Genomic DNA, 56,244 nt, shown 5'->3' on the forward strand with positions numbered 1-56,244 from the left:
CAAGATGCCGAGCGTCGTCACCACGATTGCGTTGGGCGAGCGGTCGGCGAGCCTCTCGAAGACGCTGCGCGACAGGATATGGCTGATCAGCGCCGCATAGAGAATGGCCGCGATCACGCCGAGCGCCACCGCGGCGGCAAGCGTCAGCCACAGCGCCTGGTAGCCGAAGGCGGCGGTCAGGATCATCGTCTGGCCGCAGAAGGCGAACAGCGCGCCGTAAGCCAGGTTGGTGCGATGCAGGATACCGTTGGTCAGCACATAGCCGAAGGCGAGCAGCGCATAGAGCGCGCCCGAATGCAGCCCGTTCAGCACCTGCTGGTAGAAATAGAGCATGCGGCATCCCACAGGTCGTATGACGCGACCCTGCCGGACCGTCGCATTCAGAATCTAACTTGTCAAATGCGTTTTATCGGTTAGATTTCTGTCATGACGGTATCCTGGACCCCGCACCGCTTCACCGGCGGCATCCTTGCGCTCGATACGGCGAACACCGTCGTGCTGCGCAACGATCCGCAAAAGTCCTTCGACCGTTTCGACGACCCGGCCGAGATCGCCCGCTTCGCCGAGGCGGCAAGCGGCTTTCGCGCCACCGAGCTCGGCGGCAGGCGGCTGCGGGCGCCCGAACCGGGCGAGATAAAGCCAACCGTCATCTCGATCCGCGAAGCGACCGATCGCCTGTTTCGTCATGCGGTGTCGAACGGCGCGCTCGCGACCAGCCACCTGCCGGATTTCCTCACGGCCTGCGCCGGCGGCCTGGCCGGCAGCGAGACCGAGATCGGGACGCCGGGCCAGCCTTTCGGCGATCCGCAAACGCCGATCGCCTTCGAGGCGGCTTTGGCCGTCTCCGCGCTGTCGCTTTTGCGCGACGAAACGGTGGCGAGGCTGAGGATCTGTCCCAATTGCAGCTGGCTGTTCGTCGACCGCAGCCGCAACGCCAGCCGCCTATGGTGCGACATGGCCGTTTGCGGCAACCGCCAGAAGGCAAACCGCCATTACCGCCGCCGCACAGCGGCGAGGGAGGTCAGCAATGTTTAGGAAATTGTCGCGTTCGGTTTTGGTCGGCGCCGCCGTGATCGCCGCAGTCGCGCTCGGCGCCTGCCGCGACACCGGCAAGGACCAGCTGTTTGCCATCTCCGGCAAGCTGTTCGAGTTCAATTACCGGCTGGCCATCGCCACCTATGTCATCACGCTGAAGCCGCTGCGCCCGATGGTCGACGGCCAGGTCGCGGTGGTGAGCTTCCAGAACCCGGCCGGCGGCGACCCGCTCATCGTCAACCAGAAGATCTGGCCGAAGCTGCCCCACATCACGCTGACCAGCCCGCCGCTCACCTGCGTGGTCAAGGACAAGCCCTACAGCGTCTCGATCCGCATCGAGGATGCGAGCGGCACATTGCTGCAGAGCATCGACACCACCATGACCTCATCGGAGGACCAGACGATGCTGCCGGACCGGCCGCTGGTGATCGGACCCAAATACGAGCTCAACCCGGACCTTGCCGGCCATCCCGACGGCAAGCTGCCCGAGGACCAGAAGCCGGATTGCTCGAAAGCGACCTGAAACGCAGGCGTCAGAGTAATTCCAGGAAAAGTGTGAAACGGTCGGGCTCGGCGACTTCGCCGTAGCCTCCCGTCCGGAATTGCGTCTAAACAAAACGAGTCTGTCGCGAAATTTTTGTTCTTCACAAGGCGGTTAGCATGATCTTGTATGCGCCCCGGGCCACTCGCCAGACCGTTTGTTGCGTGTTATTTGGCCTCAGCGATTTTGTTTGACCTCTCCCGCAAGGGAAGAAAGACTGCGGCGTCCCGCCCCGACGTTGGCTGCCTGATTTGAGGCAGCCTCCGCAGAGGAAATACCTGATGACGCTGCACGACGTCGCGCTCGACGACAAGTTCGACCTTGGCAAGGAGCGCGTCTTCCTGTCCGGCGCGCAGGCGGTGGTGCGCATGCTTCTGATGCAGCGCGAGCGCGACCGCCGCGCCGGCCTCAACACGGCGGGCTTCGTCTCCGGCTATCGCGGCTCGCCGCTCGGCGGCCTCGACATGCAGCTATGGCGGGCGAAAAAGCAACTCGCAGGGGCCGACATCGTCTTCCAGCCCGGCCTCAACGAGGAACTGGCCGCCACCGCCTGCTGGGGTTCGCAGCAGACCGAATTGCTGGGCGAGGGCACGCATGACGGCGTCTTTTCGGTCTGGTACGGCAAGGGACCCGGCGTCGACCGTTCCGGCGACGTCTTCCGCCACGCCAATCTTGCCGGCTCGTCGAAGCATGGCGGCGTGCTCGCCCTGATGGGCGACGACCATATGGCCGAGTCCTCCACCAACGCGCATGCCACCGAGTTCCTCTTCGTCGACACGATGGTGCCGATCCTCAACCCGGCCGGCGTCCAGGAGATCATCGACTACGGCCTTTACGGCTTTGCCATGTCGCGATTCGCCGGCACCTGGGCGGCGATCAAATGCGTCAAGGACAACATCGAATCGACGGCGTCTGTCGACGCCTCGATCGAGCGTCTGGACATCGTCATTCCCGAGTTCGAAATGCCGCCGGGCGGCCTGAACATCCGCCACGAGATCGACATGCTCGGCCAGGAAGAGCGGCTGCATGAATACAAGCGCGCCGCCGCTTCCGCCTTCATCCAGGCCAATGGCCTCAACCGCACCATCTATTCCGGCGGCCGCAATCCCAAGCTCGGCGTCATCACCATCGGCAAGAGCTATCTCGACGTCCGCCAGGCACTCGAGGATATCGGCATCGATGAAGCGGCCGCCAACCGTATCGGCATCCGCCTGTTCAAGGTCGGCTGCCCATGGCCGCTCGACTTCCAGCACATCGCCGAGTTCGCGCGTGGCCTCGACACCATCGTCGTCGTCGAGGAAAAGCGATCGCTGATCGAGGTGCAACTGCGCGAGAACCTCTACGGCACCGCCACGCAGCCGGTAATCGTCGGCAAGAAGGACGAGCGCGGCGACTGGCTGTTCCCCGCCAAGGGCGCGCTCGATCCGAACGAGATCGCCATCGCGCTCGGCGAGCGGATCCTGCGCACCATCGGCCCGTCGGAAGAAATCGCCGCGCGGGTGGCGAAGCTGCGCCAGTTCCAGGCGATGCTCGCCGACACCGCCGATATCGGCTCGCGCACGCCTTTCTTCTGCTCGGGCTGCCCGCACAATTCCTCGACCAAGGTGCCGGACGGCTCGTTGGCCGCCGCCGGCATCGGCTGCCATTTCATGGCGCTGTGGATGGACAGGAACACCGTCGGCTTCACCGCCATGGGCGGCGAGGGCGCGCAATGGGTCGGCCAGGCGCCATTCTCGAAGCGCGACCACATCTTCCAGAATCTCGGCGACGGTACCTACAACCATTCCGGCGTGCTGGCGATCCGCTTCGCGCTGTCCTCCGGCGCCAACATCACCTACAAGATCCTCTACAACGACGCGGTGGCGATGACCGGCGGCCAGCCGCATGAAGGCGGCCTGACCGTCGACATGATCGCCAGGCAGGTGCGCGCGGAGGGCGTCGACCGCATCGCCGTCGTCACCGACGAGCCGGACAAATATGCCGGCAAGGCCGATTTCCCGGCCGGCATCAGCATCCATCACCGTGACGACCTCGACCTTGTCCAGCGCGAGTTGCGCGACGTGAAGGGCGTTTCGGTGCTGATCTATGATCAGACCTGCGCCGCCGAAAAGCGCCGGCGCCGCAAGCGCGGCACCTTCCCCGATCCCGACAAGCGCGTCTTCATCAACGAGCTGGTCTGCGAAGGCTGCGGCGATTGCGGCGTGCAGTCGAACTGCGTCTCCATCCAACCGGTCGAGACCGAATTCGGCCGCAAGCGCCGGATCGACCAGTCGAGCTGCAACAAGGATTTTTCCTGTATCAACGGTTTCTGCCCGTCCTTCGTCACCGTGCATGGCGGCAAGATCAGGAAGGCGGAAGGCATTGCCGGCAGGGCCGATCCGCTGGATGGCGTGCCCGCGCCGGCCGAGTTCCGCATGGGCAACCAGGGCTGGGCGGCGATCATCGACGGGGTCGGCGGCACCGGCGTCGTCACCGTCGGCGCGGTGCTCGGCATGGCCGCGCATCTGGAAGGCAAGGGCTGCGGCATGATCGACATGGCCGGCCTCGCCCAGAAGGGCGGCTCGGTCTTCACCCATGTCAGGATCGCACCGACGCCCGACGACATCCACGCCATTCGCGTCTCGGCCGGCAAGGCCGACCTCGTGCTCGGCTGCGACCTCGTCGTCTCCGGCGCCAAGAAGGTGCTGGGCGCGGTGCGCGAGGGCCACACGATCTTCCTCGCCAACACCGCCGAGATCATGCCCGGCGAATTCACTCGCTCCGCCGATTTCTCGCTGCCGATCGAGCGGCTGAAGAAGGCGATCCGCGCCGCCGCCGGCGACGACAAGGCCCATTTCTTCGACGCAACCCGCACCGCGACCGCGCTGTTCGGCAATTCGCTCGGCGCCAACATGTTCATGCTCGGCTTCGCTTTTCAGCATGGCGGCCTGCCGCTTTCGGCCGAAGCGGTTGAAAAGGCGATAGAATTGAACGGCGAAGCGGTGGCGATGAACGTCGCTGCTTTCCGCTGGGGCCGCCGCGCCGCGCATCAGCCCGATTTCGTACGTGGCCTGGTCGCCCAGACCGGCAAGCCGGCGTCAAAACCGGCCGAGACGCTGGACGACGTCATTGCCCGCCGCGTCGCTTTCCTCACCGCCTATCAGAATGCTGCCTACGCCAGGCGCTACGCCGACCGCGTGACGGCGTTGCGCGCCGCCGAAGCCAAGGCCGTGCCCGGCTCGACCGCGGTGACCGAAGCGGTCGCCAGGAACCTCTTCAAGCTGATGGCGATCAAGGACGAGTACGAAGTGGCGCGGCTCTACACCGACGGCACTTTCGCCGCCGACCTCGCCAAGCAGTTCCAGAGCTACGAGAAGCTCGAATTCCATCTCGCGCCGCCGATCCTCGGCCGGCGCGGCAATGACGGCAAGCCGCGGAAATCGAGCTTCGGCCCGTGGATGATGAAGGGTTTCCGGCTGCTGGCGGCGATGAAGGGCCTGCGCGGGACCGCCTTCGACCTTTTCGGCTACACCGCCGAGCGGCGCACCGAGCAGCAGTCGTTGAGGCAGTATGAGGCAGATCTCGACCTGATCGCCGGCGCGCTGGCGCCGGGCAGGGTGGAAGCCGCGACGGCTCTTGCCTCCGTGCCGGCGCTTATCCGAGGCTACGGCCATGTCCGGCAGGCCAGCGCCGACAAGGCGGCGGGCGAGCGCTCGCGCTTGATCGAGCGTTTGAACCAAGCCCCCGCGGAGTCTGCGCTTCGGGCAGCGGAATGACCGCGAAGGCCGGTTGACGCCACGCCAAAACTCCCGAATTTCCCGGTTCTGCCTCTCGTAGCGCAACCCTGCGCAACCGTGGCCGAGCGCCGTTCTAAGCCTTTCTTAAGGCGGGTGTGGCATGACAAGGCGTAGTGTTGGGCCAACGGCATGGGTAGAACAAAGACCGAGAACATCCCGGCGGATGTTTATATCCAGTTTGTGCGGTCGTTGTTCGACAACGCGCACATGCTGGTGATCGGTGGCGTTTGCTACTGGATCCTCGGATTCATGATCTATTGGCGGACGCACAATCCGCTGTTCCTGGCCTTTTCTTTCGGTCTGCTCTCCATCAGCCTTTTCCGTTATTTCGGCATTCGCGCCTTCCTGAAGGCGGGTGGCACCATAGCCAATGTCGAAGAGGCCCAGTGGTGGGAGCGCAACTACATCCTAAAGGGCAGCCTGCAGGGCCTGGGCCTGGGTTCGCTCTGCTTCATATCGATCTATGTCTATCCCGACCCCTTCGCCGAGCTGGCCGCCACGTCGCTGACGATCGCGACCCTGGTCACGGTTGTCGGCCGCAACTACGGCTCTCCGCAGATGGTGCGGATATTCTCCGTGACCTTCATCGGTCCCGCGGCGCTCGGACTTCTGCTGCGCATGGATTTCCCGTCGGTGCTGCTGGGCCTGATGATCATCCCGCTGACCTTCATCACCATCAACAGCGCCGATCATGTACGCAACGTGCTGTTCTCCGCCGTCATCGGTCACAAGCAGGCCAGGAACCTGACGCGCCGGTTCGATCGCGCGCTCAACACCATGTCGCATGGCCTGGTCATGCTGGGGCCCGACGGGCGCGTCGCGGTGGCCAATGCCGAAGCCGCCCGCCTGATGTCGCTGAAATCGGGCGATGCCTTGCTTGGACGCTCGATCCACGGTCTTTTGATGCGCGGCGTCGCCGGGGGGATGCTGGCGCCGAAAGACTGCCGCTACATCGAGGCGCAGCTGACGCGCGCCTTGCGCGAAGGCCGCGACCGCAAGGTGCTGGTCTCCTTGGCCAACGGCCAGCACTACGAATTCTCCGCCCGCGAAGGCAGCCAGGAACTGGGCGTCATCACCTTCGAGGACGTGACGGCCCGCGTCGAGGCGGAGGAAAAAATCCGCTTCATGGCGCGCTACGACAATCTGACCGGCCTGCCGAACCGCGCCTATTTCCACGAACTGGTCGGCGAGGCCATGGCCTCCGGCGACCAGGACCGGCTCTGCGGTCTCGCGGTGCTCGATCTCGACGACTTCAAGAGCGTCAACGACACGCTCGGCCATCCGGTTGGCGACGGGTTGATCTATGCCGTCGCCGAGCGCCTCGCGGCGGTCGCCGGGCCGGGCATCACCGTCAGCCGCTTCGGCGGCGACGAGTTCATGATCTTCTTCGACCGTGTCGAGGACGAGAGCCATCTCAGCACCCTGCTTGACCGCATCTTCGCGGACCTGCAGGGCGAAGTGGACGTCGCCGGCCACGGGCTGCGCATCCAGGCCAGCGGCGGCGCGGTGCTTTCCAAGGTCAAGGACACCGACGCGGACGCCATGATCGTCAAGGCGGACCTAGCCCTCTACAAGGCCAAGGAGCTCGGCAAGAACAGCTGGCGGCTGTTCGAGGCGGCCATGGATGCCGCCTTCCGCAATCGCCAGCTGATGAAGGCCGACCTGCGCAATGCCGTGCAGGCCGGGGATTTGCGCGTCGTCTACCAGCCGATCGTGGCCGTCAGCACCATGCGCATCGCCAGCTGCGAGGCGCTCTGCCGCTGGGATCATCCCGATCTCGGCCCGATCTCGCCCAGCGTCTTCATCCCTTTAGCCGAGGAGATGGGCATCGTTTCCGACATCAGCACGTTCGTGCTGGAGGCCGCCTGCGCCGAGTGCGCCAAATGGCCGGCCCAGACCAGCGTGTCGGTCAACCTCTCAGCCAAGGATTTCCGCAGTCGCGACATCGTCCAGAAGGTTGCGGACGCCCTGGTCAAATCGGGCCTCGCGGCGCACCGGCTCGAAATCGAGGTCACCGAGACCGCCTTGCTCGACGACAAGTCGCTGACGCGCGAGTCGATCGAGGAACTGAAGGCGCTCGGCGTGCATATCGCGCTTGACGATTTCGGCACCGGCTACTCCAGCCTGAGCTATCTCCACAAGCTGCCGCTCGACAAGATCAAGATCGACCGTTCTTTCCTGGCTGATATCAACCAGAACCGGCAGTCGCTCGATCTTCTGAAAGGCATCGTCAGCCTGTCGCGGACGTTGAGGCTTTCCGTCACCATCGAAGGGGTCGAGACCTTCGAGCAGTTGAAGACGCTGGTCCATCTGGTCAAGCCGGACTTCGTGCAGGGCTTTCTCTTCGGCGCCGCACTCAGCGCGTCGGGCATCGAGACGATGTCGAGCGTCACATGGCCATTTGCCGCGGACCTGCACATCGCCGGCAAAAGGACAGCCAGCTAAGAAGCAATTCCAGGAAAAGTGTGAAGTGGTTAGGCTCGGCGCTTTGCCGTAGCCTCCCGTCCCTAATTGCGTCGATCAAAAGAAGAGTTTCAAGAAAAGCGCAAAGGGCTCTCCGGCGTTGCGGTTACGCGTTCTCAAGAACGCTGACCGCTCCAGCGTAGTCTAAACTCGCCTCGCCTCGGCGTTTTCAAGCTCTGAGTTCGAAGTGATCTTGGCAACCTGACTCTAGGCCGTGTGAACCGCCAGAGCCGAACCTTGCTCTTTTCTTGTGCAAAGATCGACCAAAAGAGCGCGGTCATTAAGGTTAACAGATGGTAAATCAGCAATCTCGAATTTTCAGCTTGTGTCTCATTTCAACTCGAATAGCCTGTTCACAGGCGGAATTCGAGGACGGACAATAATGGAAGCTGCGGCTAAGGGTGCGTCGGCTGGCGTCAGCTCAAAGGCTGATTCCCTGCTCAACCGAACGATGATGCAACTCCTGGAGCATGTCGAATATCGCCTCATTACCGGGGGCGAAGATCTGGAAGCGATCTACCGGCTTCGCTATCAGTCCTATCTCAAATCAGGCATGTGCGGTCCGATCGCCAGTGGGATGTTCGAGGATCGTTGGGATAATCTGCCCAATTCCTACCGCTTCGGCGTCTATTGTTATGGCGAATTGGTCAGCACATTGCGCTTTCACTATATTTCCAGTGAACAGCCATACTCACCTTCAATTGACGCCTATCCGGAAGTGTTGCTTCCGCGGCTCGCCCGGGGGGAAACCTTCATCGACGGCACCCGCTTCGCAACCGATCCCGATGCCGCGCCGGCGCCCGGCGTTCTGCCTTTCCTGACGCTCCGGATCGCCATGGTGGCCTCCAATTATTTTGGCCAGGACTCGGTGTTGACCCCGGTCAAGGTCGAGCATTCTCATTTCTATGCCCGGTTCTTCAATGCCGTGCAGAGGAGCGAAGCCAAGCAGTTCCCGGGCGTTCTTGCTCCGATCGCGCTGTTCGAAATCCCTGCCGGCGAGAATATGCGCCGCACGCTCGAGCGGTTCCCGTTCTACAATTCGACGCCGATGGAGCAGCGGCTGATGTTCGGTAATCCGGCTATCAACCGGCTGACGCCCCTCACCATTCTGCCGACGGCGAAATACTATCGCACCGCTGCCTGAACGCAGGCCATGAACCTTTCGCCGGCTGAGCCGTTATCCGGTCCGCAGCCCGTCTGACGGGCGATCGCCTGTCAAAGGAAAGGTTTCCGCATGACCATCCATTCGCTCGCACTGACGCCGCTGATCTCGCTGATCGCCGGCGTGCTGATCCTGGTGATGCCGCGGCTCCTCAATTACATCGTCGCGCTCTACCTGATCGTCGTCGGCCTGCTCGGCCTTTTTCCCCATCTCGCCAGCTGAAATCCCACGTCGGCCGCGCGGACGAAAGCACGCCATCCAATTTCAACTTTCATTTGAGGCTGTTGTCGCCGGCTGTGCGGCAATAGCGCCATTGCTCTTGGTTCGGCTTTTCGCTATGTGCCTCAAAGGCATTTTCGAAGGGGTACTTCCATGGCTGATCACTCGCCGACCGGTCCTGTCGAGCTTGGCGCGCAGATGGACTATGCCGAGCATGACCGTACCTACAAGGGCTTCCTCGGTCTTGCCAAATACGGCTCGCTGTTCTGCGCCGCCATCCTTATCGCAATGGCCTTCGGCTTCTTTGTCGGCGGCTTCTTCTCGGCGACCATCCTGTTCATCCTGATCATGGCCGTCGGCACTCTCATTCTGCGGTAGACTTCCCAGCCCATTGCCCTCGACGTCGCCGGACGTCCGGCCGACGCCTTGCGCAATCAAGGTTCCAGCCGAAAGGATCGTCCGGTGGGACAAATCATATTCATCCCTCGTGAGGTCGACCCGAACGAGCCGCGCGTCGCAGCCTCGCCGGAAACGGTCAAGCGCCTGGCGGGTCTCGGCTTCGACGTGATCGTCGAGAAGGGCGCCGGCCTCGGCTCGCGCATCCCCGACCAGGATTTTACTGCCGCCGGCGGCGCGATCGGCACAGCGGCTGATGCCAAGAAGGCCGATGTCGTGCTGAAAGTGCGCCGGCCGATCGATGCGGAGCTGAAGGGCTACAAATCCGGCGCCACTGTCATCGCCATCATGGATCCATATGGCAACGACGCCGCCGTCGCGGCGATGGCCAAGGCTGGCATCACGGCGTTTTCCATGGAGTTCATGCCGCGCATCACCCGCGCGCAGTCGATGGACGTCTTGTCCTCGCAGGCCAACCTTGCCGGCTACCAGGCGGTGATCGACGCGGCCGCCGAATATGACCGCGCGCTGCCGATGATGATGACCGCGGCGGGCACTGTGCCGGCGGCCAAGACCTTCATCATGGGCGTCGGCGTCGCCGGCCTGCAGGCCATCGCCACCGCGCGCCGTCTCGGCGCCGTCGTCACCGCCACCGACGTGCGTCCGGCAGTGAAGGAGCAGGTGCAGTCACTCGGCGCGAAGTTCCTGGCGGTCGAGGACGAGGAGTTCAAGGCGGCCGAGACCGCCGGCGGTTACGCCAAGGAGATGTCGAAGGAATACCAAGCCAAGCAGGCGGCGCTGACAGCCGAGCACATCGCCAAGCAGGACATCGTCATCACCACGGCACTGATCCCCGGCCGCCCGGCGCCGAAGCTGGTCTCGGCGGCCATGGTCGCCTCGATGAAGCCCGGCTCGGTGATCGTCGATCTTGCGGTAGAGCGCGGCGGCAATGTCGAGGGCGCGGTGCCCGGCAAGGTCGTGACGACCGGGAACGGCGTCAAGATCGTCGGCCATCTCAACGTGCCGGGCCGTGTCGCGGCCTCGGCCTCGCTGCTCTATGCCAAGAACCTCTACGCCTTCCTCGAGACCATGGTCGACAAGACGACCAAGCAGCTTTCGATCAAGCGCGACGACGAATTGGTCAAGGCGACGATGCTGACAGACGCCGGCAAGGTCGTGCATCCCAATTTCGCCAAGGCAGCCGAAGAGCCGCGCGTTGAGCCGGCTGCGATACCGGCCAAGACCATCGTCGCCGACGCTTCCGACAAGAAACCGGCGCCGAAAAGGAAAGCTGCAGCCAAGTCGCCCTCGACCAAGCCAGAAGGGACCGCATGATGGATGCCTTGCAGAAAGCCCTCGATCAGCTCGATCAGGCGACCGCCGCCGTTCGCCTTGCGGTGCAGGATCTCGCCAACGCACCCGCCGGCGAGGCGGCAGGCAACGCGGCGCATGCGCTCTCGGGCGGCGCCATCGATCCCTTCGTTTTCCGTTTCGCCATCTTCGTGCTGGCGATCTTCGTCGGCTATTATGTCGTGTGGTCGGTGACGCCGGCGCTGCACACGCCGCTGATGGCCGTCACCAACGCAATCTCTTCCGTGATCGTCGTCGGCGCGCTGCTCGCCGTCGGGATTGCCGCTTCCGGCCTCGCCGCGGGCTTCGGCTTCGTCGCGCTGGTGCTGGTCTCGGTCAACATCTTCGGCGGCTTCCTGGTCACCCAGCGCATGCTCGCCATGTACAAGAAGAAGGACAAGTGACGTGACCGTCAATCTCGCTTCCTTCCTCTATCTCGTCTCCGGCATCCTGTTCATCTTGGCGCTGCGCGGCCTGTCGCATCCGACCACCAGCCGCCAGGGCAATCTCTACGGCATGATCGGCATGGGCATTGCCATCGCCACCACGCTGGCGCTGGCGACCCCGTCGGCCGGCCGCTTCGGCCTGATCGTGCTCGGCCTCGCCATCGGCGGCGGCATCGGCGCGGTCACCGCGCGCCGCATCGCCATGACCTCGATGCCGCAGCTGGTCGCCGCTTTCCACTCATTGGTGGGCTTTGCCGCCGTCATGGTGGCGGCCGCCGCCATCTACGCGCCGGAAAGCTTCGGCATCGGCACGGCGGGCGACATCCACGCCCAGGCGCTTGTCGAAATGAGCTTGGGTGTGGCCATCGGCGCCATCACCTTCACCGGCTCGGTCATCGCCTTCCTCAAGCTCGACGGCCGCATGTCGGGCAAGCCGATCATGATCGGCGGCCGCCATCTCATCAACATCGCCCTCGGCGTCGCCCTGGTGGTGCTGATCGTGCTGCTCGTCACTACCGAATCCAAGCTCGTCTTCTGGCTGATCGTCGCCGCCTCGCTGGTGCTCGGCGTGCTCTTGATCATCCCGATCGGTGGCGCCGACATGCCGGTCGTGGTGTCTATGCTGAACTCCTATTCCGGCTGGGCGGCTGCGGCTCTCGGCTTCACGCTCGGCAACCTGGCGCTGATCATCACCGGCGCGCTGGTCGGCTCCAGCGGTGCGATCCTGTCCTACATCATGTGCAAGGGCATGAACCGCTCCTTCATCTCGGTCATCCTCGGCGGCTTCGGCGGCGAGACGGCCGCGGTTGCCGATGACGGCATCGAGCGCACCGTCAAGCAGGGCTCGGCCGACGATGCCGCTTATCTGATGATGAACGCGCAGAAGGTCATCATCGTGCCCGGCTACGGCATGGCGGTCGCCCAGGCGCAGCATGCGTTGCGCGAGATGGCCGACAAGCTCAAGGCCGCCGGCGTCGAGGTCAAATACGCCATCCATCCAGTCGCCGGCCGCATGCCCGGCCACATGAACGTGCTGCTCGCCGAAGCCAACGTGCCCTATGACGAGGTGTTCGAGCTGGAGGACATCAACTCCGAATTCGCGCAGGCCGACGTCGCCTATGTCATCGGCGCCAACGACGTCACCAACCCGTCCGCGCGCGACGACAAATCCTCGCCGATCTACGGCATGCCGATCCTCGACGTCGACAAGGCCCGCACCTGCCTGTTCGTCAAGCGCTCGCTCGGCTCAGGCTACGCCGGCATCGACAACACGCTGTTCTACAAGGACGGCACCATGATGCTGCTCGGCGACGCCAAGAAGATGACCGAAGAAATCGTCAAGGCGATGGATCATTGATCCAGCCGCAATTTCCGCAACAAAAAGGCCGGCATTTTGCCGGCCTTTTTGTTGCGGAAATTGTCGACCTGCCTGCTCAAATATCCAGATTGGCGACCGACAGCGCGTTGTCCTGGATGAACTCGCGCCGCGGCTCCACCTCGTCGCCCATCAGCCGCGAGAACAGTGAGTCCGCGTCGGTCGCGTCGTTGACCTTGACCTGCAGCAACGAGCGCACATTCGGGTCGAGCGTGGTTTCCCAGAGCTGCTCGGCATTCATCTCGCCAAGACCCTTGTAGCGCTGCATGGTCAGGCCCTTGCGGCCGGTGGCGAACACCGCATTGAGCAGCGCCAGCGGCCCCGAAATCGTCTCAGAGGTCTCCTTGCGGCGCAGCGTCGGCTGCGCGCCATAGATTTCCGCAAGGCGCGCCGCGTAGCGGTCGAGCTGGCGCGCGTCGGCGGAATTGATCAGCCCGGCATCGAGCTGGGCGACGTCCTTGACGCCGCGCACGGTGCGCTCGAACACATAGCCGCCGGAGCCGTCATTGGAGGTCGACAGCCGCCCGGTCCAGCCGCGCTCGGTCTCCTCGGCGATCATGTCGAGGCGCTCGGCGACGCGCTCGGCCATGGCGTTGGCGCGGCCGAGATCGGCAAGCACATCGGCGTTGAGCGCGCCGGCGATCGCCGCCTGCTCGACGACGCTGCGGTTGTAGCGTGTGTGCAGACCGTTGATCAGCTGGCGCACCGCCAGCGCATCATCGATGGCGCTGTGCAGGTCCTGTCCGGTACGCACCTCGCCCGAAGCCAGCGTCAGCGACGCTTCGTCCAGCCCGGACTCGATCAGATATTCCTCATAGGCGCTTTCGTCCTTGAGATATTGCGAGCTCTTGCCCCGCGTCACTTTGTAGAGCGGCGGCTGGGCGATGTAGAGATGGCCGCGCTCGATCAGCTCCGGCATCTGCCGGAAGAAGAAGGTGAGCAACAGCGTGCGAATATGGGCGCCGTCGACGTCGGCGTCCGTCATCAGGATGATCTTGTGGTAGCGCAGCTTGTCGGCGTTGAACTCGTCCTTGCCGATCGAGGTGCCGAGCGCGGTGATAAGCGTGCCGATCATGTCGGAGGAGAGCATGCGGTCGAAGCGCGCCCGCTCGACGTTCAGGATCTTGCCGCGCAACGGCAGGATGGCCTGGTTCTGGCGCGAGCGCCCGCCCTTGGCCGAGCCGCCGGCCGAGTCACCCTCGACGATGAAGATTTCCGACTTCGCCGGATCGCGTTCCTGGCAGTCGGCGAGCTTGCCGGGCAGCGAGGTGACGCCGAGCGTGCTCTTGCGGGTGATGTCGCGCGCCTTGCGCGCCGCTTCGCGCGCCGCGGCCGCCTGGATCACCTTCTCGACCACCACCTTGCCTTCGCTCGGATGCTCTTCCAGCCAGGTGCCGAGCGCCTCGTTGACCAGGCTCTCCACGACAGGGCGAACCTCGGACGAGACCAGCTTGTCCTTGGTCTGCGAGGAGAATTTCGGGTCCGGCACCTTGACCGAAAGCACCGCGGTCAGGCCTTCGCGGCAATCGTCGCCGGTCAGCGATACCTTTTCCTTCTTGGTCTGGCCGGACGATTCGCCGTAGCCGGTGATCTGCCTGGTCAGCGCCGCGCGGAAGCCAGCCAGATGCGTGCCGCCGTCGCGCTGCGGGATGTTGTTGGTGAAGGCCAGCACATTCTCATGGTAGCTGTCGTTCCACCACATCGCGACTTCGACGGTGATGCCGTCGCGCTCGGCGCGGATGGCGATCGGCGTCTCGATCAGCGGCTTCTTCACCCGGTCGAGATATTTGACGAACTCCTCCAGGCCGCCATCGTAATGCAGCTCGTGGCGCACGATGTCGGCATGGCGGGCGTCGGTCAGCACGATGCGCACGCCGGAATTGAGGAAGGCGAGCTCGCGCAGCCGGTGCTCCAGCGTGCTGTAGTCGAACTCGACCATGGTGAAGGTCTCGGCCGACGGGAAGAACGTGATTTCGCTGCCGCTGCGGCCCTCATAGGTGCCTGGGCGCTTGTCCTGCTCGTAGCTTCCGGTCACCTTCAGCGGCGCGTCGGCGTTGCCGTGCGTGAAGCTCATCTCGAAGATCTCGCCGTTGCGGCGGATCTTGATCTTCAGCCATGCCGAAAGCGCGTTGACCACAGAGACGCCGACGCCGTGCAGGCCGCCGGAAACCTTGTAGGAGTTCTGGTCGAATTTGCCGCCGGCATGCAGCTGCGTCATAATCACTTCGGCCGCCGAAACGCCCTCTGTGGGGTGGATATCGGTCGGAATCCCGCGACCATTGTCGATCACGGTGACGGAACCGTCGGGGTTGAGCGTCACCGAGACGAGGTCGGCGTGGCCGGCCAGCGCCTCGTCGATGGCGTTGTCCACCACCTCATAGACCATGTGATGCAGGCCCGAGCCGTCATCGGTATCGCCGATATACATGCCCGGCCGCTTGCGCACGGCATCCAACCCCTTCAAAACCTTGATGGAATCGGCGCCGTACTCGGCTTCCGCGCCATTGGCGCTTTCGGTCTGGTCGCTCATGAAAACCTGTCTGATTGATGCCGATGGTCCAGCGCGGAAAAATGGCCCCGAATCGCGCCGTTTTGATGTCCTAGATATAGGCGCAAACGGCTGCTTTTCCAAGGTTTGCGGCCATTTTGCCGGCTTGACGAGCGACGTCTTCGCGTCGGCGCGAGATGCTGCACGCGTATTGGCGTGTCCGACCGGGGAAGCCGCGCCGAAACGCGGTCTCGCAACTTGCCTTCGCTGGGAGTTTCGCGCCTATGCGGCGGCGCGCAGCGCCTTCAGCGCCTCGCTCCAGCGCGACAGTTCGTCGAGCATCGTCCTGGTGCCTCCCTGCACCTGCCCGCTCGGATGGAATGCGCGATCCTGATCGAGCAGCGTCGCATAGGCCGGCAGCGCGACGCCTTCCGGGATCGGCATGACGCCGACGGAGGTGAGCAGCGGCTTCAGGGCCTGCGCCGCGCGCAGGCCGCCGGACACGCCGCCATAGCTGAAGATCGCCGCCGGCTTGTAGCGCCATTCATGGATCAGGTAGTCGATGGCGTTCACGATCGCGGGCGCCACGAAGTAGTTGTACTCCGGCGCGACGAATACGAAGGCGTCGGCGGTATCGATCGCCTTCGACCAGGCCTTGGTATGGTCGTTCTCGTATTTACGCAGGCGCGGATGGTGCGGCTCGTCGAGCATCGGCAGGTTGAACGCCGCGATGTCGGTCAGCACCGGCTCGAACTTGCCATGCTGGCGCGCGAAGCCCTCGAGCCATTCGCCGAAGATCGGACCGGCGCGTCCCGGCCGCGTGCTGCCGATGATGATGTCCAGGCGTTGCTTCACTTGCGGCTCCTTGCTTGACGGTATCCGTTGGTGACTAAAGCAAGCCTCCACCGCCAACAAGCAGGCATTTGTCGGTGCCGGTCACATTCCGGCGAGTGTGCGGCAGCCGGATATGCCGCCCAGTCACATGGACGCCGGCTTCATGGGGCACTACATTTGCCGCTGTCAGCGGAGCATGCCTCATGGACACCAAGCCCGCCCCCTTCGTGCCGCCGGCGCCGAAGCCGCGCGCCCAGCCGCCCTCGACGCTGGAGATGATGCGCATCGTCTACCGCAACCCGCTCGAATTGTGGGGCGAGCATACCTACAACGAGCCGTGGGTCTCGGCGAACGGCGTCGGTGGACATCTGATCGTCGCCAACGATCCCGGCCTCATCCGCCACGTGCTGATCGACAACGCAAAAAACTACAAGATGGCGATGGTGCGCCAGCTGATCCTGCGCCCGATCCTGCGCGACGGGCTGCTGACCGCCGAGGGCGAGGTCTGGAAGCGCTCGCGCAAGGCGATGGCTCCGGTGTTCACGCCGCGCCACATCTTCGGTTTCGCCGCGCCGATGCTGAAGCGCACGCTGGAATTCGTCACCCGCTACGAGGCTGGCGGCAAGACCGATGTCGCCCATGACATGACGCTGCTCACCTATGACATCCTGGCCGAGACGCTGTTTTCCGGCGAGATCGCCGGCGAGCCGGGCAGCTTCGCCAGGGAGATCGACCGTCTGTTCGAGACCATGGGCCGCGTCGATCCGCTCGACCTGCTGCGCGCGCCCGAATGGCTGCCGCGCCTCACCCGCATCCGCGGCCGCAAGACCATGGCCTATTTCCGCAACATCGTCGCCGGCACCGTGAGGATGCGCGAGGAGCGGATGAAGCGCGATCCCGACGGCGTGCCGCAGGATTTCCTGACGCTTCTGCTGCGCGCCGAGGGGCCGGACGGGCTGACGCGCGCCGAAGTCGAGGACAACATCATCACCTTCATCGGCGCCGGCCACGAGACGACGGCGCGGGCGCTGGGCTGGACCATCTATTGCCTCGCCGAGGCGCCCTGGGAACGCGACAAGGTCGAGCAGGAGATCGACGCCGTGCTGGCGCGCGAGCCCGATCCGACCAAGTGGCTGGATGCCATGCCGCTCACCCGCGCCGCTTTCGAGGAGGCACTCAGGCTCTATCCGCCGGCGCCCTCGATCAACCGCGAGCCGATCGAGTCGGAGACGTGGAACGGCCTCTACATCCCAAAATACGCCGCCGTGCTGGTGATGCCCTGGGTCGTGCACCGCCACAGAAAACTCTGGGACAGGCCCGACGCCTTCATGCCGGAGCGTTTCCATCCGGAAAACCGCGACAAGATCGACCGCTTCCAGTATCTGCCCTTCGGCGCCGGCCCGCGCGTCTGCATCGGCGCCAGCTTCGCCATGCAGGAGGCGATCATCGCCCTGGCGATCCTTTTGTCGCGCTTCCGCTTCGACGTGACGCCCGAGACCCGGCCATGGCCGGTGCAGAAGCTCACCACGCAGCCGCAGGGCGGTCTGCCGATGCAGGTCTCGCGGCGAGGCTAAAGCAATTCCCAGGAAAAGTGTGAAACGGTCGGGCTCGGCGACTTCGCCGTAGCCATCCGTCCGGAATTGCGCAAAACAAACACGAATATTCCGATTACCGGTCGGCGATCGGCCGGCGCTGCTGGAACTGGCCAGCGGCGCGGAAGCGCCAGAGATAGCTGGGCAGGATGGTGGCCATCGCCTGCGGCTGGATGCCGAGGCCGGCAAGCGTCCTCTCAGCCTTGGCGGCTTCGTCCGAGACGATGTTGTGCTCGCGCAGCTGCATGACCTGGTCCTTCGTCAACAGCGGATTGGGCAGCAGCTGGAGGATCGAGGCCTGGATGTTTGCCACCCAGAACGGCACCGGCACCAGCAGGCGACGGCGCTCGATCACCATCAGCATCTCTTCCATGCATTCCTTGAAGGTCAGCACCTGAGGACCGCCGAGCTCGTAGATCTGACCGCCCTTGATCTTGCCGTCGACCGAGCGAGCCACCGCTTCGGCGACGTCGCCGACATAGACCGGCTGGAACTTGTTCTGCCCGCCGCCGATCAGCGGCAGCACCGGCGAGTAGCGCGCCATGTTGGCGAAGCGGTTGAAGAAGCTGTCTTCCGGGCCGAAATTGATCGACGGCCGCAAGATGACGGCATCGCCGATCGTGTCGAACACGGCTTTCTCGCCGAGCGCCTTGGTGCGGGCGTAGCCGGATGGCGAATTGAGATCGGCGCCGAGCGCCGAGATGTGGGTGAGGCCGGCGCCGACCGAGCGGGCGGCCTCGGCGACGGCGCGCGCGCCGAAATCGTGCACGGCGCCGAATTTCTGGCGGCCGGTCTCATGCAGGATGGCGACGAGGTTGACGACATGGTCGGCGCCCTGCACGGCGCGGTCAACCGACCAGCGCACGCGCACATTGGCCTGCACCGGCTGGATCTGGCCGACATTGCCGAGCGGCTGCACATGGCCGGCAAGGTCGGGCCGCCGGCAGGCGACCCGGATGCGATAACCGCGCTTGGCCAGTGCCCGCACGACATGGCGACCGACGAAACCCGAGCCGCCGAAGACGACGACGAGCTTGGGGGTCTGCAAAATTTCGGTCATGACTGGCTCCGCGCGCGTAAATGCTTGGCTGAAGCCGTGTCTTAATCCGTTTCTCGCCAAAGGCAAAGAGCGACCGGAGGTCGCCGTCGAGGAGTTTTTGAACTTGCCTGGAATGCTGCTCTCTCCGCCTTGGAGAAGCAGAAAACCCCGCCGAAGCGGGGTTTTCCGGGCAGTGTCCACGCCGAAACAGGGTCCAACGAGGCGGCCTGACCTGAGACGGTATCAAGGTGGCGTGAAGCAAGCACGCCCGCCCCCGCCCTGAACGCCCGGCGCGGCGCCGCCAACCGCGAGCCGGAGGAAGCCAACCAAGTCGGCTCGCGGCGTGGGGTGCCGCAGATGGGTCGTGTCAGGCCGGGAAAAGGTTCAAATCGCGCGGGAAAAATCAGGCCGAATAGCGCTCGGCGAATTCCGAAATGCGCTGCACCACCGCCCTGGACGTGGTGATGCCGCGCGCCTTTGCCTTCTCGGCGGCCTCGGCGCGGGAGCGTCCGGGAATATGCACGCCAAAGCGCCGCCGCAGCCGGTCGAGCTGGTCCTTCATGCGCTGCTCGAAATCCGGGTCGAGCAGCTTTGGCTCGATGGCCAGAACGAAAAGGCCGGTACCGGGACTGTCGGGCCCGCCGGTGAACCAGGGCGCGTCGAGCGACCAATTGGCGCCCGAAATGCCGGCGGCCAGCACCTCGACCATCAATGCGATGTTGGCGCCGCGCTGGCCGCCGAAGGCAAGCATCGCGCCCTTCATCGCCGCCGCCGGATCGGTGGTGGGATTGCCGCTGGCATCCAGCGCCCAGCCTTCGGGGATCTTGTTGCCATCCTCGGCCGCCTTGCGGATGTTGACGAAGGCCGTGGCGCTCGAAGACTGGTCGATGACCAGCGGCGGCCCGTCGGCGGCGGGCGAGGCAAAGGACATCGGATTGGTGCAATAGACGGGCTTCACCGAGCCTGAGCCGGCAAGCACCGCCGGCCCGTTGGTAGCGGCGAAGGACACCAGCCCCTGTTCGGCCAGCCGTCCGGTGAAATAACCGAGCGCGCCGCATGTATAGGCGTTCTTCTGCGAGAAGATGGCGACGCCGAACAGCTTGGCCGCCTTGACCAGGTCGTCGATCGTGCGGTCGAAGCCGGTATGGGCAAGCCCGCCGCGCGCGTCCGAAAGATAGACGGCGAGCGCCGGCCGGGTGATCGCTGGATCGGCATCGCCGTCGATGCGGCCGGCTTCGAGCGCTTCCAGGTAGTCGATGAAATGCGACAGCCCCACCGTCGACAGGCCTTCGGCCTCCGCGGCGATGATCGAGGCGGTGAGCGACTGCGCCGCTTCCTCATTGGCGCCGGCACCGAGCGCTGCCATCCGGCATAGGCCTGTTGCCTGGTCGAGAGTGAGTTGCATGGTGAGCCTTGGTGAATGGTGAATGGTGAATAGCCAGTAGTGAGTAGTCGGTGTGATGGGAAGTGAAGCCCCACGGCCATTCACCATTCACCACTCACCATTCACTACTTACTACCCGATCTTGACCGGAATCCGAGCCTCTATCCGGCTGAAGACGAAGACCAGGATGCCGGTGATGGTCATATAGATCAGCGCCAGCAGCAGCAAAGGCTCGTAGGTCAGGTAGGTGTCCTGGCGCACCTTGGAGGAGACGGCGAAAATATCGATGACGCTGATCGTCGCCACCAGTGGCGTCGACTTCAACTGCAGCACGGTTTCGCCGGTCAAGGTCGGCAGCGCCCGGTAGAAGGCCTGCGGCAGCCAGATGCGGCGGAAGATTTTCCAGCGGCTCATGCCGAAGGCGCGGGCGGCCTCCAACTGTCCGCGCGGCACGCCGGCAAAGGCGCCACGCATCACTTCGCCCTCGTAGCCGGCGAAGGAAAAGGTCAGCGCCACCACGGCGTAGGGCCAGGCCTGCCTGAGATACGGCCACAGCCAGGATTCGCGAATCCACGGATATTGCGGGAAGATCGAGCCGAGGCCGTAATAGAGCAGCCAGAGCTGCAGGAGCAGCGGTGTTCCCCGGATGATGGTGCAGAAGATTTTCGCTGGCACGGCGAACCAGAACGGCCCCCCTGCCTGGGCGAGCCCCAGCGGCACCGCAAGCGCAAAGCCCAGCGCGCAGGTGACGGCGAGGATCCAGAGCGCCCGCCAGATGCCCAGCAGGCCCATTTCCCAATATTGCGGCAGCCAGTCCCAGCGCATGAAGAAGGCGGCGCAGAGGACCAGCGCCAGCGCTATCAGGATCAGCACGATGCGATGCGGCTTGAGCCAGATCGAGGCGCGCGCCGCCAGGTCGATCGTGCTCGCTTCCGCCGACATCAGCGCGCCTCCTTGACGGACGGCATGCCGCGTCGCGACCAGGCCTCGACACGGCCGATAATCACGTTGGAGAACAGCGACAGCGCGAGATAGAGCGCGCCGGCCGCGAGGTAGAACAAAAGATAGGCCTTGGTGACGCCCGCCGCCTGGCGCGTCGCCAGCGTCAGTTCGAAGAAGCCGACGACCGCAAGCAGCGCGGTGTCCTTGGTGGCGATCAGCCACAGATTGGCAAGGCCGGGGATGGCGAAGGGCAGCATCGCCGGCAGCGTGATGCGCCGCAGCATCAGGCCCGGCGACATGCCGTAGGCGCGGGCGGCCTCGATCTGGCCCTGCGGGATGGCGAGGATGGCGCCGCGGATGACTTCGGTCGAATAGGCGCCCTGGACGAAACCCAGTACGAAGATGCCGGCCGCGAGCCCGCTGATGTCGACGCGCTGGTAGCCGATCGCCGTCAGAACCTGGTTGATGAGGTCGGTGCCGGCATAATAGAGCAGCAGGATCAGCACCAATTCCGGCACCGCGCGGACAACTGTGGTGTAGACAGCCAGCAGGTCGCGCGTCACCGGGCCGCCATAGAGCTTGCCGAAGGCGCCGGCGGTGCCGATCAGCAAGCCGAGGCAGGTGGCGCCGATGGCGATCTCGAGCGAATGCAGCAATCCGACCAGCAACGTGCCGCCCCAGCCGGGTGAGAAGGGCGACAGGAGTTCGATGATGCCGGCAGCCGTGGCCGGAAGAAGCGCGTCGATCAGTTTCGCCCCCGAATTGCTGGGTCAGCCGGCTTCAATGGCCGGCGGCAATTGTGCGTGGCAGGGTAGCGAGGGCATGGCGCGGACACCATGCCCTCAACTCAGGCGGAAGGTTCGTCAGTTCGACTGCGTGGCGCCGCCATAGATGTCGAAGTCGAAATACTTCTTCGAGATCTCGTCATATTTGCCGTTGGCGCGGATCGCCTTGATGCCGGCGTTGAACTTTTCCTTGAGCGCGGTGTCTTCCTTGCGGATGCCGGCGCCGACGCCCGGTCCAAGCACTTCGTCGTCAGGGGCCACCATGCCCTTCAGGTCGCAGCAGGCCTTGCCCTGGTCGGTCTTGAGGAATTCGCCGAGCGCAATGGAATCGGCCTGGACGGCATCGAGACGGCCGGCGGCCAGATCGTTGTTGGCTTCGTCCTGCGTCTGGTATTCCTTGATCTCCTGCGCGCCGGTGAAATGCTTCTTGGCGTAGACGGCATGCACGGTCGAGACCTGGACGCCGATAACCTTGCCCTTGAGATCGTCCGGCGTGGCGCCGAACTTCTGGTCCTTCGGTCCGATGATCGCGGTCGGGGTGTTGTAGTACTTGTCCGAGAAGTCGATCGTCTTCTCGCGCTCGGCGGTGATGGACATGGAAGAGACGATGGCGTCGATCTTCTTGGTGGTCAGCGCCGGGATGATGCCGTCCCAGGCGACAGGGGTGATGACGCAGTCGAGCTTCTCTTCGGCGCAGACGGCGTCGACGAAGTCGATCTCCCAGCCGACCCATTTGCCGCTGGCGTCGGGCGACGTGAAGGGCGGGTAGGGCTCGGCGGCGACGCCGATCTTGACCTGCTCGGCCTTGGCCGCGCCACCCATCGCCGCGACGCCGAGAAGCAGCGCGGCGGCAAAGGTCTTGAGAACAGTCTTCATGTCATGACTCCCAGTTTGTTGTTGTTCCCGGTTTTTCCCTCCGCTTGATGCCGGCACCTAACCGACATTGCGGAGGAATTGCTTGAGCCTTTCGGATTTGGGCGCGCCGAACAATTGTTCCGGCGGACCTTCCTCCTCGACCAGCCCGTTATAGAGATAGACGACATGCGTCGCGACCTCGCGGGCGAACTTCATTTCATGCGTCACCAGCACCATGGTGCGCCCTTCGCGCGCCAAGTCGCCGATCACTTTCAGCACCTCGCCGACCAGTTCCGGATCGAGCGCGGAAGTCGGCTCGTCGAACAGCATGACGCGCGGATTGATCGCCAGCGCCCGGGCGATCGCGGCGCGCTGCTGCTGGCCGCCGGACAGGAAGGCCGGGTAGACGTCGCGCTTCTCCGCCAGCCCGACGCGGGCAAGCAGCTTCTCGGCCTGGGCGATCGCTTCGTCGCGCTTGACGCCGAGCACATGCACGGGAACCTCGATGACGTTCTCGATCAGCGTCATGTGGCTCCATAGGTTGAAATTCTGGAACACCATGCCGAGCCGCGAGCGGATACGCTCGATCTGCCTGCGGTCGGCAGGAACGGTGTGGCCGTGGCTGTCGGCCTTGAGCTTGATCTCCTCGCCATTGACCCGGATGATGCCGCTGGTCGGGTTCTCCAGGCAGTTGATGCAGCGCAGCAGCGTCGATTTGCCGGAACCGGAGCCGCCGATGATGGCGACCACCTCGCCGTCGCGCGCCGACAGCGAAACGCCCTTCAGCACATGCAGCTGGCCGAATTTCTTGTGCAGGTTTTCGACGTGGATGGCTTCTGCGGCGCCGTTCTGCGCCTCGCCGGATCGGACTGCGGCAGCGTCCACCGCGCTCACCGGGTGACCTCTATCTGGCCGACGGCAGATCGTCGAACGTCTATCCGGCTAATCAACATTACGCTGTATTGCCCACTCCAGATTTCAGCATGGACCCGACAGCGCGAGCCCGTCAATCCCGCTCATTACGGCACTTGCGGCGTTGTTGTGCAAGTGTATAAATAGCCTCTCATGAAATTTTCTCGATTTTTTTCAGCTTAAAAGGGCATCGATGAGCGCTTTCGGGTCACAGTCCATGGCGGCGCCGCTGCGGCGCGTGCTGATGCGTTCGGCGGCCAACGCCATGCGCGACGCCGACAGGGCTGCCTGGCACTATGGCCCGGGCTTCAACCCGGCGAAGGCCGCCTCGCAGCATGCGCGCCTGGCCGAACTCGTGGCGGCTTCCGGCGCCGAAATCGAGTGGATCGAGGACAAGGCCGACGGCCTGTCGGATTCGGTGTTCACGCATGACCCGTCGCTGATGACCGACCGCGGCGCGCTGATCCTGTCCATGGGCAAGCCCCTGCGCGCCCGGGAACCCTCGCTGCATGAGGAAACCTACAAGAGACTGGGCATTCCGGTCCTCGGCCGCGTCGAGGCGCCCGGCCAGGTCGAAGGCGGTGACTGCGTATGGGTGGATGCTCGCACGCTGGTCATCGGGCGCGGTGTGCGCTCCAACCAGGAAGGCATCCAGCAGGTGTCCAACCTGCTGACGCCGCTCGGCATTTCGGTCTACGGCTTCGATCTGCCGCTGTGGCAGGGCGAAGAGGCGTGCCTGCATCTGATGTCGGTGATCAGCCCGCTGGCCGATGACCTGGCCCTGGTCTATTCGCCGCTTCTGCCGGCCGCGTTCTATCAGATGCTGAAGACGCGCGGCATCCGGCTGGTCGAAGGCGATCCGCAAGAGTTCGCCGCCTCCAACGGCCTCAGCCTGAACGTGCTGCCCACCAGCCCGCACAAGGTCATTGCCGTTGCAGGTTTCCCCAAGACCAAAGCCGCGATGGAAGCCGCCGGCTGCGTGGTTGAGGTTTTCGAGGCGGACGCGCTTTGCATCGCCTGCGAAGGCGGGCCGACATGCCTGACGCGGCCGATCCTGCGCCAATGAACGCGCGCCGCAAGTTCCGTCGCGAGGGCGAGGAGCGGCGGCGGCAGGACCTGATCGATGCGACCCTGGACAGCGTGGCGGAGCATGGCTTGCAGGGCGCCACCGTGCGCACCATCGCTTTGCGTGCCGGCGTCACCGCCGGACTGATCCGGCACTATTTCCCGGGCAAGGAAGACTTGCTGCAGGAGGCCTACGCGGCATTGATGGGCCGCATGACCGAGCAGGCGAAAGCGGCCCTGGTCATGGAAGATGCCTCGCCGCGCCAACGCCTTGCGGCTTTCGTCACCGCCAACCTCAACGCGCCGATCATCGACCAGCGGGTTTTCTCGCTCTGGGCAACCTTCATCGGCCGCGCCGGCGCGGATCCGTCGCTCGCCCGCGCCCACCGCGAAGGCTATCTCGGCTTTCGCAACGAGGTGGAGGCGGTCGTGGCCGAAGTTCTCGCCGCCGAACGGCGCAAGCCTGACGCGGCTGAGCTGCGCCGCCATGCCATAGCGATCAACGCGATCCTCGACGGGCTCTGGATCGAAGGCTGCCTGGCCGGCGAGATGTTTTCGCAAGGCGAATTGGCGGCGATCGGCATCAAGGCCGTCGAGGCCGAACTCGGCCTTGGGCCGCTAGAGCCGGATGATTTCAGGTCAAATCGACCTGAAATCTGAATCCGGCTCTAAATCAAAGAGATAGAGCATGATGTCGTCCGAAAACCGCTTCACACTTTTCGGCATCATGCTCTCGCAATTCCAGGAAAAGTGAGAGCGGTTTTCCGTCCGGAATTGCGTAAGAAACAAAAGGGGAGGAAACCTATGACCACCATCGGCGAAGCGCTGATCACCTTGCTCGAAGCGCATGGCGTCGACACCGTCTTCGGCATTCCGGGCGTGCACACCGTCGAGCTCTATCGCGGCCTGGCGCGCTCGAAGATCCGCCATGTCACGCCGCGCCATGAGCAGGGCGCCGGCTTCATGGCCGACGGCTATGCGCGCGCCGGCGGCCGGCCGGGCGTCGCCTTCGTCATCACCGGGCCGGGGCTGACCAACACCATCACCGCCATGGGCCAGGCACGCGCCGATTCGGTGCCGATGCTGGTGATCTCGGGCGTCAACGCCACCGATACGCTGGGCAAGGGGCTGGGCTTCCTGCATGAGCTGCCGGATCAGCGCGGCATGATGGAAAAGGTCGCGCTGTTTTCCGAACGTGTCACCGAGGCCGCGCAGCTGCCGGGCGCTCTCGCCCGCGCCTTCGCCGTTTTCTCTTCCTCACGTCCGGGTCCGGTCCATATCGAGATCCCCACCGATGTCATGGTGAAGCCCGCCGATGGCATTTCGGCCGCCCTCAGCAATGCCGCGCCGCCCGCTCCGGCCTCTGCGGCGATTGCCGAAGCGGCAAAGCTCATCAAGGCGGCGCGCCGGCCGCTGATCCTCGCCGGCGGCGGGGCAAGGAAGGCTGACGCGGCGCTGCGGCGCCTGGCCGAGACGCTTGGCGCGCCGGTCGTCGAGACCGCCAATGCGCGCGGCCTGCTGCATGGGCATCCGCTGTGCGTGCCGGCGAGCCCCAGCCTCAAAGCGGTGCGCGCGTTGATGGCGGACGCCGATCTGGTGATTGCGGCCGGCACCGAGTTCGGACCGACCGATTATGACGGCTATGGCGACGGCGGCTTCGTGCTGCCGAAAAACCTGATCCGCATCGATATCGGCGCCGACCAGATCGCGCGCCGGCCGGTGACGGTCGGCATCCAGGCGGATTGCGCCGAAGCGATCGAGGCTCTGCTCGCGGCGATCGGGCCTGGCCATGCTGCGATAAACGACGGCGAGGCTCGCGCGGCAGCCGCGCGGAAAGCAGCGTTGGCCGGACTGAAGCCCGAATACCTGGCGCAGGTTCATGCCGTGGAAACGATCCGCGACGCGCTGCCGGGCGCCATCATCGTCGGCGACTCGACCCAGCCGATCTACGCCGCCAATCTCTATTACGACCATGACCGTCCCGGCGGCTGGTTCAATGCCGCGACCGGTTTCGGCGCGCTGGGTTACGGTCCGCCGGCGGCGATCGGCGCGGCGCTTGCCGTTCCGCAAGCGCCCGTGGTGTGCCTCACCGGCGATGGCGGCTTCCAGTTCACCTTGCCCGAGATCGGCGCCGCGCTCGACGCCGAAACGCCCGTGATCTTCGTCGTCTGGAACAACCGCGGCTATCGCGAGATCGAAACGTCGATGCTCGATGTCGGCGTCGAGCCGGTCGGCGTGTCGCCGGCGCCGCCCGATTTCTGCAAGCTCGCCGAGGCCTATGGCATCGAGGCCGAGCGGCTGGCCGGGGCCGGTGGTCTTGCCGTGGCGCTGAAGCGCGCGCGGGCGGCCGGCAAGCCGCGCGTCATCGAAATCACCGTCGACTGAAAGGCTGGTGAGTCTGCCGGTTGGCCATTGCAGCGCCGGCAAATCGATGCCGCCTGCCATGGTTCGACGCATGCAAAGACGCGGCGCCTGCCATGTCGATATTTCAATTGAGTGACGACGCGAAAGGCGCGACGTTCCAATCTGGGGCGGCATAACCAAAAGAAATCATAAAAAGTGACAGGAGCGGTCGAAGTATGACGGAAACGCTGAATGGCAGGCATGTCGTGGTGACGGGCGGCACTGGGGCGCTCGGCGGCGCGGTTGTCGGCAGATTGCTGGAGCAAGGCGCGATCTGCCACGTGCCCAATGCCCACGCGGCGGCCCCGCCGCATTTTCCTTACGCAGCTCACGCCAGCGTGCATCTGGCGCATAATGTCGACCTGTCGGATTCGGCCAAGGTCGAAGCCTTCTACCATCAGGTCCCGGAGCTCTGGGCCTCTATCCACCTTGCCGGCGGCTTCACCATGGCGCCGGTCGAAAAGATCGAGTCGGCCTCCTTCGCCGAGATGATGGACACCAACGCCCGCACAGCCTTCCTGTGCAGCCGCGCCGCTGTGCGCTCGATGTTGTCGTCCAATACGGCCGGCCGTATCGTCAATGTCACCGCGCGCGCCGGGCTGGAGCCGAGGCGCGGCTCCGGCATGGTCGCCTATGCCGCGAGCAAGGCGGCGGTCGCGGCGATGACGGTGGCCATGGCCGAGGAGTTGAAGCACAAGGGCATCCTGGTCAACGCCGTGGCGCCCTCGACGCTCGACACGCCCGCCAACCGCGCCGATATGCCCGACGCCGATTTCGCCAAATGGGTCAGCCTCGAAGCCGCGGCGGAAGCGATCGCTTACCTGGCCTCGCCCGCAAACCAGGCCATGAGCGGCACGCTGGTCCCGCTCTACGGCCGCGCCTGACCGCACGGATATCCGACAAAGAAAAACCCCGCCGGAGCGATCCGGCGGGGTTTTGTTATTCGACGGGAAGGGCTTACGCAATTCAGGACGGAAAACCGCGTAGCGGTTTTCCTGGAATGCTCTAGTTGCCCTGCTTCTTCAGCGCCGCGCCCAGGATATCGCCCAGCGAGGCGCCGGAGTCGGTCGAGCCGTACTGGGCGACCGCTTCCTTCTCCTCGGCGATTTCCAGCGCCTTGATCGAGACCTGCAGCTTGCGGGTCTTCTTGTCGAAGGCGATGACGCGGGCGTCGACCTTCTGGCCGACGGTGAAGCGCTCGGGGCGCTGCTCGTCGCGGTCGCGCGAAAGATCGGAACGCTTGATGAAGGTCTCGATGCCGCTGTCGACCAGCCGCACGTCCAGACCGCCATCCTTCACGCCGATGACCTCGCAGGTGACGACGGCGTTCTTGCGCAGTTCGCCGCTGTTGGCCGCTTCGCCGACCGAGTCACGGGCCAGCTGCTTGATGCCGAGCGAGATGCGCTCCTTCTCGATGTCGACGTCGAGCACCTGCGCCTTGACCATGTCGCCGCGATTGTACTCTTCGATGACCTGCTCGCCCGGACGGGTCCAGTCGAGGTCGGAAAGGTGGACCATGCCGTCCACGTCGCCGTCCAGGCCGATGAACAGGCCGAACTCGGTCTTGTTCTTGACCTCGCCCTCGACCTGGCTGCCGACCGGATGGCTCGAGGCAAAAGCCTGCCACGGGTTTTCCAGCGTCTGCTTGAGGCCGAGCGAGATACGGCGCTTGGCCGGATCGACCTCGAGCACCACCACGTCGACTTCCTGCGTCGTCGACAGGATTTTGCCGGGGTGCACGTTCTTCTTCGTCCACGACATTTCCGAAACGTGGATGAGGCCCTCGATGCCCGGCTCCAGCTCGACGAACGCGCCGTAGTCGGTGATGTTGGTGACGGTGCCCTTGATCTTCTTGCCGATCGGGAACTTGGTGCCGATGTCCGACCACGGATCCGACTCGAGCTGCTTCATGCCGAGCGAGATGCGGTGGGTTTCCTGGTTGATGCGGATGATCTGCACCTTGACCGTCTGGCCGATGTTGAGGATCTCGGTCGGATGGTTGACACGACGCCATGCCATGTCGGTGACATGCAGCAGGCCGTCGATGCCGCCGAGGTCGACGAACGCACCGTAATCGGTGATGTTCTTGACGACGCCTTCGACCACCTGGCCTTCCTCGAGATTCTGCACGATTTCCGAACGCTGTTCGGCGCGGCTCTCCTCGAGCACGGTGCGGCGCGACACAACGATGTTGCCGCGACGGCGATCCATCTTGAGGATCTCGAAAGGCTGCGGGTTGTGCATCAGCGGGGTGACGTCGCGGATCGGGCGGATATCGACCTGGCTGCGCGGCAGGAACGCCACGGCGCCGTCGAGGTCGACGGTGAAGCCGCCCTTGACCTGGTTGAAGATGACGCCTTCGACGCGCTCACCCTTGGTGAACTTCTCTTCGAGGCGCACCCAGCTCTCCTCGCGACGAGCCTTCTCGCGCGACAGCATGGCTTCGCCAAGCGCGTTCTCGATGCGCTCGACATAGACCTCGACGGTGTCGCCGACCTTGAGGGAGGACTCCTTGCCCTTGGCGCCGAATTCCTTCAGCGGCACGCGGCCTTCGACCTTGAGGCCGACGTCGATGATGGCCATGTCCTTTTCGATCGCGGTGATCGTGCCCCGGACAACCTGGCCCTCGCCGGAATGGCCGGCGGTGAATGATTCTTCGAGCATGCTCGCGAAATCGTCGCGAGACGGATTAGCTACTGACATTGTTTCTCCTGGAATGCTCCGCGCGCTGGCGGAGCGGGCGCCGTGGGTTAGCGTTGCGTGAGCCTGCCGGCGTTCCGGGCTGAAGAGCCCTTGGCCGCTGTTCAGGCGGCAAGTCCGGCGCATGAAGAATGCTGGCAGGCTGGTTCGTGCCCGATATGGGGATTTTAGCCGCCGACGGCAACCGAAAACCCTTAGTCAGGCCTTGTTTCTCTTGGCAAGGACCTCGTCAACGATGGCCATCGCCGCCAGAAACGCGGCTTCTATAGCCATTTCGCTGGTATCAAGCAAGTGCGCGTCCGCCGCCGGCTTCAGCGGCGAGTCGGCGCGGCCCATGTCGCGCTCGTCGCGGCGCTCGATATCGGCGAGGATCGTCGCGAAATCGGCGCTGCCGCCCATGCTCTCGATCTCGGCCAGACGGCGCCTGGCGCGTACCTCGGCGCTTGCCGTGACATAGAGCTTGATGTCGGCATCGGGGCACACGACCGTGCCGATGTCGCGGCCGTCGAGCACGGCGCCCGGCGGCGCCTTGGCGAAGGCGCGCTGCTTCTCGACCAGGATGCGCCGCACCGTGGGAATGACCGCGACCTTCGAGGCCGCCTCGCCCACAGCATGCGCCGACAGCACCGTGCGGTCGAGGTTTGACAGGTTCACCTGCCGCGCCGCGGTTTCCGCCGCCGAGACATTGTCGAGCGGCAGGCCGAGTTCCAGCAGCTTGTGCGCCACCGCGCGGTAGGTGAGGCCGGTGTCGAGCAGGTTCAGCCGGTAATGGTCGGCGAGCCGGCGGGCGAGCGTGCCCTTGCCGGCGCCCGCGGGGCCGTCGATGGCGATGGTGAGGCCGGTCGTCATTCGAACCCTCGCTACAAGCGCTTCATCCCACCGGCGCTCGAATTCAGCCGCTGTAACTTCCGAGGCCCTGAATTGGCTGTCCGAATTGATCTCTGCGAGATCGGGGAAGCCTTCTGTCGAATTCCCTGTCCCGCCAACCTCAATATCCTCCGACCCATCAAGCGTGGCGCCGCGAATAGCAAAACCCACTGAGCCATCGGCATAGAACTCTATGGTCCGGTTCTGAAAATTGTCATCGGCGATTTCATACCAGAGGTGGGACGGCTCCTCTGCAATGTCATGTTGCCAATGAACGTAAACGTATCTCACTCGATCTCCGCGCCCAGTCCCTTCATCAGCCCCATGAACTCCGGAAAGCTCGTGGCAATCATATTGGCGTCGTCGATGGTCACTGGCTTTTCTGTCGCCAGCCCCATCACCAGGAAGCTCATGGCGATGCGGTGGTCGAGATGTGTCTTCACCGCCGTATCCGGTCCATTGGGATGGGCGCCCAGCCCCTTACCGCCGGGCCCGCCGCGCACGGCGAGCGAGGCCTCGCCCTCGGTGCAGTCGACGCCGTTGAGCTTCAACCCGGTGGCCACCGCTGACAGCCGGTCGGATTCCTTGACGCGCAATTCCTCCAGCCCCTGCATCAGCGTCTCGCCTTCGGCGAAGCTCGCGGCCACGGCCAGCACCGGATATTCGTCGATCATCGACGGCGCGCGCTCGGGCGGCACCACCACGCCTTTCAGTTCCGACGAGCGCACGCGCAGGTCCGCCACGTCCTCGCCGCCGGCATTGCGCGGGTTGAGGATGTCGATGCGCCCGCCCATTTCCTGCAGCGTCAGGAGCAGCCCGGTGCGGGTCGGGTTCATCAGCACATTCTCGATCACGATGTCCGAGCCCGGCACGATCAGCGCCGCCACCAGCGGGAAGCCGGCCGAGGAAGGATCGCCCGGCACGGCGATCGTCTGCCCGGTGAGCTTGCCCTGGCCTTCGATGAAGATATGGCGCACGCCGCGCTCGTCGGTCTCGACGGTCAAATTGGCGCCAAAACCTTTCAGCATCTTTTCGGTATGGTCGCGCGTCATCACCGGTTCGATCACCGTCGTGATGCCCGGCGTGTTGAGGCCGGCAAGCAGCACCGCCGACTTCACCTGGGCCGACGCCATCGGCACGCGATAGGTGATGGGCGCGGCATGCTTCGGGCCGTGCAGCGTGATCGGCATGCGGTCGCCAGGTGCTGCCTTCAGCACCTGCACGCCCATCTGGCGCAGCGGGTCGAGCACGCGGCCCATCGGCCGGCCGGAAAGCGAGGCATCGCCGATGAAGGTCGTCTCCATGTCATAGGTGCCGACGAGGCCCATGGTGAGGCGCGAGCCGGTGCCGGCATTGCCGAAGTCGAGCGGACCTTCGGGCTGCAGCAACGCGCCGTTGCCGGTGCCGCGGATCACCCATTCGGCGCCGTTCTTTTCGATATGCGCGCCCATCGCCTTCATGGCGGCGCCCGTTCGCATCACGTCCTCGCCCTCGAGCAGGCCGGTGATGCGGGTTTCGCCGGAGGCAAGGCCGCCGAACATGAAGGAGCGGTGCGAGATCGATTTGTCGCCCGGCACACGCGCGGTGCCGGCAAGGGCAGGTGATTTGCGGGCCGTGGCTGGCTTAGCGGCGGCGGAGTGAGACATCCTTGTCTTCCAAATGAAATGCCGGCTGGCCGGCTCGGTTCGTCATGGTGCGGCGGTCTCGTATCACGGTGCGTTGCAATGGTCATCCCCTTGTGCGAGGCCTTCGAATACGAGCATTTTACAATGCCGGCTTTTGGCTTTGACAGCGCTCAAAACTGCGGTTATGGGGTCCACTCTTTTATTGACGAGGCCTGCTGTGGCAAAAGCTGAACTTGGCACCAAGCGTGTCGACCCCGAAACGGGTCGGAAATTCTACGATCTCAACAAGGATCCGATCGTCTCGCCCTATACCGGCAAGAGCTATCCGCGCTCCTATTTCGACGAGGGCAAGATTTCCGCCCTCGAGGAGGATGAGGAAGTCGCCGAGAAGGAAGTAGACGCCGAGGAAGAGGACGGTGCCGAAGTCGTCTCGCTCGAGGAGGCCGACGACGAGGCCAAGGGCGGCGGCGACGATCTTCCCGATCTTGGCGATGATGAAGAAGATGTCGATCTCGGCGACGATGAGGACGACACCTTCCTTGCCGACGAAGAAGAAGAGGACGACGACGTCGCCGATATGATCGGCGTCGGCGACGACGATGACGAAGTCTGATTTCGTTTGCCGGCCATTTTGGCCTGTGATGAAAAAGCGGCCTTTGAAGGCTTGATCTTGACCGAAGGCGGCGCTAGAAGCCGCCAGCACTAAACGACGGCGCGGTTCCCAACCGCGCCGGATCTCTTCGCCGGAAACGGCGCCGGCCGACTGCCGGGAGTGGGGCCATAGCTCAGTTGGGAGAGCGCTTGAATGGCATTCAAGAGGTCGTCGGTTCGATTCCGATTGGCTCCACCAAACAGTCCTCTACGTTAATAAAATCAAATACTTAGAAGGGTCGGAAATGACCCCCTGATCCTTACTTCTGACGCCTTTGGGAGAGTAGGCCGGCTCCTGTGCCCTATGGGCCGGGAAGTTGCGGTTCTGTTCCCACCGCGCAACGTCCGCCGCTTGTAGGCGTTGTATCGATTGGAGGAGCCATGGCCACCCTAGTGCCGGCTCGTTGTTGACCAATCGGAGGCGCTTAGATGTCGAAATTCACAGAAGCCCTTGAACGGGGCAAGCAAGCGGACGGTCGTCAAAGCGCCCCTGCGAAAGAGCAAGTTGCTCCAGTGGACTTTGGCGCACAGGCCAGGGCTTGGCTAAACGACGTTGCGGTTGCTGCGCTGGAGGCGGCGAAGGCCGAGGTAGCAGAAGACGTAACGGTCGACGTAGACACAGAGCCGCTCCGCCAAGACGAAGCGTTAGCGCCAACCGTGCGGTTTCAAATTTACCGGAACGCAGAGGTGCAGGCCCCCGCCGGCAGGACGTTCACTATCAGCGTTGCGGTAAGTGGAGAGGTCTCGGTGTCTGCGCCAGGTGTGGTGGCGGAAAGCGTGGGGAACATAGCTGACATGTCGGATGAAAGGTTCCGCAGCTTCATTGCGAAGCAGATCGAGGCCGCCGCTAAGGGAAGCTAGGTACGCCAAAGGGTTTCCCGTTCGTGGGGCTTGGGAGTTGTTGGAAGCCTCATAGGCTCTCTTCCGTGTCAGGTAGTGCGGCATGATCCGTCATGACATCGCAGCCGATCTGGAAAGCGCAGCCAATCACATCGCCGACGTTTCTCGGGCGACCCTCAGGTGATGGGCCAATCCTTGTCGTACGCGCGACCGCGCTGATTTGAGACCGGGCCCTTCGGCGTCTTGGGCCTTCCGAGATCGCAAGGCAATTCGGTTAACAACCGCTGTTGTCCTTGTGGCCATCAGGCATAATTGTGGCGCAAAGTTTCGCCTCGGCCAACAAAGTTGCGTCTGCGTTCATCCCGCCGGTAAGGTCGGCTTTATTGAGGTTGGCGCCCTTGAATTTCACAAATTCGAGGTGGGCCTCGCGAAGATTGGCGCCTGTCAGGTTCGCTCCCGTGAGGTCCGCGCCGTGCAGCGAGGCATTCGACAGATTTGCGTTGGACAGGTCGGCATCGGAAAAGAGTGCGTTTGTCAGGACAACTCCGGACAGATCGGCACCTGTCAGCCTTGCGCCCTTGAAATTCACAAAGCCAAGGTTCGCTCCCTTCAAGTGGGCGTCCGTCAGGTTTGCATTCGTCAGGATTGCTCCCGGCAGATAAACATTCTCCAACAGTGCCTCGGACAAATCGCAGTCTGGGCACGATTTGTTGGTCTTGAGCAAAGCGATGGAGTTTTGATCGAAGGCATGTGCATCCAACAGGCACATTTCGAGAAGGGCCAAAGCCCCACCGGATTTTGCAAGCCACGAGGACATCATTTTATCCCTCTTTCAGCGGGGAGACGGCGTCAATAAATGCGGAGATGCTAATATGTTGACACCTTGTGCTCTATTACGAGCGTTGTCCATGGCAGTCGAAGCCGTTCTTGGTAATGCCGTCAGCGTCCTTGATGACTTGGGTCCGGTAGCCGTCGAACTTGACCTCATGGCCCCATTCACCACCCTTCGGCGGCTGTTCGACAAGCTCGGGCTCCATAGGGCGGACGAACGACGGCCGAACGGGGCTGGCGTCTTGGTGATCGGAGACAAAACAGCACCGTGGATGGGGAGAACGGCGCTGTCGCGGGCGCTTGGGGCGGACCGCGATATCTCGAAATCCGGCGGGTTTGGCGGCGACGACCTGCTCGCCTGATTGTTCGCTTGGGGTACGAACGATAGCGCCCGAGGAAATCCCTATGCCGGCAGCGGCAACTAGGCTAAGGGGCTTCCTGTCAGAGGGATGCTTATGAGAATTCCGGTTCTGGATGGGAAACTGGCGCGGGGATGGGTTCGATCCGGATTGCTTGCGCGACCAAACAATCTCTTGCCGATGCTTTGCATCGCGGCCGCTCTTGTTGCCTGCCAATCCACTCCGGACACACAGCCTGTTGCTAACTCGCAACCTGTTGCCGACCCGCAACCAGCTCCGGCCGCCATTGCTGCTCAAGCTCCGGCTTTGTCGAATTCGGCGGCGTTGGATCAAACGGTCGCGGTTGTTCCGCCCGGCAAGGGCGTACCGGCCAAATACGCCGCGTTCTCCGGCATATGGGCCGGGCAGCTCAACGGCATGTATGACGGCAAGCTGGCGGTCCTGACCGTGTCCTCGGGCGGGCAGGTGACGGCCAGCTACGCATGGGGCAACCTGGCCGACAACAAGCCAGGCGTCGCCGACGGCTCCGGCAGGATTTCCGGCAACACGTTGAAACTCGGGCGCCTGCCGAACGGCGCCGACATCACCGCCACGATGCCGTCGCCAGGAACGCTCAACGTTACCTATGCCTTGGCGGGGCAGACCTATACAGGCTCGTTCGCCCGGGTCAGCCAGTAAGCAAGCTTGGCTGTTAAGATCGAAGCGGGTCCCGCGTGATCCGCACGCACATCGGCGTTCCGATCTCGATGGCACGGCCGGTGTCGGTCAGCCGGCCGCTCGTCTCGTCGCGGGCGAAGATCGAGATGCGGTCGGCGTTCTGGTTGGCCGAAAACAGATGCCTGCCCGATGGCGTCACCGACAGGAAGGTCGGGTTGTCGACCTCGTCGGTCTCGGCAAGCTTTTGCACGGCAAGCGTCGCCTCGCCGAAAGCGTAGACGCCGAGGCCGACGCCCCGCGCGCCCTGGAAATAGGGCGCCTCGCGGTTGAGGCTGCCGACAAAGACAGGACAGGCGCTTTGCATCGATCTTCCTCCTAAGCAGGTTCCGCAAAAGTGTCCCACGGGTTTGCGAAGAGAACCTGCGAAAAACAACAATCCCTGAGCAGGCATTTGTGGGCTTGTCCGCGACTGCCTGCTCAGGGCCGGCGGCCCCTCCGCCTGCGCCGGCCGTCAAAAATTTCGCCGATCGTCGCTTGCAAGGTAATCCCATATGTGAAAATATTATTCACAAAAGAAAATTGACGGGAGGAAAGCGATCATGCATCTCGCCATCCGGCATCCTGGCCGGGACCGCTTGGCAGGCCGCGCGGGAACGTCTCGGAGCGAGGCATGAGCGCATTCTCGCCGACTGTCGGTGTCGCCTCGACGCACCCCGTCGACATGCCCGAGGCGCATGCCGACATCCCTGTCTGGAATTCGGAAAACTGGTTCTACGAGGACTGGCAGGTCGGCCACAAAATCCGCTCGCTCCGCCGCACCATCGCCGAGGGCGAAAGCCATATGTTCAATGCGCTGGTGCTGGATATCCATCCTTACGTGCAGGACCAGATGTTCGCCGGGAAGGAAGGCATCTTCGGCAGGCGGCTGGTGGCCGGCGCCTTCGTGTTCTCGGCCGGGCTCGGGCTGGTCGCCACCAATTGCATCAACGCCTTTTCCTATGGCTACGACAAGCTGCGCTTCATCAAGCCGGTCTTCATCGGCGACACCATCTACTCGATCCGCACCAACCTCGACAAAAAGCCGCGCTACCAGGACATGGGCCTGATCCGCGCCAGCTATGAAGTCTTCAAGGGTGAAGGAGAGCTGGTGCTCTACTGCGAGCATCTGCAGACGGTGAAATACAAGAACCCGGCCGATTTCGTCGGCAAGACAGAGAAGTGAACCGTGGCCGCTGAAAACGAACTTCCGCTTACCGGCCTCGTCGTCGTCGACATGAGCCAGTTCCTGTCGGGTCCCTATTGTTCGCTGCGCCTGCTCGATCTCGGGGCTCGCGTCATCAAGATCGAGCGGCCCGACGGCGGCGACCTGTCGCGCCGGCTCTATCTCAGCGACACCGAGATCGGCGGCGATTCGACAATTTTCCACGCCATCAACCGCGGCAAGGAGAGCCTGGCCGTCGACCTCAAGAACGAGGCCGACCTCGCCATGCTGTGCGCGCTGATCGCCAAGGCCGACGTGCTCATCCAGAACTTCAGGCCGGGCGTGATCGAGCGGCTCGGCCTCGACTATGAGCATGTGAGAACGATCAACCCCCGGCTCGTCTATGCCTCGATCAGCGGCTATGGCGAGGACGGTCCCTGGGTCAAGCGCCCGGGGCAGGATCTGCTCGCCCAGGCTCGTTCCGGCGTGATGTGGCTGAATGGCGACGAAGGGCAGGGGCCGGTGCCGTTCGGCCTGGCCATCGCCGACATGCTGGCGGGCGCGGCGTGCGCCCAAGGCATCCTCGCCAAGCTGGTGCGGCGCGGCATCACCGGTCTGGGCGGTCACGTCGAGACCAGCCTGCTCGAGGCGCTGGTCGATTTCCAGTTCGAGGTGCTGACCACGCATCTCAATGACGGTCGCCGCCTGCCGAAGCGCTCGTCCTTCCGCAGCGCGCATGCCTATCTCTCGGCGCCTTACGGCGTCTATCCGGCCAAGGACGGCTATCTGGCTATTGCCATGACGCCGATCCCGAAGATCGCCGACCTGCTCGAATTGCCCGAGCTCGACCCGTTCCGCGACAAGCCCGCGACCTGGTTCACCGCCCGCGACGAAATCAAGGCGATCATAGCCAGGCGTATAGCCGGGAAAACCATCGACGAATGGCTGGCCATTCTCGAACCCGCCGATGTCTGGTGCGCCAAGGTGCTGACCTGGCCGGAACTGATGCAAAGCGACGGCTTCACGACGCTCGACATGCTGCAGACCGTGACGCGCGAGGACAACGTCTCGATCCTCACCACCCGCACGCCGCTGCGCGTCGACGGCGCGCGCGCCAGGGTGGATCGCGCTGCCCCCCGCATCGGCGAGCACAGCGACAGGATCCGTGCGGAGTTCGGCCTGTGATCCGGTTGAAAGGCATGACCTGGAGCCATCCGCGCGGCTACGACCCGATGGTGGCGTGCTCGGCGCTGTGGAAGGAAAAGACCGGCATCTCGATCGACTGGGAAAAACGCTCGCTGCAGGATTTCGAGTCCTTCCCGGTGGAAGAGCTCGCCCGCGCCTATGATCTGATCGTCATCGACCATCCGCATGTCGGCCAGATCACCGCCGAAAAATGTCTGGCGCCGCTCGATGTGCCGGGACGCGAGGCGGACCGCAATGCACTCGCGCGGGCAAGCGTCGGCCGGTCCTATCCGAGCTACACCTGGCAGGGTCGGCAATGGGCTTTCCCGATCGATGCCGCCACCCAGGTGCAGGCCTGGCGGCCCGATCTGATCGAAGCCGCGCCGGCGATCTGGACCGAAGTGCTGGCGCTTGCCGAGCAGGGCCGCGTGCTCTTGCCGCTCCGGCCACCGCATTCGCTGATGTGCTTCTATACCCTTGCCGCCGATCTCGGCCGGCCTTGCGTGGTCGACGGGTCGGCTGACCTTGTCGATGGCGAGACTGGCGAAACCGCCTTCGAGATGCTGTGCGAGATCGCGGCACTTGTCGATCCCGCATGCCTGACCATGGACCCGATCGCGGTGTTCGAAAGGATGGCGGAAGCCAATTCCCGCATCGCCTGCGCGCCGCTGATCTACGGCTATGTTCCCTATGCGGTGGCGGGTTTCCGGCCGCACCGCCTCGCCTTTGCCGACATGCCTGTCGCCGGCGGCACCAGCCCGGTCGGCTCGGCGCTCGGCGGCACCGGCATTGCCGTCTCCGCCTTTTCCGCCGCGCGCGAGGCGGCAATCGACTTCGCCTATTGGATCGCCAGCGGCGACGTGCAGCGCGGGCCTTACGCCGCCGCTGGCGGCCAGCCCGGTCATGCCGCGGCCTGGGAGGACGATGCCGTCAACGCCGCGACGGGCGACTTCTATCGCGACACACGCGCGACGCTCGAAGGCGCCTGGGTCCGCCCGCGCCACGACGGCTACATGGCGTTCCAGCAGCGGGCTTCGGACCGCATCAATGAAGGCCTTGCCGGCAGGCAGGACGCAAGGAGCGTCGTCGCCGACATCAATCGCCCGTTCAAGGAAAGTTTCGCGCCGGCCGCCGCCGGGTTAAACCAGCCGCCACAGCCGGCGCGCATTGCCCGAAAGCAGGCGGGTCCGCTCTGAGTCGCTTGCCCCGGCCAACAGCGCATGGGTAGCAGCAACCCATGTGGTCAGCCCACCGCCCAACGTGCAAACCGGCCAGTCGCTGCCCCAGATCACCCGGTCCCAGCCGAAACACTGGATCGCGTGCTCGACATAGGGCTTGAGCGTCTCGACCGTCCAGGTCGCCGGGTCGGTATAGGCGACGACGCCGGAGATTTTACCGACGACATTCGGACGCTTGGCGATGGCTTCCATATGCTCACGCCACGGATGCTCCGCATTGCCCTTGATGTCGGGCACGCCGCAATGGTCGAGGACGAACTGGACGTCGGGCGCGAGGTCGGCCAGCGCCATCGCCTTCGGGATCTGATGCGGCAGCACCACGAGGTCGAAGGTCAGGCCGGTGCCGGCAAGCCGCTTGATGTTCTGGCGAAACAGTGCCCCTTCCGACAGATCGTCGGGCACGACATGCAGCACGCGGCGGAAACCCTTGACGAAGGGCTCGGCCTTGACCGTTTCCAGATAGGACTCGAAACCGGCCTCCTCGGGCCGGCACGAGGCGATGGCGCCTCTAAGCAGGCTGCCTGCCCGACCGGCGACCGACTTCACATAAGCCGTCTCGGCGGCGATGTCGGCGGGGTCGACATCGACCTCCATATGCAACACCGCTTCGATGCCTGAGCGCCGCGCGTCGGCGGCATATTCCTCATAGGAGAAATCGCGGTTCAGCGCCGGCACACCGGCCAGCCACGGATAGCGAAGCGCGCTCTGGTCGATGAGGTGCAGATGCGTGTCGATGATCATGGCGGCGTCTCCTCCCGTTGCGCCAAGCACTATCTCGCCTAAAAATTCATTATTCAAATAAGAAATTACTGCGATTGCGGCACATCGGATCCGGCGAGCTGCGAGAGCCTCGCAGCGGCGTCCTGCAAATGACGAATCGTCAGCGTGATATCGGGCGCCGTGGGCGCGTTGACGAGGGTGATATAGGGGATGGTCAACGCCGCGATGGCTCTGCCGTCCGGCCCCAGCACCGGCGTCGAAAGATTGTAGACACCGGCGGTCTGCAGCGACGCCATCATCTCGTAACCGCGGTCGCGCACCTGGTCGAGGCGGGCGAAGAACTCCGGCGTCAGGGCGAACTGTTCGGTGCTCTGCAGATGCTCGGCGATCATCATCTTGCGCTCTTCGGGCGAGCGGAAGGCGAGCAGCACATGGCCGGATCCGGTGTCGAACAGGCTGATATGCGAGCCGACGCGGATCGATATGCCCCAGTAACGCGGCGCTTCCTGCTGCGCGATAACCACGGCGGCGCCGCGGTCGAACACCACCAACTGGTTGGCCTGCCATGATGTTTCGGCCAGTTCTCGCATGATCGGCGTCGCGTAGGACACCAGCCGGCGCACCGGCGCGTGCAGTTGCGCGAGGCCGAAAAGCTTGAGCGTCAGCGAATAGCGGTCGCCGTCGATCTTGGTGACATAGCCGCGCCGCACCAGGCGGTCGAGCATCCGGTAGAATTCGTTCGGGCTGCGGTCGAGCCGCTTGGCGATCTCCGCCTGCGTCAGCCCGCCATCCACGCTCGACAGCAGTTCGAGGATATCCAGCCCCTTGTCGAGCGCCGGCGCGCGGTAGCGGTCCCCATCTTCTTCCTCTGCCACCTGCCCCTCCAGTGAATTTCGATCTGCATATATGCATGAACTTCATTTCGCTCAAAGCATAATCGGCTTGACCCGGGAATGAAAATGCTATTTGCATATGAATGAAGCTTGAGCGATCGGCTGCGCATCCGGCGGGCCGTCGCCGCAGGCTGTTGGGAGGAGAACATGACGAGACTGGTTCTAGGCATTTCCGCCGGCCTGGCTGGCCTGCTGCTGAGCGGCACGGCGTTTGCGGCCGATCTGCCCGGCAAATATCCGGGCGTGACGATCGACGCCAAGCTGATCGGCGGCCAGCAATATGAGAAACTCTACGAGCGCATTCCCGAGTGGGAGAAGCTGACCGGCGCCAAGGTCAACATCCTGTCGAAGAAGAACCACTTCGATCTCGACAAGGAGATCAAGTCGGACATCGCCTCCAACTCGATCACCTGGTGCGTCGGCTCCAACCACACCTCGTTCGCGCCGCAATATCCCGGCATCTACACCGATCTCGCCAAGCTGTTGCCGAAGGAAGAGATCGATGCCTTCGTCCCGGCCAACGTCGCCGCCGGCACGCTGGACGGCAAGCTGGTGATGCTGCCACGCGCCCAGTTCGACGTCTCGGCGCTCTACTATCAGAAGAGCCTTTATAAGGACGAAGCCAAGAAGAAGGCCTACAAGGACAAATATGGCGAGGAGCTGGCGCCGCCGGACACGTTCGACGAGATGGCGCAGCAGGCCGAATTCTTCGCCAGCCCGCCCGATTTCTACGGCACGCAATATGCCGGCAAGGAAGAGGCGATCAACGGCCGCTTCTACGAGATGGTGATCGCCGACGGCGGCGAATATCTCGACAAGGATGGCAAGCCCGCCTTCAACTCCGAGGCCGGCGTCAAGGCGCTCGACTGGTTCGTCAACCTCTACAAGGCCAAGGCCGTGCCGGCCGGCACCACCAATTATCTGTGGGACGATCTCGGCCAGGGCTTCGCTTCGGGCACGGTGGCGATCAACCTCGACTGGCCGGGCTGGGCCGGCTTCTTCAACGACCCGAAGTCGTCCAAGGTCGCCGGCAATGTCGGGGTCAAGGTCCAGCCCAAGGGTTCGTCCGGCAAGCGTTCCGGCTGGTCCGGCGCGCATGGCTTCTCGGTGACCGAGAACTGCGCCAACAAGGAAGCCGCCGCCTCCCTGGTCTGGTGGCTGACCAATGAGGACAGCCAGAAGCTGGAAGCCGCGGCCGGCCCGCTGCCCACCCGCACCAAGGTTTGGGAGTGGGACCTCGAGCAGGCGAAGTCCGATCCGTACAAGACCGAAGTGCTGCAGGCCTTCCAGGAAGCCGCCAAGAACGCCTTCCCTGTGCCGCAGACGCCGGAATGGATCGAGATATCCAACGCCGTCTATCCTGAGCTGCAGGCCGCCATCCTCGGCGACAAGACGTCGAAGCAGGCGCTCGATGAGGCTGCCGCCAAGGCAACGCAGATCCTCCAGGACGCCGGCAAGCTCTAAGCTTCCACCCCCCGCGGCCGCCTCCCCGCAAACCGGGGAGGCGGCCGCTCAAGCCTGCGCAAAATGTCATTACCCGGTTTCGGCCGCGGCTTGGTCATCTCACTTCGCTCACAGGGTCCCGATGAAGGGCTTCAAGCCATCCGCGCCGATACTGCTTCTGCTGCCGGCCTTCGTCGTGTTGGCGGCGGTGGTGCTCGTGCCGCTGCTTTTGTCGCTCTATTCCAGCTTCACGCCATTTCGCCTGACCAGGCCCGAAACCTTCTTCGTGCTGATCGGCTTCAGGAACTACGTCTCGATACTGAGCAACCCGGACTTCTGGTACGCTTTCGGCCGGACGGTGCTTTTGCTCACCGTCGCGCTCAACCTCGAAATGCTGCTCGGCCTCGGCCTGGCGATGCTGGTCGAGAAGGCGACGCGCGGCCAGCGCATCCTGCGCACGCTGATGATGTTTCCGATGATGTTCTCGCCGATCCTGGTCGGTTTCCAGTTCAAGTTCATGTTCAACGACAATATCGGCCTGGTGAACAATGCGCTGCAGTCGTTGGGCATCACGCAGGACGCCATCCCGTGGCTGATCGAAAGCCATCTCGCCTTCATCGCCATCTCGATCGCCGAGATCTGGTCGTCGACCTCGATCTTCGCCATCTTGATCCTGGCCGGGCTGCTCGCCATGCCCAAGGAGCCGATCGAGGCGGCGCGCGTTGATGGCTGCACGCCATGGCAGACCTTCCGCTATGTGACCTGGCCGTTCGTCATGCCCTTTGCCTACATCGCCATGACGATCCGCTCGCTCGACGTGGCGCGCGCCTATGACATCGTCAAGATCATGACTGATGGCGGCCCGGCCGGCCGCACCGAGCTGTTGTGGACGCTGATCGGGCGGACTGCCTACAGCGACGCGCGCATGGGTCTCGCCAACGCCATGGCCTATTTCTCGATCCTGCTCTCGATCGCCTTCACCGTCTACTTCTACAACAAGCTCGCCGCGGCGCGTGCGCAGATCGGCGCGGAGTGGTGACGATGGACGAGAACGCCTCCGCCCGCCTGATGCGCCGCGCGCTGACCGTCGCGCACCGCGTCGGCTTGTTCCTCGCCATGCTCCTGATCTGCCTGCCGGGCATCTGGATCGTGCTGTCGTCGCTGAGGCCCACGGTCGAGATCATGGCCAAGCCGCCGGTGTGGATCCCGCAAGAATTGTCCTTCGACGCCTACATCGCCATGTTCAGCGGCATCGGCAAGGGCGGCATTCCTGTGCTCGACTATTTCCGCAACTCGCTGATCATCTCGGTCTCCTCGACGGTGATCGCGCTGGCCATCGGCATGGCCGGCGGCTACGCCTTCGCGCGCTACCGCTTCCGCGGCAAGTCCGGCATGTTCCTCGGCCTGATGCTGACGCGCACCGTGCCCGGCATCGCCATGTCGCTGCCGCTGTTCTTCGTCTATGCGCGGCTCGGCATCATCGACACGCATTTCGGCATGATCCTCGCCTATGTGGCGTTGAACATCCCTTTCACCATCTGGCTGATCGACGGTTTCTTCCGCCAGGTGCCGAAGGACCTCGCCGAGGCCGCGCAGATCGACGGCTGCACGCGCTGGCAGGCCTTCTGGCAGGTCGAATTCCCGCTGGCCCGGCCCGGCATCGCCTCCGCCGGCATCTTTGCCTTTCTCACCTGCTGGAACGAGTTCGCCTTGGCCTCGCAGCTGACCCGCTCCGTCAATTCCAAGACGCTGCCCGTCGGGCTGCTCGACTACACGGCCGAATTCACCATCGACTGGCGCGGCATGTGCGCGTTGGCCGTGGTGATGATCATCCCGGCGCTGACCCTCACCTACATTGTCCAGAAACACCTTGTCGGCGGTCTCACCTCCGGCGCGGTGAAAGGTTGACTTCATGGCAACGGTTTCGCTGAAAAAGCTCACCAAGCGCTACGGCAACACCCAAATCGTGCATGGCATCGATCTCGAGATCGCCGACCGCGAGTTCATCGCGCTGGTCGGTCCCTCCGGCTGTGGCAAGTCGACGACCTTGCGCATGATCGCCGGTCTCGAGGATATCAGCGGCGGCGAGATCGACATTGGCGGGCGCATGGTCAACGACCTGCCGCCGCGCTCGCGCAACATCTCCATGGTGTTCCAGTCCTACGCGCTCTACCCGCATATGACGGTGCGCGAGAATCTCGGCTTCTCGCTCAAGATCGCCGGCGCGGCAAAGGACGACATGGACCGGCGCGTGGCGGAAGCCTCCGCCATCCTCGGTCTCGACGAACTGCTTGAGCGCCGTCCCTCGCAGCTCTCCGGCGGCCAGCGCCAGCGCGTCGCCATGGGCCGCGCCATCGTGCGCGATCCCGATGTCTTCCTGTTCGACGAGCCGCTCTCCAACCTTGATGCCAAGCTGCGCACGCAGATGCGCACCGAGATCAAGAAGCTGCACGCCAAGGTGAAGTCGACGGTCATCTACGTCACCCACGACCAGGTCGAGGCGATGACGCTCGCCGACCGCATCGTCATCATGCGCTCAGGCTATATTGAACAGGTCGGCACGCCGGACGAGGTGTTCAGCCGGCCCGCGACCCGTTTCGTCGCCGGCTTCATCGGCTCGCCGCCGATGAACCTGCACGAGGCGACGGTGAGCGACGGCAAGCTTGTCTTCAACGGCGGCGACAGCCTGCCTTTGCCTGGACAGTTCAAGTCGAGGACATCGGCCGGCGACAAGGTCGTGTTCGGCATCCGCCCCGATGATTTCTATCCGACCGGCCACGGCCTGAGCTCCGGCGGCGAAACCGAAGTCCACCGCGTCGAGCTGCCGGTCAGCATCACCGAGCCGCTCGGCAACGAGACGCTGGTCTTCGCCGAGTTCAACGGCACCGACTGGGTGTCGCGCATGCTCAATCCGAAGCCGCTGAAACCCGGCGACAGGATCGGCATGAGCTTCGACTTGAGCCGCGCGCATCTGTTCTCCGCCGAAACCGGCAAGTCGCTGAGGAGCTGACATGGCGAAAATCGAGAAAATCGAACTGCGCATGGTCGACCTCGTGCCGAAGGTGAAGCGCACGGACGCCATCCAAAGCTTCGTCAGCCAGGAAACGCCGATCGTCACCATCACCGATTCCGACGGCGCATCGGGCACCGGCTATAGTTATACGATCGGCACCGGCGGCTCGTCCGTGATGCGGCTTTTGGCCGATCATCTCGCGCCGCGCCTGATTAGCCGCGACGCCGACCAGATCGAGGCGATCTGGCATGATCTCGAATTCGCCACCCACGCCACCACCATCGGCGCCATGACGGCGATCGCGCTGGCCGCGATCGACACGGCGCTTTGGGATCTGCGCGCCAGGAAGCAGAACCTGCCGCTCTGGAAACTCGCCGGCGGCGCCAAGGACCGCTGCCCGCTCTACACCACCGAAGGCGGCTGGCTGCATATCGAGACGCAGGCGCTGGTTGACGACGCGCTTGCCGCGAAGGCCAAGGGCTTCACCGGCTCGAAGGTCAAGATCGGCAAGCCGCATGGTTCCGAGGACGTCGCCAGGCTGTCGGCGGTGCGCAACGCGGTCGGCGACGGCTACGAGATCATGACCGACTGCAACCAGGGCTTTTCCGTCGACGAGGCGATCCGCCGCGCCGAGCGGCTGCGCGAGCTCGACCTCGCCTGGATCGAGGAGCCGCTGCCGGCCGATGACATCGACGGCCATGTCCGCCTGTCGAATTCGACTGCCACGCCGATCGCGGTCGGCGAGTCGCTCTATTCCATCAGGCATTTCCGCGAGTATATGCAGAAGGGCGGCTGCAACATTGTCCAGGTCGATGTCGGCCGCATCGGCGGCATCACGCCCTGGCTGAAAGTCGCCCATGCGGCGGAGGCCTTCGACATGCCGGTCTGCCCGCATTTCCTGATGGAGCTGCATGTCAGTCTGGTCTGCGCCATCCAGAACGGCAAATATGTCGAGTATATTCCGCAGCTCGACGAGTTGACGGGCGCCAAGATGCGCATCGAGAATGGCAATGCGCTGGCGCCCAGCGAACCCGGCATCGGCATCGACTGGGACTGGGATGCCGTGAAGGCAAGAAGCATCGCCGAATTCACCACGGCGATCGTGAAATAGGGAGGCGGATATGCAGCGCATGGGAATGGTGCTGGGCTTAAAGCCCGAGAAGGTCGAGGAATATGTCCGCCTCCACGCAGCCGTGTGGCCGGACGTTCTCGCCATGATCTCGGCCTGCAACATCAAGAACTATTCGATCTACCTGAAGCGGCCGGAGAACCTCCTGTTCTCCTATTTCGAATATGACGGCACCGACTACGCCGCCGACATGGCCAAGATGGCCGCCGACCCGAAGACCCAGGAATGGTGGTCGGTCTGCATGCCTTGCCAGGAGCCGCTGGAAACGCGCAAGGAAGGCGAGTGGTGGGCGACGATGGACGAGGTCTTCCATCATGACTGATGCCTTCGATCCGGCATCGCTGGCGCAGTCGTGGCCGAAACCCTCGAAGCCGCGCCCGATCGTCACCTTCGGCGCCGGCTCGATCGTCGGCGACGCGCATTTTCCCGCCTACCGCAAGGGCGGCTTCCCGATTTCCGGCCTCTACGATCCGGATCAGGCCAAGGCGCAAAAGCTTGCCGAGACATGGGGCGTGACAGCGTTCCGTTCGGTCGAGGAAGCTGCGGCGATGAAGGACGCGATTTTCGACCTCGCCACGCCGCCCGGCCGCCACGCCGAGGTGCTGAAGGCTCTACCGGATGGCGCGGTGGCGCTGATCCAGAAGCCGATGGGCAACTATCTCGGCGAGGCAACCGAGATCCTCGAAATCTGCCGCGCCAAGCAACTGAAGGCCGCCGTGAATTTCCAGCTCCGCTTCGCGCCGATGATGCTGGCGTTGAAGGACGCGATTGCCAAGGGCTGGCTGGGCGAGGTCGTCGACTTCGACGCGCTTCTGGCGCTCGACACGCCGTGGCAGCTCTGGGAATTCCTGCTCAAGGCGCCGCGCGTCGAGATCGCCATGCATTCGATCCATTATCTCGACCTGATCCGCCAGCTTCTCGGCAATCCGCTGGGCGTGCACGCCAAGACGCTCGGCCATCCCAACCACAAGGTCGCGCAGACCCGCACCAGCGCCATCCTCGACTATGGCGACACGGTGCGCTGCGGGCTGTCGATCAACCACGACCACAAATTCGGGCGCCGCTACCAGGCCTGCGAGTTCCGCATCTGCGGCACCGAGGGTGCTGCCTATGTCAAGCTCGGCCTCAACCTCGATTATCCGCGCGGCGAGCCCGACATCCTGGAGATCCATCCCAAGGGCGGGTCCGATTGGATCAGCGTTCCGCTCGCCGGCGAATGGTTCCCCGATGCCTTTGTCGGCCGCATGGCCAATGTCCAGCGCTTCGCGTCCGGTGAAGACGCCGAGCTCGTCAGCTCCGTCGAAGACGCCTGGCACACCATGGCGCTGGTCGAGGCCGCCTATAAATCGAGCGCGGCGCCGGCGACGCCGCTGGCGGCAAAGCCGTAAGGCAGGACATGGAACAGACCACCTATTTCGAGGACTACCTGATCGGTTCATCCCGCCTCACCAGCGGCCGCACCATCACCGAGACCGATTTCATCGTCCATGCCGGCCATACCGGCGATTTCTTTCCGCATCACATGGACGCCGAGTTCATGAAGACGACGTCCTTCGGCCAGCGCATCGCGCATGGCACGCTGGTGTTCTCGGTCGGCGTCGGGCTGACCGCGAGCGTGATCAACCCGGTCGCCTTCTCCTACGGCTACGACCGGCTGCGCTTCATCAAGCCGGTCTTCATCGGCGACACGATCCGCACGCGCACCACCATCGCCGCCAAGGAGGACGACCCGAAACGGCCAAATGCCGGGCGCGTCATCGAACGCGTCGAGGTTTTGAACCAGCGCGACGAGGTCGTGCTGGCGGCGGATCACATCTACATCGTCGAGCGACGGCCCGGCTGAAAGACGGAGACAAGAACATGGCTGATATCACAGGCAAGGTCGTGGTCGTCACGGCGGCCGCGCAGGGCATCGGACGGGCAAGCGCCCTGGCTTTCGCAAAGGCCGGCGCCATCGTCCACGCCACCGACATCAACGAGGCAGCCCTGGCCGAACTTGGCAAGACGCCCGGGATTGCGGCGCGAAAACTCGACGTGCTGAACGACGAGGCGGTGAAATCCGCCTTCGCCGAGATCGGCCGGGTGGACGCGCTGTTCAACTGCGCCGGCTTTGTCCATGCCGGCTCAATCCTGGAGATGAAGGACGAGGACCTCGACTTTGCCTTCAATCTCAATGTACGCGCCATGATCCGCACCATCCGCGCCGTGCTGCCCGGCATGCTGGAGCGCGGCGACGGCTCGATCATCAACATGGCGTCGGTGGCGGGCGCCCCGAAGGGCGTGCCGAACCGCTTCGCCTACGGCGTGACCAAGGCGGCCGTGATCGGCCTGACCAAATCGATCGCCGCCGACTACGTCGCTCGAGGAATCCGCTGCAACGCCATCTGCCCGGGCACCGTCGAGAGCCCCTCGCTTCACGGCCGCATGCAGGCGCAGGGCGACTATGAGGCGGCCCGCGCGGCTTTCATCGCCCGCCAGCCGATGGGCAGGATCGGCACGCCGGAGGAGATCGCAGATCTCGCCGTCTATCTGGCCGGCGCCACCTACACGACCGGGCAGGCCTATAACATCGACGGCGGCTGGTCGATCTGAGGCCGTTTCGGCCGCCAGTTGCGTTACGAGGCAGGCCAGCTAAGAGGCAGCAATGACGAAAATCACGGACCTCAGAACCTTCGACCTGCGCTTCCCGACATCGCAAAGCCTCGACGGCTCCGACGCGATGAATCCGGACCCGGACTATTCGGCCGCCTACGTCATCCTCGACACCGATGTCCCGTCGCTGAAAGGCCATGGCCTCACCTTCACCATCGGCCGTGGCAACGAGATCTGCTGCGCGGCGATCGAAGCGCTGCGCCACCTCGTCGTCGGGCTCGATCTCGACTGGGTGAAAGAGGATCCCGGCCGTTTCTGGCACCATGTGACCGGTGACAGCCAGTTGCGCTGGATCGGCCCGGACAAGGGCGCCATGCATCTTGCGGTCGGCGCCGTGGTCAACGCGGTCTGGGACCTGTGGGCGAAGGAAGCCGGCAAGCCGGTCTGGCGCCTGGTCGCCGAGATGAGCCCCGAAGAGATCGTGCGCATCGTCGATTTCCGCTACCTCACCGACGCCATCACACCGGCCGAGGCGCTGGCGATCCTGACGAAGGCCGAGGCTGGCAAGGCGGAGCGCATCGCCATACTCGAGCGCGAGGGCTATGCCTGCTACACCACCTCGGCCGGCTGGCTCGGCTATCCGGACGACAAGCTCCGGCGTCTCTGCCAGGAGGCGATCGACGATGGCTTCAACCACATCAAGCTGAAGGTTGGCCGCGACCGCGAAGACGATATCCGCCGTCTGCGGATCGCCCGCGAGGTCATCGGCCCGGACCGCTATCTGATGATCGACGCCAACCAGGTCTGGGAGGTCGACCAGGCGATCGACTGGCTCAAGGACCTCGCCTTCGCCAAGCCCTTCTTCATCGAGGAGCCGACCAGCCCGGACGACGTCGCCGGCCATGCCAAGATCCGCAAGGCCGTGGCGCCGATCAAGGTCGCGACCGGCGAGATGTGCCAGAACCGCATCATGTTCAAGCAGTTCATCGCCGGCGGCGCGATCGACGTCGTGCAGATCGATTCCTGCCGCATGGGCGGGCTGAACGAGGTCCTGGCGGTGCTGCTGATCGCCGCCAAGTTCGGCCTGCCGGTCTGGCCGCATGCCGGCGGCGTCGGCCTTTGCGAATATGTCCAGCATCTGTCGATGATCGACTATGTCGCGGTGTCAGGCAGCAAGGACGGTCGCGTCATCGAATATGTCGATCATCTGCACGAGCATTTTTTGGAGCCCTGCGTGATCCGCGACGCCGCCTACATGCCGCCGACCGCACCTGGCTTCTCGATCGAGATGAAGCCGCAATCGATCGAGGATTATCTGCATCGCGCCTGAGACATGGCGCGGCCCGATTGCTTTCGGGCTTGCCTTCATCTGGATCGATCCCGGCTCGAGGTCGATCGTCGTTCGACCTCGCCCGAGTTGTCTATCCGGCGCTGACGGTCGGCGGCGTCTCCAACTGGTCGGCAACCGCCTGCCAGCAGTCGGCGAAATGGCCGTAGGCCGTCTTGATCTCGACGCCCACGGGAAGCTCGGGACATTCATTCTCGCCATTGCTGCCCCAGTTCACCCAGCCGGACTGGCGCCGCTGGACGATCTGGAAGGCGCCGGAAGGCTGCGATGTCCACCAGACCATGGCGCGGCCCGTGGCCGTGTCGAACTCCACCGTCTTATCGGCTGGGCCGGGAAATATCGTTTCGTGCTCGACCGCCGACACATCGACCGGCCGATCCGTCAGCACCCACTGGCGATCCGTGAGCTCGGCCTTCACATGCGATGCCGCGCGCACGCGCGCCAGCCGTTCACGAAGCTCGTCTTCGCCCAGCACGCCCTCCCACTGGCAGAACAGGCGCCAGTAGAGATCCCAATGGGCGGATTCGATGTCGCTGAGATTGGAACGGAATTCCTCGAACTTCCGGCTCTGGTTGGTCGAGCCGCTCACTGTTTCTGCGACCATGGCGACGAGTTCGCCGGCATAGGGGTCCCCCGCGCGGTAGCGCGTTCCGCCATAGGCGGCGAAGCGGTCGAAGACCAGCTTGCCCTTGCCGCCCTCGAACTCGTCGCCGACGGTGATCTTGTTGGTGACCGAGCGCCCGTTGATGACGGTCTGGAAGGGGTCGACCTGGTAGCGGCGCTGGAAGAAGGGCGTGCCGTGGGTAAAAACCCAGTCGATCGAGAAGCGCTTGCCCTTGAGCTCGTCAAGCAGCCCGTCCGGTATCGTGCCATGCATGCGGTAGTGGTGGAGGACTTGGCCGCGCTCCAGCGTCTCGATCTCGACGGTCGTATGTTCGGGAGGGTTGATCAGCCCGTTCTCGGGCGTGAAGAAAGGGCCGTAAAAGCCGCCGATGGCATTGTTGCCGGAGGGAAGCAGCTCGAAATCGTCGGCCAAGGACCGGAAGTGGCGGATACCCCATTTGGAGGAGCCGAGACCCTGGGCGGTGCCGCGGCAGAGCTCGAGATCGAAGGCCCCGGTATCGAGACGGACGAAGCAGTCGGCCTCCTTGCCTTGCAGCACCGTGATGCCGGGAATGCAGGCTGAACCAGGCTCGCACGGTTCTTCCAGCGTCAGCCGCAACTGGCCGCTGAAGCTCACGGTCGCGATGAAACGCGTTTCGCCTGGCCTTCTGTCTTGCGTCAGGCGCTGGCAAAGCACCCGGTTGCTGGCGTCGTCGCGAGCCCACCAGAGGGCCTGCGGCAGGTCCCCAGCGACGGAAAAGACGATCGGTTCGCGCTCGCGATGGCCGGCAAGGGGATCCGTGATGGCGACGGCAAGGGTCATGGAGAATTCTTCCAATTCAGAGTGTGAGCGGGAAAGGGCGCGGCCGGCCGTGCCGGGCGCAGACGGCGGCACCTGAGCGGTTATTGGCCGGATGCGCCGGGCGGTCTGTTCCTGCGGAAATGGAAAAGCCCCGGCCGCTGCTTCAGGCTGTCGATGGCAACGGCGAGGATGATCACCACGCCCTTGATCAGAAGCTGCGTGAAGAAGGGCACGTTGAGCAGGATCAGGCCGGTGCCCAGAACGCCGAGGATTACCGATCCGATCAGGGTGCCGACGATCCGGCCGCGGCCGCCGGCAAGGCTGGTGCCGCCGAGCACCACTGCCGCGATGGCATCGAGTTCATAGCCGGTGCCGGCTGTCGGCTGAGCCGAGATCACGCGGGCGGCGAAGATGACGCCCGCCAGGCCCGAACAAGCGCCCGCCAGCACATAGACGGACGTGACGACCCGCTTCACGCGCACGCCGGCGAGTTTCGCCGCCTCCGCGTTGCCGCCCACGGCATAGACGTGACGGCCGTAGCGCGTCCGTTCCAGGATGAACCAGACGATCAGGTAGACGACCGCCATCACGATGACCGGCATCGGGATGCCCCAGAGATACCCGTTGCCGATATCCTTGAAATTCAGCGAGCTGGAGACGATCGGCTGGCCTTTGGTGATGGTGTAGGCGAGGCCGCGCAAGAATGTCATCGTGCCCAGCGTAACGATGAACGGGGCAAGCGAAAGATAGGCCGTCAGCGCGCCATTGATCAGGCCGCAGGCCGCGCCGACGGCAAGGCCAATGCCGATGGCGGCGGGTGCCGGCACTCCAGCAATGGCGGCTATGACCGAAACCACGCCCGAAACGGCGACCATCGATCCGACGGACAAGTCGATGCCTCCGGTCAGGATGACGAGCGTCATTCCGGCCGCCAGGATGGCGTTCACCGATATGGAGCGCGCGATGTTGAGAAGATTGTCGACGCGGTTGAAGTTCGGCGCGATGGCCGACATCAGGATGATCAGCGCGACCAGCACCACGAGAATGCCGACCCGATCCCACCATTTGGCGAAATCGAACGGGGCGTGCTCGGCAGCGACCGCTTTTGCCTGGAGGATCTCGTCTCGAGCAGGGTTCATGGCTGCGCTCCTGTATGTCTGCTGCGGGTCGCGGTGCCCGTCGCGTGAAGCATCACTTCTTCTTCCGAGGTTTTTTCCGAAACCAGTTCCGAGACGATCCTGCCCTGGCGCATGACCAGCAGGCGGTCGCTTATGCCGATCGCCTCCGGCAGGTCCGACGATATGACGAGGATCGCCTTGCCGGCGCGCGCCAGCCGGTCGATCTCCTCGTAGATCTCGCGCTTTGCGCCGATGTCGACGCCGCGGGTGGGCTCGTCGAGGATCAGCACCCTGGAATCGCGAAGCAGCCACCGCGCCAGCGCCGCTTTCTGCTGGTTTCCTCCGGACAGCGCCTTCACCGGCAGCGCAAGCGCGTTGAGCCTGAGGCCCAGCCGCTTCATCTGCGCCAGAACCGCGTCGCGTCGCGCCGTCCGGTCGACGACGCCCGCCGTAACGAAGCGATCGAGCGAGCTGATCGCAATATTGTCTTCCACCGAATGCTCGAGGAACAGCCCTTGCTCTTTACGGTTTTCTGGCACCATGCCAATGCCGTCGGCGATCGCCTCGAACGGATCCGCCGGGCGGCTGTGGCGACCTCCGATGCGGACCGAACCGGCGGTGCGAGGGTCGGCACCGAACAGCAGGCGGCCGACTTCGGTCCTGCCGGACCCGATCAGGCCGGCCATGCAAACCACCTCTCCGGCGCGGACCGAGAGATCGACGGGGCCGACCCCCGTGCCCGTCATTCCCTCGACTTCGAGGATGGTGGCACCCGGCTCGCGTTTGTCATGGTGGTAGAGGTCGGCAACCTGACGGCCGACCATCATGCGGACCACGTCGGGCGGGCTGATCTCGGCTAAGGTTCCGGTCCCGACATAGCCGCCGTCGCGGAACACCGTGACGCGATCCGCCAACTGCCAGACCTCTTCCATGCGATGCGAAATGTAGATCAGGCCGACGCCCGCCGAGCGCATCTGGCCGATGATGCGATAAAGCTCCTGCGCCTCGGCCCGCGACAGCGCGGCGGTCGGTTCGTCGAGCACCAGCACGCGCGCGTTTTCGCTCACGGCGCGCGCGATCTCGACCATCTGCTGCATGCCGACGCTCAGCGAGCCGAGCGGCCGCCGCGGATCGATCGTGGAGTGAATGCGCGCCAGCTTCTGACGCGCCTGCTCATCCATGCGGCGGCGGTCGAGCATGCCCAGCCTGGTGCGCGGCTCGCGCCCGAGCGCCAGGTTCTCCGCGACCGTCATGTCGCGCACGGTGTTGAGTTCCTGGTGGATGATGGCGATGCCGTTGGCGGAGGCCTCGATCGGCGAACGGATCTCGACTTCGCGGCCGTCGATGAGGATGCGCCCTGCGTCGCGCTGGATGTTGCCGGCAAGGATCTTCATCAGCGTGGATTTGCCGGCGCCGTTCTCGCCCATCAGCGCGTGCACTTCGCCCGCTCTCAGGTCGAAACGGACCTTGTTCAGCGCCAGCGTGGCGCCGAAGCGCCTGGAAACGTCCTCGACGGCGAGCAGCGGAGGTTGGATGCTCATGGCAGCCTCATCGGATCTCTGGGCGGGGAGCGGCGCAAGGCCGCTCCCCGCGGGCTGGCCTGGGAGATTTACCAGCCCGGATACTGGCCAACATTGTCGCGGGTGACCAGCACGCTCTCGATCAGGATCGTCTTGTCCTGCGGCGCCTTGCCGGCAACCATGTCCTGCGCGACCTTGACCGCCTGACGCACCATCTCGGCCGGGTTCTGCGTGGCCGAGCCGATGAACGGCGACCCGTCCCGCTTCAGTTCGGCGACCGCTTCGGGGCTGCCGTCCACGCCGGTGACCTTGATCTGGCTTGCTTTGCCGGCTTGCTCGACCGCGAGCACGGCGCCGAGCGCGGACGGGTCGTTCATGCCGAAGATGCCGGTGACGTCCGGGTTGGCCGTCAGCATGTCGGTCGTCACGGCGAGCCCGGAAGCACGGTCGTTCTTCGAGGCCTGCTGGCCGACGATCTTGATGTCCGGGAACTTCTTGGCCACCGTCTTGCAGCCATTGATGCGGTCGATGATCGTCTGGATCGGGGTGCCGTCCACCAGCAGCACCTGGCCCTTTCTGCCCATCTGCTGGAACAGGTATTCGCAGGATTTCTCGCCCGCCTGCACCGCATTGGTCATGATCACCGCGTCGGCGCCGTGCGCAGGAGTGTCGACGGCGATGACGATGATGCCGGCCTCCTTGGCGCGCAGGATGGCCGGTTCGATGCCCGCCTCATCCACCGCCGAGATGACGATCAGATTGACCCCTTGCTGGATGAAGGCGTCGATCTGGGTGTTCTGGTTGGCGAGGTCGAGCTGCGCGTCCTGCACGTTGACGGAAGCGCCGATCTGCTTGGCGGCGTCCTGGGCCCCCTTCGTCATGGCGGAGAAGAACGGGTTGGACATATCCTGCACCATCAGGCCGATCTTCTCGATCTTGCTGGGAAGCTTGCTTTCGGCCGTGGCCGGAACGGCTCCAAATGCCAGGCCGAACGCCAGGAGCGATGTGGCGGTAATTAACCGCAGGGTGGTCTTTGCTGTCATGTTTATCCTCCTTGTTGTTCGCCGCCGTGATGTGACGGCAATTCGTTTTCTCGACTGTCGAACCGCGAGCATCACCGCGGCCAGATCCCGGCTTCCGAGCTGCCTAATCGTTTAGGTTCAAGCACAAGATAATCCGGTCATTGTCCTTCCATTCCTTGTGTCGCTAGGCAGCCTGCGAGGCGACGGGGCCTCGTGCGTGGACGCCGTCCCTCGAACAGCCGCAGGAACAGCGGATGATCAGCCGCGCTGGCACGCGCTGCTGGTCCTCGGGAAGATAGAGGGGCGTCGGCGCCTCGCCCTTCTTCTCGGCTTCGACCTGCTTGTCGATGATCCTGCGCAGGGTCATCGCGGCAAGCAGGCCGATCTGTTCGCTGTGCTCGTTCAGCACCGTCATCGGCGGATCGGTAAGTTCCGACCAGGCGAATTCGTCATAGGCGACCACCGCCAATTCATCCGGAATGGCGATGCGCCTCTCGGCGGCAAGCTTCATGGAGCCGAGCAGCAGCGGATTGTTGCCCGCGATCAGCGCGCGCGGAATCCTGCCACTGGCATCAATATGGCGCGCCAGCGTGCTGTAACCGGACGCTGCGTCGTTCTCCGATTCCAGCACCACCAGGTCGGCGCCGTGGATCCGCGCCGCCTCCCTTATGCCGCGCTCGCGGTCGAACCGCGTCGACCATTTCGACGGATAGACCAGGAACAGCCAGTCCTTGTAGCCATGGTCGGCAAGATGTTTGCCTACCATCAGGCTGGCATTGTAGTTGTCGGTGGTCACGCTTGGGATGTGCGCGGCCTCTGCCGGCG

53 protein-coding genes, 1 tRNA gene and 1 pseudogene (2 of these 55 cut by a window edge) are annotated in these 56,244 nt (G+C 64.1%); 33 read left to right on the forward strand and 22 right to left on the reverse strand.

Features of this window, described 5'->3' with window-relative positions; genetic code table 11:
• On the reverse strand, positions 1–333 hold the beginning of the coding sequence (locus WDX12_RS11355) for a branched-chain amino acid ABC transporter permease (RefSeq protein ID WP_434724933.1). 573 nt of this gene lie to the left of the window's left edge; the window shows 333 of its 906 coding nt (coding positions 1–333); it begins with the start codon at positions 331–333; its stop codon lies off the left edge, out of view.
• Positions 334–426: 93 nt separating this feature from the next.
• Between WDX12_RS11355 and WDX12_RS11360 the strand changes: the two genes are divergently transcribed.
• The 10 genes from WDX12_RS11360 to WDX12_RS11405 all read left to right on the forward strand — a co-directional run bounded on the left by WDX12_RS11360 (position 427) and on the right by WDX12_RS11405 (position 12,745).
• Positions 427–1,035, forward strand: coding sequence for a CGNR zinc finger domain-containing protein (locus WDX12_RS11360; protein ID WP_320294203.1), 609 nt, complete (start codon positions 427–429; stop codon positions 1,033–1,035).
• On the forward strand, positions 1,028–1,558 hold the full coding sequence (locus tag WDX12_RS11365) for a hypothetical protein (RefSeq protein WP_320294204.1): 531 nt from the start codon (positions 1,028–1,030) through the stop codon (positions 1,556–1,558). Before WDX12_RS11360 ends, WDX12_RS11365 begins: the two co-directional genes overlap by 8 nt.
• A 299-nt stretch (positions 1,559–1,857) precedes the next feature.
• Positions 1,858–5,331 carry an indolepyruvate ferredoxin oxidoreductase family protein gene (locus WDX12_RS11370; protein WP_434724934.1) on the forward strand — a complete coding sequence of 1,158 codons (3,474 nt, stop codon included), beginning with the start codon at positions 1,858–1,860 and terminating at the stop codon, positions 5,329–5,331.
• Positions 5,332–5,481: 150 nt separating this feature from the next.
• Entirely contained in the window at positions 5,482–7,797 is a 2,316-nt protein-coding gene (locus WDX12_RS11375; protein ID WP_434724935.1) for a putative bifunctional diguanylate cyclase/phosphodiesterase, read from the forward strand.
• A 400-nt stretch (positions 7,798–8,197) separates the two neighbouring features.
• Positions 8,198–8,959, forward strand: a complete 762-nt coding sequence (locus WDX12_RS11380; RefSeq protein ID WP_434724936.1) for an N-acyl amino acid synthase FeeM domain-containing protein — start codon at positions 8,198–8,200, stop codon at positions 8,957–8,959.
• Positions 8,960–9,049: 90 nt separating this feature from the next.
• Positions 9,050–9,199 carry a DUF3096 domain-containing protein gene (locus tag WDX12_RS11385; RefSeq protein ID WP_127866594.1) on the forward strand — a complete coding sequence of 50 codons (150 nt, stop codon included), beginning with the start codon at positions 9,050–9,052 and terminating at the stop codon, positions 9,197–9,199.
• 150 nt (positions 9,200–9,349) lie between these two features.
• Positions 9,350–9,574: an aa3-type cytochrome c oxidase subunit IV gene (locus WDX12_RS11390; RefSeq protein WP_320294208.1), complete on the forward strand. Its 225-nt coding sequence runs from the start codon at positions 9,350–9,352 to the stop codon at positions 9,572–9,574.
• An 84-nt stretch (positions 9,575–9,658) separates the two neighbouring features.
• Positions 9,659–10,927, forward strand: coding sequence for a Re/Si-specific NAD(P)(+) transhydrogenase subunit alpha (locus tag WDX12_RS11395; protein WP_434724937.1), 1,269 nt, complete (start codon positions 9,659–9,661; stop codon positions 10,925–10,927).
• Positions 10,924–11,346, forward strand: coding sequence for an NAD(P) transhydrogenase subunit alpha (locus WDX12_RS11400; RefSeq protein ID WP_434724938.1), 423 nt, complete (start codon positions 10,924–10,926; stop codon positions 11,344–11,346). The genes WDX12_RS11395 and WDX12_RS11400 overlap by 4 nt, the downstream gene beginning before the upstream one ends.
• A 1-nt stretch (position 11,347) precedes the next feature.
• Positions 11,348–12,745: an NAD(P)(+) transhydrogenase (Re/Si-specific) subunit beta gene (locus tag WDX12_RS11405; protein WP_320294211.1), complete on the forward strand. Its 1,398-nt coding sequence runs from the start codon at positions 11,348–11,350 to the stop codon at positions 12,743–12,745.
• 76 nt (positions 12,746–12,821) lie between these two features.
• Here the strand turns inward: WDX12_RS11405 and gyrB are convergent, their stop codons facing one another.
• Together gyrB and WDX12_RS11415 are read right to left on the reverse strand one after the other, a co-directional pair.
• Positions 12,822–15,293: a DNA topoisomerase (ATP-hydrolyzing) subunit B gene (gyrB, locus tag WDX12_RS11410; protein ID WP_320294212.1), complete on the reverse strand. Its 2,472-nt coding sequence runs from the start codon at positions 15,291–15,293 to the stop codon at positions 12,822–12,824.
• 240 nt (positions 15,294–15,533) lie between these two features.
• Positions 15,534–16,106 (reverse strand): NADPH-dependent FMN reductase, encoded by a 573-nt coding sequence (locus WDX12_RS11415; protein WP_434724939.1) that lies wholly within the window; start codon positions 16,104–16,106, stop codon positions 15,534–15,536.
• Positions 16,107–16,288: 182 nt separating this feature from the next.
• Here WDX12_RS11415 and WDX12_RS11420 point away from each other — a divergent pair, with 182 nt between their 5' ends.
• Positions 16,289–17,659, forward strand: coding sequence for a cytochrome P450 (locus WDX12_RS11420; protein WP_434724940.1), 1,371 nt, complete (start codon positions 16,289–16,291; stop codon positions 17,657–17,659).
• Positions 17,660–17,753: 94 nt separating this feature from the next.
• On the opposite strand, the gene WDX12_RS11425 is transcribed toward WDX12_RS11420, so the two are convergent.
• The 6 genes from WDX12_RS11425 to WDX12_RS11450 form a co-directional block, all read right to left on the reverse strand.
• On the reverse strand, positions 17,754–18,737 hold the full coding sequence (locus WDX12_RS11425) for a complex I NDUFA9 subunit family protein (protein WP_434724941.1): 984 nt from the start codon (positions 18,735–18,737) through the stop codon (positions 17,754–17,756).
• Positions 18,738–19,119: 382 nt separating this feature from the next.
• On the reverse strand, positions 19,120–20,121 hold the full coding sequence (locus WDX12_RS11430) for an Ldh family oxidoreductase (RefSeq protein WP_434724942.1): 1,002 nt from the start codon (positions 20,119–20,121) through the stop codon (positions 19,120–19,122).
• A gap of 111 nt (positions 20,122–20,232) precedes the next feature.
• The gene (locus WDX12_RS11435; RefSeq protein WP_320294217.1) at positions 20,233–21,042 is read right to left on the reverse strand and encodes an ABC transporter permease; all 810 of its coding nucleotides are present in this window, start codon (positions 21,040–21,042) and stop codon (positions 20,233–20,235) included.
• On the reverse strand, positions 21,042–21,707 hold the full coding sequence (locus WDX12_RS11440) for an ABC transporter permease (RefSeq protein WP_320294466.1): 666 nt from the start codon (positions 21,705–21,707) through the stop codon (positions 21,042–21,044). Before WDX12_RS11440 ends, WDX12_RS11435 begins: the two co-directional genes overlap by 1 nt.
• A gap of 198 nt (positions 21,708–21,905) precedes the next feature.
• Complete coding sequence (locus WDX12_RS11445) at positions 21,906–22,703, reverse strand: transporter substrate-binding domain-containing protein (RefSeq protein ID WP_320294218.1); 798 nt, start codon at positions 22,701–22,703, stop codon at positions 21,906–21,908.
• Between the two features lie 57 nt (positions 22,704–22,760).
• Positions 22,761–23,576, reverse strand: a complete 816-nt coding sequence (locus tag WDX12_RS11450) for an ABC transporter ATP-binding protein (RefSeq protein ID WP_434724943.1) — start codon at positions 23,574–23,576, stop codon at positions 22,761–22,763.
• Positions 23,577–23,787: 211 nt separating this feature from the next.
• Between WDX12_RS11450 and WDX12_RS11455 the strand changes: the two genes are divergently transcribed.
• The 4 genes from WDX12_RS11455 to WDX12_RS11470 all read left to right on the forward strand — a co-directional run bounded on the left by WDX12_RS11455 (position 23,788) and on the right by WDX12_RS11470 (position 27,946).
• Positions 23,788–24,660, forward strand: a complete 873-nt coding sequence (locus WDX12_RS11455; protein WP_434724944.1) for a dimethylarginine dimethylaminohydrolase family protein — start codon at positions 23,788–23,790, stop codon at positions 24,658–24,660.
• Positions 24,630–25,319, forward strand: a complete 690-nt coding sequence (locus tag WDX12_RS11460) for a TetR family transcriptional regulator C-terminal domain-containing protein (RefSeq protein WP_434724945.1) — start codon at positions 24,630–24,632, stop codon at positions 25,317–25,319. The genes WDX12_RS11455 and WDX12_RS11460 overlap by 31 nt, the downstream gene beginning before the upstream one ends.
• A gap of 144 nt (positions 25,320–25,463) precedes the next feature.
• Positions 25,464–27,044, forward strand: coding sequence for a 5-guanidino-2-oxopentanoate decarboxylase (locus WDX12_RS11465; protein WP_434724946.1), 1,581 nt, complete (start codon positions 25,464–25,466; stop codon positions 27,042–27,044).
• A gap of 194 nt (positions 27,045–27,238) precedes the next feature.
• Positions 27,239–27,946: an SDR family NAD(P)-dependent oxidoreductase gene (locus tag WDX12_RS11470; protein WP_320294223.1), complete on the forward strand. Its 708-nt coding sequence runs from the start codon at positions 27,239–27,241 to the stop codon at positions 27,944–27,946.
• A gap of 121 nt (positions 27,947–28,067) precedes the next feature.
• On the opposite strand, the gene rpsA is transcribed toward WDX12_RS11470, so the two are convergent.
• The 4 genes and pseudogenes from rpsA to aroA all read right to left on the reverse strand — a co-directional run bounded on the left by rpsA (position 28,068) and on the right by aroA (position 32,275).
• Positions 28,068–29,765 (reverse strand): 30S ribosomal protein S1, encoded by a 1,698-nt coding sequence (gene rpsA, locus WDX12_RS11475; protein ID WP_320294224.1) that lies wholly within the window; start codon positions 29,763–29,765, stop codon positions 28,068–28,070.
• Between the two features lie 195 nt (positions 29,766–29,960).
• Positions 29,961–30,611, reverse strand: coding sequence for a (d)CMP kinase (gene cmk / locus WDX12_RS11480; protein ID WP_434725612.1), 651 nt, complete (start codon positions 30,609–30,611; stop codon positions 29,961–29,963).
• Positions 30,612–30,689: 78 nt separating this feature from the next.
• A pseudogene (locus WDX12_RS11485) lies at positions 30,690–30,920 on the reverse strand (DUF6881 domain-containing protein); the annotation flags it as partial.
• Positions 30,917–32,275: a 3-phosphoshikimate 1-carboxyvinyltransferase gene (aroA, locus tag WDX12_RS11490; RefSeq protein ID WP_434724947.1), complete on the reverse strand. Its 1,359-nt coding sequence runs from the start codon at positions 32,273–32,275 to the stop codon at positions 30,917–30,919. The pseudogene WDX12_RS11485 and the gene aroA, both read right to left, overlap by 4 nt.
• A 196-nt stretch (positions 32,276–32,471) precedes the next feature.
• Between aroA and WDX12_RS11495 the strand changes: the two genes are divergently transcribed.
• The 3 genes from WDX12_RS11495 to WDX12_RS11505 all read left to right on the forward strand — a co-directional run bounded on the left by WDX12_RS11495 (position 32,472) and on the right by WDX12_RS11505 (position 33,766).
• Positions 32,472–32,867 (forward strand): TIGR02300 family protein, encoded by a 396-nt coding sequence (locus WDX12_RS11495; RefSeq protein ID WP_320294227.1) that lies wholly within the window; start codon positions 32,472–32,474, stop codon positions 32,865–32,867.
• A gap of 161 nt (positions 32,868–33,028) precedes the next feature.
• Positions 33,029–33,104 (forward strand) — tRNA-Ala (locus WDX12_RS11500).
• 230 nt (positions 33,105–33,334) lie between these two features.
• Positions 33,335–33,766 (forward strand): hypothetical protein, encoded by a 432-nt coding sequence (locus WDX12_RS11505; protein ID WP_434724948.1) that lies wholly within the window; start codon positions 33,335–33,337, stop codon positions 33,764–33,766.
• 253 nt (positions 33,767–34,019) lie between these two features.
• Here the strand turns inward: WDX12_RS11505 and WDX12_RS11510 are convergent, their stop codons facing one another.
• Positions 34,020–34,562: a pentapeptide repeat-containing protein gene (locus tag WDX12_RS11510; RefSeq protein ID WP_434724949.1), complete on the reverse strand. Its 543-nt coding sequence runs from the start codon at positions 34,560–34,562 to the stop codon at positions 34,020–34,022.
• A 91-nt stretch (positions 34,563–34,653) separates the two neighbouring features.
• Here WDX12_RS11510 and WDX12_RS11515 point away from each other — a divergent pair, with 91 nt between their 5' ends.
• Together WDX12_RS11515 and WDX12_RS11520 are read left to right on the forward strand one after the other, a co-directional pair.
• On the forward strand, positions 34,654–34,938 hold the full coding sequence (locus WDX12_RS11515; protein ID WP_434724950.1) for a hypothetical protein: 285 nt from the start codon (positions 34,654–34,656) through the stop codon (positions 34,936–34,938).
• Between the two features lie 321 nt (positions 34,939–35,259).
• Positions 35,260–35,613, forward strand: a complete 354-nt coding sequence (locus tag WDX12_RS11520; protein WP_320294230.1) for a hypothetical protein — start codon at positions 35,260–35,262, stop codon at positions 35,611–35,613.
• 13 nt (positions 35,614–35,626) lie between these two features.
• Here the strand turns inward: WDX12_RS11520 and WDX12_RS11525 are convergent, their stop codons facing one another.
• Positions 35,627–35,956 carry a beta-propeller fold lactonase family protein gene (locus WDX12_RS11525; RefSeq protein ID WP_434724951.1) on the reverse strand — a complete coding sequence of 110 codons (330 nt, stop codon included), beginning with the start codon at positions 35,954–35,956 and terminating at the stop codon, positions 35,627–35,629.
• Positions 35,957–36,262: 306 nt separating this feature from the next.
• On the opposite strand from WDX12_RS11525, the gene WDX12_RS11530 reads away from it, so the two are divergent.
• The 3 genes from WDX12_RS11530 to WDX12_RS11540 are packed head-to-tail and all read left to right on the forward strand — an operon-like array spanning position 36,263 to position 39,174.
• The gene (locus WDX12_RS11530) at positions 36,263–36,814 is read left to right on the forward strand and encodes a MaoC family dehydratase (RefSeq protein WP_434724952.1); all 552 of its coding nucleotides are present in this window, start codon (positions 36,263–36,265) and stop codon (positions 36,812–36,814) included.
• Positions 36,815–36,817: 3 nt separating this feature from the next.
• Positions 36,818–37,978, forward strand: a complete 1,161-nt coding sequence (locus WDX12_RS11535; protein ID WP_434724953.1) for a CaiB/BaiF CoA transferase family protein — start codon at positions 36,818–36,820, stop codon at positions 37,976–37,978.
• Positions 37,979–37,992: 14 nt separating this feature from the next.
• Positions 37,993–39,174 (forward strand): extracellular solute-binding protein, encoded by a 1,182-nt coding sequence (locus WDX12_RS11540; RefSeq protein WP_434725613.1) that lies wholly within the window; start codon positions 37,993–37,995, stop codon positions 39,172–39,174.
• Here the strand turns inward: WDX12_RS11540 and WDX12_RS11545 are convergent.
• Positions 39,118–39,957 (reverse strand): amidohydrolase family protein, encoded by an 840-nt coding sequence (locus WDX12_RS11545; protein WP_434724954.1) that lies wholly within the window; start codon positions 39,955–39,957, stop codon positions 39,118–39,120. The genes WDX12_RS11540 and WDX12_RS11545 overlap by 57 nt on opposite strands.
• A 65-nt stretch (positions 39,958–40,022) precedes the next feature.
• Entirely contained in the window at positions 40,023–40,811 is a 789-nt protein-coding gene (locus tag WDX12_RS11550) for an IclR family transcriptional regulator (protein WP_320294235.1), read from the reverse strand.
• 165 nt (positions 40,812–40,976) lie between these two features.
• On the opposite strand from WDX12_RS11550, the gene WDX12_RS11555 reads away from it, so the two are divergent.
• The 10 genes from WDX12_RS11555 (at position 40,977) to WDX12_RS11600 (ending at position 50,336) form a co-directional block, all read left to right on the forward strand.
• Complete coding sequence (locus WDX12_RS11555; RefSeq protein ID WP_320294236.1) at positions 40,977–42,293, forward strand: ABC transporter substrate-binding protein; 1,317 nt, start codon at positions 40,977–40,979, stop codon at positions 42,291–42,293.
• Positions 42,294–42,414: 121 nt separating this feature from the next.
• Positions 42,415–43,311 (forward strand): carbohydrate ABC transporter permease, encoded by an 897-nt coding sequence (locus WDX12_RS11560; RefSeq protein ID WP_320294237.1) that lies wholly within the window; start codon positions 42,415–42,417, stop codon positions 43,309–43,311.
• 2 nt (positions 43,312–43,313) lie between these two features.
• Positions 43,314–44,180 carry a carbohydrate ABC transporter permease gene (locus WDX12_RS11565; RefSeq protein WP_320294238.1) on the forward strand — a complete coding sequence of 289 codons (867 nt, stop codon included), beginning with the start codon at positions 43,314–43,316 and terminating at the stop codon, positions 44,178–44,180.
• A 4-nt stretch (positions 44,181–44,184) separates the two neighbouring features.
• Positions 44,185–45,282, forward strand: a complete 1,098-nt coding sequence (locus WDX12_RS11570; RefSeq protein WP_434724955.1) for an ABC transporter ATP-binding protein — start codon at positions 44,185–44,187, stop codon at positions 45,280–45,282.
• 1 nt (position 45,283) lies between these two features.
• The gene (locus tag WDX12_RS11575) at positions 45,284–46,396 is read left to right on the forward strand and encodes a mandelate racemase/muconate lactonizing enzyme family protein (RefSeq protein WP_434724956.1); all 1,113 of its coding nucleotides are present in this window, start codon (positions 45,284–45,286) and stop codon (positions 46,394–46,396) included.
• 10 nt (positions 46,397–46,406) lie between these two features.
• Positions 46,407–46,736: an L-rhamnose mutarotase gene (locus tag WDX12_RS11580; RefSeq protein WP_320294241.1), complete on the forward strand. Its 330-nt coding sequence runs from the start codon at positions 46,407–46,409 to the stop codon at positions 46,734–46,736.
• Positions 46,729–47,802 (forward strand): Gfo/Idh/MocA family protein, encoded by a 1,074-nt coding sequence (locus WDX12_RS11585; protein WP_434724957.1) that lies wholly within the window; start codon positions 46,729–46,731, stop codon positions 47,800–47,802. The genes WDX12_RS11580 and WDX12_RS11585 overlap by 8 nt, the downstream gene beginning before the upstream one ends.
• An 8-nt stretch (positions 47,803–47,810) precedes the next feature.
• The gene (locus WDX12_RS11590; RefSeq protein ID WP_434724958.1) at positions 47,811–48,257 is read left to right on the forward strand and encodes a MaoC/PaaZ C-terminal domain-containing protein; all 447 of its coding nucleotides are present in this window, start codon (positions 47,811–47,813) and stop codon (positions 48,255–48,257) included.
• A 17-nt stretch (positions 48,258–48,274) separates the two neighbouring features.
• Complete coding sequence (locus WDX12_RS11595) at positions 48,275–49,006, forward strand: SDR family oxidoreductase (RefSeq protein WP_434724959.1); 732 nt, start codon at positions 48,275–48,277, stop codon at positions 49,004–49,006.
• A 52-nt stretch (positions 49,007–49,058) separates the two neighbouring features.
• Positions 49,059–50,336: an L-fuconate dehydratase gene (locus tag WDX12_RS11600; protein ID WP_434724960.1), complete on the forward strand. Its 1,278-nt coding sequence runs from the start codon at positions 49,059–49,061 to the stop codon at positions 50,334–50,336.
• 91 nt (positions 50,337–50,427) lie between these two features.
• Here WDX12_RS11600 and WDX12_RS11605 read toward each other — a convergent pair whose 3' ends face one another.
• From WDX12_RS11605 to WDX12_RS11625, 5 genes are all read right to left on the reverse strand, one after another.
• Positions 50,428–51,780 carry a hypothetical protein gene (locus WDX12_RS11605; RefSeq protein WP_434724961.1) on the reverse strand — a complete coding sequence of 451 codons (1,353 nt, stop codon included), beginning with the start codon at positions 51,778–51,780 and terminating at the stop codon, positions 50,428–50,430.
• Between the two features lie 80 nt (positions 51,781–51,860).
• A complete protein-coding gene (locus tag WDX12_RS11610) occupies positions 51,861–52,898 on the reverse strand; it encodes an ABC transporter permease subunit (RefSeq protein ID WP_434724962.1) in 1,038 nt (345 codons plus the stop codon).
• Complete coding sequence (locus WDX12_RS11615; RefSeq protein WP_434724963.1) at positions 52,895–54,418, reverse strand: sugar ABC transporter ATP-binding protein; 1,524 nt, start codon at positions 54,416–54,418, stop codon at positions 52,895–52,897. The genes WDX12_RS11610 and WDX12_RS11615 overlap by 4 nt, the downstream gene beginning before the upstream one ends.
• Before the next feature lie 68 nt (positions 54,419–54,486).
• Positions 54,487–55,440 (reverse strand): ABC transporter substrate-binding protein, encoded by a 954-nt coding sequence (locus WDX12_RS11620; protein ID WP_434724964.1) that lies wholly within the window; start codon positions 55,438–55,440, stop codon positions 54,487–54,489.
• 163 nt (positions 55,441–55,603) lie between these two features.
• Positions 55,604–56,244: the 3' portion of a LacI family DNA-binding transcriptional regulator gene (locus WDX12_RS11625; RefSeq protein WP_434724965.1), read on the reverse strand. The gene runs 457 nt beyond the window's last position; 641 of the gene's 1,098 nt are visible here — the last part of the coding sequence; the start codon falls outside the window, past its right edge; its stop codon occupies positions 55,604–55,606.

This window comes from Mesorhizobium sp. RIZ17, assembly GCF_051127865.1.
Classification (GTDB): Bacteria; Pseudomonadota; Alphaproteobacteria; order Rhizobiales; family Rhizobiaceae; genus Mesorhizobium; species Mesorhizobium humile.

Bases quoted from the DNA above. Each gene is read 5' to 3' on its own strand.
- WDX12_RS11360 (WP_320294203.1), top strand. From the start codon at position 427: ATGACGGTATCCTGGACCCCGCACCGCTTCACCGGCGGCATCCTTGCG.
- WDX12_RS11365 (WP_320294204.1), top strand. From the start codon at position 1,028: ATGTTTAGGAAATTGTCGCGTTCGGTTTTGGTCGGCGCCGCCGTGATC.
- WDX12_RS11370 (WP_434724934.1), top strand. From the start codon at position 1,858: ATGACGCTGCACGACGTCGCGCTCGACGACAAGTTCGACCTTGGCAAG.
- WDX12_RS11375 (WP_434724935.1), top strand. From the start codon at position 5,482: ATGGGTAGAACAAAGACCGAGAACATCCCGGCGGATGTTTATATCCAG.
- WDX12_RS11380 (WP_434724936.1), top strand. From the start codon at position 8,198: ATGGAAGCTGCGGCTAAGGGTGCGTCGGCTGGCGTCAGCTCAAAGGCT.
- WDX12_RS11385 (WP_127866594.1), top strand. From the start codon at position 9,050: ATGACCATCCATTCGCTCGCACTGACGCCGCTGATCTCGCTGATCGCC.
- WDX12_RS11390 (WP_320294208.1), top strand. From the start codon at position 9,350: ATGGCTGATCACTCGCCGACCGGTCCTGTCGAGCTTGGCGCGCAGATG.
- WDX12_RS11400 (WP_434724938.1), top strand. From the start codon at position 10,924: ATGATGGATGCCTTGCAGAAAGCCCTCGATCAGCTCGATCAGGCGACC.
- gyrB (WP_320294212.1), bottom strand. From the start codon at position 15,293: ATGAGCGACCAGACCGAAAGCGCCAATGGCGCGGAAGCCGAGTACGGC.
- WDX12_RS11420 (WP_434724940.1), top strand. From the start codon at position 16,289: ATGGACACCAAGCCCGCCCCCTTCGTGCCGCCGGCGCCGAAGCCGCGC.
- WDX12_RS11425 (WP_434724941.1), bottom strand. From the start codon at position 18,737: ATGACCGAAATTTTGCAGACCCCCAAGCTCGTCGTCGTCTTCGGCGGC.
- WDX12_RS11430 (WP_434724942.1), bottom strand. From the start codon at position 20,121: ATGCAACTCACTCTCGACCAGGCAACAGGCCTATGCCGGATGGCAGCG.
- WDX12_RS11435 (WP_320294217.1), bottom strand. From the start codon at position 21,042: ATGTCGGCGGAAGCGAGCACGATCGACCTGGCGGCGCGCGCCTCGATC.
- WDX12_RS11445 (WP_320294218.1), bottom strand. From the start codon at position 22,703: ATGAAGACTGTTCTCAAGACCTTTGCCGCCGCGCTGCTTCTCGGCGTC.
- WDX12_RS11455 (WP_434724944.1), top strand. From the start codon at position 23,788: ATGAGCGCTTTCGGGTCACAGTCCATGGCGGCGCCGCTGCGGCGCGTG.
- WDX12_RS11460 (WP_434724945.1), top strand. From the start codon at position 24,630: ATGCCTGACGCGGCCGATCCTGCGCCAATGAACGCGCGCCGCAAGTTC.
- WDX12_RS11465 (WP_434724946.1), top strand. From the start codon at position 25,464: ATGACCACCATCGGCGAAGCGCTGATCACCTTGCTCGAAGCGCATGGC.
- WDX12_RS11470 (WP_320294223.1), top strand. From the start codon at position 27,239: ATGACGGAAACGCTGAATGGCAGGCATGTCGTGGTGACGGGCGGCACT.
- rpsA (WP_320294224.1), bottom strand. From the start codon at position 29,765: ATGTCAGTAGCTAATCCGTCTCGCGACGATTTCGCGAGCATGCTCGAA.
- cmk (WP_434725612.1), bottom strand. From the start codon at position 30,611: ATGACGACCGGCCTCACCATCGCCATCGACGGCCCCGCGGGCGCCGGC.
- aroA (WP_434724947.1), bottom strand. From the start codon at position 32,275: ATGTCTCACTCCGCCGCCGCTAAGCCAGCCACGGCCCGCAAATCACCT.
- WDX12_RS11505 (WP_434724948.1), top strand. From the start codon at position 33,335: ATGTCGAAATTCACAGAAGCCCTTGAACGGGGCAAGCAAGCGGACGGT.
- WDX12_RS11510 (WP_434724949.1), bottom strand. From the start codon at position 34,562: ATGTCCTCGTGGCTTGCAAAATCCGGTGGGGCTTTGGCCCTTCTCGAA.
- WDX12_RS11515 (WP_434724950.1), top strand. From the start codon at position 34,654: ATGGCAGTCGAAGCCGTTCTTGGTAATGCCGTCAGCGTCCTTGATGAC.
- WDX12_RS11525 (WP_434724951.1), bottom strand. From the start codon at position 35,956: ATGCAAAGCGCCTGTCCTGTCTTTGTCGGCAGCCTCAACCGCGAGGCG.
- WDX12_RS11530 (WP_434724952.1), top strand. From the start codon at position 36,263: ATGAGCGCATTCTCGCCGACTGTCGGTGTCGCCTCGACGCACCCCGTC.
- WDX12_RS11540 (WP_434725613.1), top strand. From the start codon at position 37,993: ATGACCTGGAGCCATCCGCGCGGCTACGACCCGATGGTGGCGTGCTCG.
- WDX12_RS11545 (WP_434724954.1), bottom strand. From the start codon at position 39,957: ATGATCATCGACACGCATCTGCACCTCATCGACCAGAGCGCGCTTCGC.
- WDX12_RS11555 (WP_320294236.1), top strand. From the start codon at position 40,977: ATGACGAGACTGGTTCTAGGCATTTCCGCCGGCCTGGCTGGCCTGCTG.
- WDX12_RS11560 (WP_320294237.1), top strand. From the start codon at position 42,415: ATGAAGGGCTTCAAGCCATCCGCGCCGATACTGCTTCTGCTGCCGGCC.
- WDX12_RS11565 (WP_320294238.1), top strand. From the start codon at position 43,314: ATGGACGAGAACGCCTCCGCCCGCCTGATGCGCCGCGCGCTGACCGTC.
- WDX12_RS11570 (WP_434724955.1), top strand. From the start codon at position 44,185: ATGGCAACGGTTTCGCTGAAAAAGCTCACCAAGCGCTACGGCAACACC.
- WDX12_RS11575 (WP_434724956.1), top strand. From the start codon at position 45,284: ATGGCGAAAATCGAGAAAATCGAACTGCGCATGGTCGACCTCGTGCCG.
- WDX12_RS11580 (WP_320294241.1), top strand. From the start codon at position 46,407: ATGCAGCGCATGGGAATGGTGCTGGGCTTAAAGCCCGAGAAGGTCGAG.
- WDX12_RS11585 (WP_434724957.1), top strand. From the start codon at position 46,729: ATGACTGATGCCTTCGATCCGGCATCGCTGGCGCAGTCGTGGCCGAAA.
- WDX12_RS11590 (WP_434724958.1), top strand. From the start codon at position 47,811: ATGGAACAGACCACCTATTTCGAGGACTACCTGATCGGTTCATCCCGC.
- WDX12_RS11595 (WP_434724959.1), top strand. From the start codon at position 48,275: ATGGCTGATATCACAGGCAAGGTCGTGGTCGTCACGGCGGCCGCGCAG.
- WDX12_RS11600 (WP_434724960.1), top strand. From the start codon at position 49,059: ATGACGAAAATCACGGACCTCAGAACCTTCGACCTGCGCTTCCCGACA.
- WDX12_RS11605 (WP_434724961.1), bottom strand. From the start codon at position 51,780: ATGACCCTTGCCGTCGCCATCACGGATCCCCTTGCCGGCCATCGCGAG.
- WDX12_RS11610 (WP_434724962.1), bottom strand. From the start codon at position 52,898: ATGAACCCTGCTCGAGACGAGATCCTCCAGGCAAAAGCGGTCGCTGCC.
- WDX12_RS11615 (WP_434724963.1), bottom strand. From the start codon at position 54,418: ATGAGCATCCAACCTCCGCTGCTCGCCGTCGAGGACGTTTCCAGGCGC.
- WDX12_RS11620 (WP_434724964.1), bottom strand. From the start codon at position 55,440: ATGACAGCAAAGACCACCCTGCGGTTAATTACCGCCACATCGCTCCTG.